The organism is Pseudomonas donghuensis, from assembly GCF_000696345.2.
Lineage (GTDB): Bacteria > Pseudomonadota > Gammaproteobacteria > Pseudomonadales > Pseudomonadaceae > Aquipseudomonas > Aquipseudomonas donghuensis.
The window spans coordinates 4659945-4716551 of the sequence record NZ_CP071706.1 but is presented as its reverse complement, the minus strand read 5'-3'; the positions used below and the strand labels follow the sequence as shown (position 1 = coordinate 4716551).

Sequence of the window (56607 nt, the reverse complement as noted above, 5' to 3'; positions counted from 1 at the left end):
CCGGTAGCGGGTGTGCGTCGTGGCGGGCCGGCAGCTTCGCGTGCTCAGCCCAAGGCCGCGAGCAGCGGCCCGTTGTGGGCATTGCTCGGCGCCTCGTTCATTGCTCTGGCTGGCCTTGGCTGGTGGAGCTTCCAACAGATTTCCCTGATGGAGCAGCAACTGGTTGCCACCCAGGAGAGTTTCGCCCGCATCAGTGAAGATGCGGCGGGACGCCTGCAGGCGATCAGCGGCAAGGTTGCGGCCAGCGAGACCAGTGTCAGCACCGACAGCGAAGCCCTGAAGCTGCAGATCAGGCAGCTGCAGGCGAGCCTGGCCGAGCAGGGCAAGCAACAGCAGGGTGTGGCCGGGCAGACCGGCGATCTGGGCAAGCGACTGGAGCAGGTGTTGGCTCAGGCCAGCGAGCAGCAGGCGGCCAATGCCAAGTTGCAGGAGCAGTTGCAGGCACAGCTCAAGCGGGTAAATGACGAGTTGGCGGCATTGAAGACGGCCCAGGTCGATGGCGGCAAGCTCGATGGTGAGCTCAAGAGCCTGAGCGCAGATGTGGCGACGCTGAAGAAACAGGGCAACCCGGCGGCGGCGATCCAGCGCCTGGAGCAGGACCTGATCGTGCTCAAGAGCGAACAGGAGAACCGCCCGGCGCCTGCGGCCAGTGGCGGTGCGTCAACGGCGGAGTTCGATGCGTTTCGTGGCCAGGTGACTCGAAACATCAATACCTTGCAAAGCCAGGTGCAGAACCTGCAACAGCAGATCAATACCCGGCCTTGAGGGCCTCATCGCGGGACAAGCCCGCTCCCACAGAGATCACCACTGTTCCTGTGGGAGCGGGCTTGCCCCGCGATGCGTTCAGCACCTACATCCGCGGATAATCGATGTAACCCACCGGCCCCTTGGCGTAGAAGGTCTCCGGGTGCGGCTCGTTCAGCGGTGCATCGGCTGCCAGGCGGGCTGGCAGGTCCGGGTTGGCAATGAACGGAATACCGAAGGCCACCGCATCGGCTTTACCACTGGCCAGCGAAGCGTTGGCGCTGGTCTTGGTGAAGCGCTCGTTGACGATGTACGGGCCGCCAAAAGCCTGCTTGATCAGCGCGCCAATGCTGTCGTCGGCTTCTTTCTCTCGCGAGCAGATAAAGGCAATGCCGCGCTTGCCCAGTTCCCGGGCAACATAAGTAAAGGTTTCGGCACGGTTGGCATCGCCCATGTCATGGGAATCGGCCCGTGGCGCCAGGTGCACGCCGACCCGTTGTGCGCCCCAGACGTCGATCACGGCGTCGGTCACTTCCAGCAGCAGCCGTGCGCGGTTTTCCAGCGAACCACCGTACTGGTCGTTGCGCTGGTTGGTGCTGCTCTGCAGGAACTGGTCGATCAGGTAACCATTCGCCGCATGCACTTCGACGCCGTCGAAACCGGCCGCCTTGGCGTTCTCGGCACCGGTGCGGTAGGCCTCGACGATATCGGCGATTTCTGCGCTTTCCAGTGCCCGTGGCGTCGGGTAGTCGGCCAGTGGGCGCACCAGGCTGACATGGCCTTTGGGCTGGATTGCACTCGGTGCCACCGGGGTTTCGCCGTTGAGGTAGCTCGGGTGCGAGATGCGCCCCACATGCCACAGCTGCAGGAAGATCCGCCCGCCGGCGCCATGCACCGCCTTGGTGACGTTGGTCCAGCCGCGCACCTGATCGTTGGACCAGATCCCCGGGGTGTCCGGGTAGCCGACGCCCATGGGCGTTACCGAAGTGGCTTCGCTGAGGATCAGCCCGGCACTGGCCCGTTGTACGTAGTACTCGGCCATCAGCGCGTTGGGTACCCGGCCTTCATCGGCGCGGCAGCGGGTCAGCGGGGCCATGATGATGCGGTTCGGCAGTTTGAGGTCGCCGAGGGTGATCGGATCGAAAAGAGTCGTCATAAATACCTCAAGGCCTATCAGTGAGTGGCAGGTGCCAGTTCGGCTTTGTTACCGCCCTGGCTGAAAGTGATCAGGGTGACGATCAACGCCAGCACCGCCAGCGCTGCGGCGGCCAGGGGCACGCGGGTCAGGCCCAGGCCCTGGGCGATGACAGTGCCGCCAACCCAGGCGCCCAGGGCATTGCCCAGGTTGAAAGCGCCGATGTTCAGGGTCGAGACCAGGTTCGGGGCGGCCTTGCCGAAGGTCACCACGTTGACCTGCAGGGCGGGGACCGCGGCAAAGGCTGCAGTGGCCCAGAGGAACAGGGTGATTTCTGCCGGGATCAGGGCGACGCTGGTCCAGCTCAATACGGTGGAGACCACCGCCATGCTGGCGAACACGCCGACCAGGGTGGCGCCCAGGCGTTTGTCGGCGAGCTTGCCGCCGAGGATGTTGCCCAGGGTCAGGCCCAGGCCGATCAGCAGCAGGGTCCAGGTCACGCCCCGTGGCGAAACGCCGGTGACGTCTCCGAGCAGCGGTGCAACATAGGTGAACAGGGCGAACATCGAGGCCGAGAACAGTACGGTCATCGACAGCGACAGCCAGATGCCGGCGCCTTTGAGCGCGGCAAGTTCGGCGCGCATGTCGAGAGCCTCTTCGTCATGCCGGAACGGCAGGAAGCGGATCAGACCGATCAGTGCGACGACGCCGATCACCGTCACTGCCCAGAAGGTCGAGCGCCAGCCGTATTCCTGGCCCAGCGCGGTACCCAGCGGCACACCCAGCACGTTCGCCAGGGTCAGGCCGGTGAACATCAAGGCGACCGCCGAAGCACGGCGGTTGGCCGGCACCAGGCTGGCGGCCACCACCGAACCGATACCGAAGAAAGCACCATGGCACAGGGCGGTCACCACCCGGGCGAACATCAGCAGGTTGTAGTCGCTGGCCACCGCACATAGCAGGTTGCCGACGATGAACACGCCCATCAGTGCGATCAGCGCCGCTTTACGTGGCAGGCGCGAGGTGGCCAGGGCCATGAACGGCGCACCGATGGCCACGCCCAGGGCGTAGCCGGTGACCAGCCAGCCGGCACCGGGAATCGATACACCCAGGTCTGCCGCCACATCCGGCAACAGACCCATGATGACGAACTCGGTGGTACCGATGGCGAAGGCGCTGAGCGCCAGGATTATCAGCGAAAGGGGCATTGCAAGGTCCTTGTCAGAGCTCTTGGCTCATCTGCTTGAGGAACGCCTGGATGGTGTCCTCGTTGCGTTTGAAAAAATGCCATTGGCCAATCTTCTGGCTGCTGATCAGGCCGGCGCGCTGCAAGGTCGCCAGGTGGGCGGAGACGGTCGACTGCGACAGGCCGCAGCGTTGATCGATCTGCCCGGCACACACACCGTGTTCGGTGCTGTGGTGCTGGTCGGGAAACTGCGCGTCGGGGTCCTTCAGCCAGTTGAGGATTTCTCGCCGTACTGGGTGGGCCAGGGCTTTTATTATTTCGTCGAGATCGAGAGGCATGGTTGGGCTCGTGGTGTGTGTAGCGGTATATCGCGATGGGGCGAAATATAAATCGGTATTTCGCGATATACAAATATGATGTGGTTCTGAGCTCAGCGTAAATCGCTATATCGGGTTATAACGATATAGATGGCGGGGTGCTAGAATCCCAGTCCATGAACTACCTCGCACACCTTCACCTCGGCGGTCAGCAGCCCGAGCAATTGCTCGGCAGCCTTTATGGCGATTTTGTCAAAGGGCCGCTGCAGGGGCGCTTCGCCCCGTCACTGGAGGCAGCGATCCGCCTGCACCGGCAGATCGACGTCTACACCGACAGCCATCCACTGGTGCTGGCGGCGCTGGCGCGTTTCCCGCAGCAGCGGCGGCGTTATGCCGGGATCATCCTCGATGTGTTTTTCGACCATTGCCTGGCCTTGCACTGGCAGGATTATGCCGAGCAGCCGCTGGGCCAGTTCACTGACCGCGTGTACCGCGTGCTTGCCGCCGAGCCGGCCTTGCCCGGGCGCCTGGCGCAAATCGCGCCGTACATGGTCGCCGATGACTGGTTGGGGTCTTACCGCGAATTCTCGGTGCTCGAACAGGTGTTTCGCGGCATTGCCCGGCGCCTGTCGCGGCCCGAAGGCATGGACGGCGCGCTGGAGGAGGTGGCGGCGCTGTACCAGCCGTTGCTGGATGACTTTCGCAATTTCTATCCGCAGTTGCAGCGCTTTGCCCGCGCCAATACCTAGGCAGCCCTGGCCCGGCGTTGCGCCTGGGCAGCCGGCTCGCAACCGAACAATGCCTGCTGGATCGCCTGCTGCGCCTTGAAGGCCAGGGCGGCGCGTTCTTCACCGGTACTGGCAATTGGCGCCAGCAAATGGATCTCGACCTCGGCGCAGTCATTGCTGAACAGGCGCAGCAGGTGCGAGAGCAGATCATCGTCACCAATAAACGGCGCGATCGAATCGGCTTGTCCACTGCGCAGGTAGCGCAGGGCTACCGGCTGCAGCGGTGTCTGCGTGTCGATGGCGCTGGCCAGCAGGCGGCCGTGAAAGGTGCGCAGGCTGCGCCCGTCAGTGGTGGTTCCTTCGGGGAAGATCAGCAGCGGGCAATCCTGTTGCAGGTGCTGGCTGATCTGTTTGCGCAGCAGTTGGCTGTCGTTGCCGCCACGCCGGATGAACAGGGTACCGGCCTTGTGTGCCAGCCAGCCGGCCACCGGCCAGGTACGCACTTCGGCCTTGGACAAAAACGACAGCGGCGCAAGCATGCCCAGCAAAGGAATATCCGTCCAGGACACGTGGTTGCTGACCCACAGCATCGGCTGGCGTGGCAGTTGGCCCACCACTCGCACCTTGAACGGCAGGGCATTGCTCAGTTTGCCCATGAACAGTTGCGACCAACGCTGGCGGCGCTCGGTCGAGGCCGGCACGCGTAGGCGTTCATAAAGGCTGAACAGGGCTGCCATGGCCAGGCCGAACAGCACCACCAGCAGCACCCGGGCTACGCGTGCATAGACGCGCAGGCGCTGCATCAGACCGCCGCCTTGAAGTGACGGGCATAACGCGGGCACAGTTCGTCGCGCTTGAGCAGGATGAACACGTCGGCGACCTGGAAGTCTTCGTCCCAGCATGGCTCGCCACAGATCTTCGCCCCCAGGCGCATGTAGGCCTTGAGCAGCGGCGGCATTTCGGCGATGACGTTGTTCGGCAGGGCCAGGCTCGGCAGTGGCTTCTTCGGTTCGGCGCGCAGGTGCTCGGTGCACAGGTAGCGTTCGCGCAGGCGCTGCATGATCGCGTGGGCCTGTACACCGCCGTCCTGCATGGGAATGCTGGCGCAGCCCATCAGGTAGCTGTAGCGGCCTTCGTTGAGCACTTCGGCCAGCTCCGCCCAGAGCACGGCGATGGTGCCGCCGTTGCGGTAGGCCGGATCGACGCAGGTGCGACCCAGTTCGAGAATCGGCCCTTGCAGGTGGCCGAGGCCGTGCAGGCTGAATTCCTCTTCGCTGTAAAAGCGCCCCAGGCTGCTGGCAGCCTGATGGTCGAGCAGACGAGTGGTGGCGACCAGGCGCCCGCTAGTGAGATCGCGCACGCCGATGTGGCGGCAATGAATGTCGTAGTCATCCATGTCCAGGCCCAGTTCGGCGCCTTTGAGTTTGGCCTTGAATTCACCGCTGAATACGCTGAAACGAAGGGCCTGTGCTTCCTGCAGGGCTGCCGGGCCGACCAGGCGTTCGGCTTGCAGACGGCGTTCAGTGCTGTTGTCGCCAGAGCGAGCGATCCGAGTCATTGCGTGTCTCCATAAGCCAGCCATGGGGTTGCGGCCGGTCGACTTTGTTGTGCAAGCTCAGCCTAGGTAGATGCGGTGTCACCCCCGTGAATGTTTGGTGATGCTTGTATGACAGCCCCTCAAGGAGCGCTTCGATGGCCTGGCTGCAACGACTCAACGATCGACACAGACAACCCCTTGCGGCCACGCTGGCCGATACCTATTCCAGCCTGCTGGCACGCCTGGGTGCGGTTAGCCCGTTCGACCTGGCGGTGCTCGGTGGGCGGGCGATGAGCACCCCGGGCCTGGCCTTCCTGGTCGGCTACCAGGCGGCGCTGCGGGTGCTGTGGCCCAGTGCGCCGCAGAGCCTTGGTGCCCTGTGCGCCAGTGAGCGGCGCAGCGTGCGCCCGGCGGACATGCAGGTGCGTCTGGATGATTTGCGCCTGAGCGGCAGCAAGGACTTTGTCACTGCCGGGCTCGATGCCGAGTGGCTGCTGGTGGCGGCGCGCTGCGAAGCGCAGGGGCAGCCAGTAGAACTGAGCCTGGCGGTGGTCTACGCCGGTGAACCGGGCGTGCGCCTCGAATCGCTGCCGGCCTTGCCGTTGATGCCGGAAGTCGGTCATGCCCGCCTGCATCTGCAAGGAGCGTTGTGCGAGCGCTTGGCGGGGGACGGCTGGGATGCCTACGTCAAACCCTTCCGCTCGCTGGAAGATCTTTATGTGCTCAGTGCCCTGTGTGCCTGGCTCTATGGCGTCGGCCAGGAAACGGGCTGGCCGCAAAACCTGCAATTGCGCCTGATCAGTCTGCTCGGCGCGTGCGCTGAAAGCACTCGCCAGTGCGCCGACACCTCGGCCAGCCATTTGCTGCTGGGCGGTCTGTTTGCCCAGTTCAACAGCTTGAAAGATGAACTCAATCAGGCACTGCTGGCAAGCCCAGGCGAGTGGGCAAGCCTGTGGCAACGCGATCAGGGCCTGCTAGAGATCGCCAGTGCGGCCCGCGCCAAACGCCTGGCCAAGGCCTGGGCCGCCGCCGGATTGTCATGAAACGCTGGCAGGCTGGGCGAACCCTGGCCTTGAGTAAGCGGCATGCGCAACGCGGTGTGGTGGATGCTGGCTGTTTTCGCCTTCAGCAAGGCCGTTTCGGCCGAGGAGTACTGGCCAGTACCTGATTGGACGGTGGCGAACGATGCCAACCGAAGCGCCTGGCAGGCGGTTGAACGCTATGCCTTCGCCCCACGCGATGACCAGCAACGTCAGGGCGTGCGCAGCGACGCGCTGCTGGTGATCGCCGACGGGCGCATAGTCTATGAGCACTATGCCGCGCCCAGCACCGCTAAAACCGCGCACCTGACCTGGTCGATCAGCAAGAGCGTGCTGGCGACCCTGCTGGGTGTCGCCCACGCCGAGGGCCGCTTTGACCTGCAGGATCCGGTTGCGCGTTTCTACGCGCCGATGCGTGCCCACCCCCACGTGCGCATCCAAGATCTGCTGCACTGGGCCAGCGGCCTGGACTGGCAGGAAGATTACGAATACGCGCCGCTCAAGTCCTCGGTAGTGGCCATGCTCTACACTCGCGGGCGCGGCGATATGGCCGGCTACACGGCGGCCAGGCCCGAGGCGGCCAGCCCTGGGCAACGCTTTCTCTATTCCAGCGGTGACAGTAACGTGCTGGCGGCGGCCTTGCGCGGTATGGTCGGCGATGCGGGATATGCGCAGTACCCCTGGCACGCCTTGTTTGAACCGCTGGGGATCGCCAGTGCGGTCTGGGAGCGTGACGCCAGTGCCACCTTGGTGGGTTCTTCCTATCTGTACATGAGCGCTCGCGACCTGGCGCGCGTTGGCCTGTTGATGCTGCGCGAAGGTCGTTGGCAAACGCGACAATTGTTGTCCAGCGCTTGGGTCGACTTCAATCGCCAGCCGTTCCTGCAAGCCACGGCCCAACCCGGTGAGGCTAACCCGGGCGGGCACTGGTGGCTTAATCAACCTTTGCCCGGCAGCCCGCCACCCTGGCCGGATGCGCCAGCTGACACGTATGCGGCCCTGGGGCATTGGGGCCAGGCACTGTATGTGCTGCCGGCGCGCAAGTTGCTGATCGTCCGCTACGCCGATGACCGCGACGCCAGCTTTGCCCATAACGAGTTGCTCAAGCGGGTACTGGCAGCAGTCGACAAGGTGCGGCCATGACGCGCGTGTTGCTGGTACTGGCGCTGCTGGCTGGCGGTTGGGCCTGGTACGAACGCCAGGCGCTGGCGGATTTCCCCGGCATCCTCAGTGCCTACTCGGCCAAGGAGTACTGTTCGTGCCGCTATGTCATGAATTTCGACGAACATTATTGTCGGGGCTATGTGCGCCAATACCTGCCGTTGAGTCGCCTGGATGAAGACGCGCAGCAGCGGCTGGTCAGCGCTGCCGGCCTGGGGGTCGAGAATCGTGCGCAGTGGCAGGGCCCGCGCGAGGGCTGTCGCTTGCTGCCGTGAAGGCAGCCGGGTAAGGTTGACGACCATTGTGTTACAGGATTTCACATGTTCAGTCTGTCGCGTCTTCTGCTTGCCCTGCTGGTCGTTCTCAGTCTCCCTGCCCAGGCCAACTGGCACCTGGACGGCGAATCGTCACGCCTGTCATTTGTCTCCAGCAAGAACGGTGACACCGCTGAGGTGCATCGTTTCCTCGTTCTGCATGGCAAGGTCGATCGCAAGGGCGCCGCCGAGCTGCAGGTCGAGATGGACTCCAACAACAGCGGCGTGCCGCTGCGTGACGAACGCATGCGCAAGGAACTGTTCGAGTTCGCCAAGTTCCCCGAAGCCAAGGTCAGCGCGCAGATCGACCTGCGCCCGATCAACGACCTGGCCAATGGCGCCCAGGTGGAACTGCGCCTGCCGCTGACTGTCAGCCTGCATGGCAAGCAGCACAACTACAGCGCCCTGCTGCTGGCCACCCGCCTGGATGACCGGCGCTTTCAGGTGGTGACCCTGGAACCGTTGATGTTGCGCGCCGATGATTTCGATCTGCTCCCCGGCCTTGCCACCTTGCGCAAGCTGGCCGGGCTCAAGTCCATCAGCCCGTCGGTGCCGGTGGCCGCGGTGCTGATCTTCACGGCGCGTTGAGATGGCCGGACCGGTCTTTCCCTGGCGCGATGGCAATCAGTTCGAGCTATTGATCGACGGTCCGCAGTTTTTCCCGCGCATGCTCACCGCAATCGTGCGCGCCGAGTATCAGGTGGACCTGGAACTGTACCTGGTCGAAGCCGGCGCTTGCGCCGAAACCATGGTCCAGGCCTTGGTGCAGGCCGCCGAGCGCGGCGTGCAGGTGCGTTGCCTGTTCGATGATTATGGTTCGCTGGCCTTCACCTTGAGCCTGCGCCAGCGCCTGTTGGCTGCGGGTGTGGAGCTGCGCTGGTACAACCGCCTGCGCTGGCGTCGTGGCTTTCGCAACCTGTATCGCGATCATCGCAAGCTGCTGCTGGTCGACCAGAAGTGGGCGGTGGTGGGCGGTACTGGCGTCACTGACCAGTTCTGGACGCCAACCGAAGACGTCAGCGAATGGCACGAAGTGATGGTGCAGATGCAGGGCCCGCTGGTGGCCGACTGGCAGATGCTGTTCGACCGCCAGTGGCGCGCCAACCTGCGCCGTACCGCCTGGCGGCCGCCGACGCACTTTGGCCTGCCACGTTTGCCGCGAGTGCCGGTGAGTGGTGCGGGCATGGGCCGGGTGGCCTATGCCGACGCCCGCCAGCACCGGGATATCCTGCAGTCGCTGGTGCGCGCCCTGAACAGCGGCCAGCGGCGCATCTGGCTGGCCACGCCGTATTTCTTGCCGACCTGGAAGGTCCGCCGCTCTCTGCGCCGCGCGGCCTCCCGGGGTGTCGATGTACGTTTGCTGCTGACCGGGCCGCGAACCGATCACCCGTCGGTGCGTTATGCCGGCCATCGCTATTACCCGCGGCTGTTGCGCGCCGGGGTGAAAATTTTCGAATACCAGCCGTGTTTCCTGCACCTGAAAATGGTGTTGGTGGATGACTGGGTCAGCATCGGCTCGTGCAACTTCGATCACTGGAACCTGCGCTTCAACCTTGAGGCCAATGTCGAAGCCATTGACCCACCCCTGACCGCCGACGTGGCGGCGAGCTTTGAGCGCGACTTTGCCCGGAGCCTGACTATCGACCTGGCCCACTGGCATGCGCGGCCGTTGTGGAAGCGCGTGCAGCAACGCTTGTGGGGCTGGCTCGACCGGCTGGTGGTCAACCTGCTCGACCGGCGTGATTGAGCCTGTCGCACGTTGGCGGTCTATGGTGTCTTTATCTTTCCACCGCACTTGAAGGAGTTGATGACATGGCTGCGAAGAAGATTCTGATGCTGGTTGGCGACTACGTTGAAGATTACGAAGTGATGGTGCCGTTCCAGGCCCTGCAGATGGTTGGCCATACCGTGCACGCGGTGTGTCCGGGCAAAAACGCCGGGCAGACGGTGCGCACGGCGATCCACGATTTCGAAGGCGACCAGACCTACAGTGAAAAGCCCGGGCATAATTTTGCCCTGAACTTTGATTTTGCCAAAGTTCAGGCTGACGACTACGACGCGCTGCTGATTCCAGGAGGCCGGGCACCGGAGTATCTGCGTTTGAACGAGCAGGTGCTGGCGCTGGTCAAAGCGATCGATCAGGCCGGCAAACCCATTGCCGCGGTGTGTCATGGCGCACAACTGCTGGCGGCGGCTGGCGTATTGGAAGGCCGCGAGTGCAGCGCTTATCCGGCTTGCGCGCCGGAAGTACGCCTGGCCGGTGGCCAGTATGTCGAGATCGCCGTCGACCAGGCTCACGTGCAGGGTAATCTGGCTTCGGCTCCGGCGTGGCCGGCGCACCCTGCATGGCTGGCGGCGTTCCTGCAGTTGCTGGGCACTCGCATTACCCTGTGAACAAAGGTGCTGGCCGAAATACGAGCGCTTCGCGCTCGATCGCCGGCAAGGCCGGCTCCCACAGGTCAGGTGCATGAAGAGCCATTGTGGGAACTGGCTTGCCAGCGATGAGGCCGGTACAGGCAATAAAAAAGCGGCAGGGGAGTAATCCCCCCTGCCGCTTTTTCATATCAGCAAACCCCGAGGCTTACTTCACTTCCACCGCCAGGCTTTCAGCGATCTTGTGCTGCCAGATCGCAGGGCCGGTGATGTGTACCGACTCGCCGTTGCTGTCGACCGCGACGGTGACCGGCATGTCCTTGACCTCGAACTCGTAGATCGCTTCCATGCCCAGTTCGGCAAAGGCCAGGACCTTGGACTTCTTGATCGCCTGGGCCACCAGGTAGGCAGCGCCGCCGACGGCCATCAGGTACACGGCCTTGTTGTCCTTGATCGCTTCGATGGCGGTCGGGCCGCGCTCGGATTTGCCGATCATGCCCAACAGGCCGGTCTGCTCGAGGATCTGACGGGTGAACTTGTCCATCCGCGTCGCGGTGGTCGGGCCGGCCGGGCCAACCACTTCGTCACCGACCGGATCAACCGGGCCAACGTAGTAGATGAAGCGACCCTTGAGGTCGACTGGCAGTTCTTCGCCCTTGTTGAGCATCTCGACCATGCGCTTGTGCGCAGCGTCGCGGCCGGTGAGCATCTTGCCGTTGAGCAGGATGGTCTCGCCCGGCTTCCAGCTCTGCACGTCTTCCGGGGTCAGGGTGTCGAGGTTGACACGGCGGGCCGATGGGCCGGCTTCCCAGACGATTTCCGGGTAGGCGTCCAGCGATGGCGCTTCCAGGTCAGCCGGGCCGGAACCGTCGAGCACGAAGTGGGCGTGACGGGTGGCGGCGCAGTTGGGGATCATGCACACCGGCAAGGAGGCGGCGTGGGTCGGGTAGTCCATGATCTTGACGTCGAGCACGGTGGTCAGGCCGCCCAGGCCCTGGGCGCCGATGCCCAGCTGGTTGACCTTGTCGAACAGCTCCAGGCGGATCTCTTCGATGCGGTTCTGCGGGCCACGGGCCTTGAGCTCGTGGATGTCGATGGATTCCATCAACACTTCCTTGGCCATTACCGCGGCTTTCTCGGCGGTACCGCCGATGCCGATGCCGAGCATGCCCGGAGGGCACCAGCCAGCACCCATGGTCGGAACGGTCTTGAGTACCCAGTCGACGATCGAGTCGGACGGGTTGAGCATGGCCATTTTCGACTTGTTCTCGGAGCCGCCGCCCTTGGCCGCCACGTCCACTTCCACGGTATTGCCCGGGACGATGGAGTAGTGGATGACCGCAGGGGTGTTGTCCTTGGTGTTTTTACGGCTACCCGCCGGGTCGGCCAGGATGGATGCACGCAGGACGTTTTCCGGCAGGTTGTAGGCGCGGCGCACGCCTTCGTTGATCATGTCGTCCAGGCTCATGGTCGCGCCGTCCCAGCGCACGTCCATACCGACGCGCACGAACACGGTGACGATACCGGTGTCCTGGCAGATCGGCCGGTGGCCGGTGGCGCACATGCGCGAGTTGATCAGGATCTGGGCGATGGAATCGCGCGCAGCTGGCGACTCTTCACGCAGATAGGCCTCATGCATGGCCTGGATGAAATCAACGGGGTGGTAGTACGAAATGAACTGCAGGGCGTCGGCAACGCTCTGAATCAGGTCGTCTTGCTTGATCACGGTCATGCAGCGCGCTCCTCTTAAAGACGGGAACATTCATTAAGGTATTCCGACGCGGACTGGCCGAGGTGTCGAAACGACCTTCAACAGGCGCCAACGCAAGGCTGTCGGCGCAAAAAAGGCGCGGCAGTATAGCGCGCATCCGCCGCCGGTACACGTACCAAAGGTCCCCACCAAGGTCGGCAGTGGCCGGGCACTGTTCTTGCCTGAGCGCTGACCAGGGTCGATTTGTGCAACCATGGCAATTATTCTTCGCACACCCTAAAGTGGCGGTTGGCCATGCCCCATTCCTCTGCCTTGGCCAGAGCACGGTGAGTCACCAGTGACCGAAACAGCGCTGCAGAAGCTTCTCCTCAATCGCTTTCTCATGGCGGCTGGCACCTATCTGCTGGTGCTGGCGCTACTCTGGGTGGCACTCTTGAGCGGCCATCTGCAAGCCTCCCTGACGGTTTTGCTGCTGGGCAGCAGCCTGTTGCTCGTGTGCCAGTCGCTGCTCGGTTGGGTGTTCGCCAGCGGTCGCAACCTGCGCTTTAACGACCCGAGCCTGACCGAGTTCCAGGTGCTGCTGGCGATCGCCTGGCAGACCTGGCTGTTGGCTCAGCTTGACCAGGGGCGCGGCACTTTCCTGATGTTCTACCCCTTGATCCTGATGTTCGGCCTGTTTCACCTGCGCGGGCGGGTGTTTGTGCGCTGCGCGCTGCTGGTGTTGTGCAGCTTCCTCGGCCTGATCGCCTGGGAGGCCTGGCAAGCGCCGCATTTCGACGGGTCGCTGTTGGCATTGCAGGCCAGTGCCTTGTTGGTGGTGCTGTGCTGGTTGTGCCTGTATGCCCGTTATGTGCAGGCCGCGCGTCAGCGCATGCGCCAGCGGCGCTATGCCCTGCAGGCCCATCAGGACACCTTGCGCGGCATGATGCGCCAGCTCGAAGACCTGGTGGCCACCGATGAACTGACCGGCTTGTTCAATCGTCGGCACTTTCTGGGCCTGGCCACCCGCGAGTTGGAGCGCATGGGCGCTGACAGTTGCCATGGCCTGGCACTGATCGACCTCGATCACTTCAAACGCATCAATGATGTGTATGGCCACGCCGCCGGCGATCAGGTATTGCAAGCCTTCGCCTCGATCGCCAGCGACTGCCTGGGCGACACCGCGGTACTGGCCCGTTACGGTGGCGAAGAGTTCGTGTTGCTGCTGCCTGACTGCACCGACGCGCAACTGGCCACCTGTTGCGAGCGGCTGCGCAGGGCGTTTGCCCTGGCCCAGCCGCCAGCGGTTGGATTGCGGGTCGAGCCTTTGAGCCTGTCGGCGGGGTTGACCCTGTTGTGCGCAGGCGACGATCTCGATGACGCTCTGCAGCGTGCAGATCAGGCCTTGTACCGGGCCAAGCGCAGCGGGCGCAACCGCTGCCTGGCCGCCTGGGAGGCCGTCGATGCCTGAGTTGCGGGTGGGTGAGCGAAAGTGGACGGTGGCACCGGGCAGCAACCTGCTCGATGCCTTGAATGATGCCGGGCTGGCGGTGCCTTACAGTTGCCGTGCCGGCAGCTGTCACGCCTGCCTGGTGCGCTGCCTGCAAGGCCAGCCGGGGGATGCCCGGCCCGAGGCCCTGGCGGCGGACAAACGCCAGCTGGGCTGGCGCCTGTCGTGCCAGTGCAGCGTCGAGGAAGACTTGCAGGTGGCCTTGTTCGACCCGCTCCAGGATGGGGTGCCGGCCCAGGTCAGCGGCCTCGACTGGCTGAGCCCGACGGTGCTGCGCTTGCGTCTTGAGCCACACAGACCGTTGCGCTATCAGGCCGGCCAGCACCTGGTGTTGTGGAGCCCGAGTGGGGTCGCCCGGCCCTATTCTTTGGCCAGCGTGCCGGGGGAGGAGGGCATTCTGGAATTTCATCTCGATTGCCGGCAACCCGGTGCGTTCTGTGATGCCGCGCGGCAACTGAGTATCGGTGCAACGCTGCGCCTGGGCGAGCTGCGCGGCGGAGCCTTGCATTACGACCCGGACTGGCAGGAACGCCCGCTGTGGCTGCTGGCCGCCGGCACCGGCCTGGCGCCGCTGTGGGGGATTCTGCGCGAGGCCTTGCGCCAGGAGCATCACGGGCCGATTCGCTTGCTGCATCTGGCCCACGACGAGCAGGAGCATTATCTGGCGCAGGCACTGACGGCACTGGCCAGTCGGCATCCGCAGTTGCAGGTCGAGCTGCTGACCCCGGCCCAGTTGCCCCAGGCCCTGGCGGCGTTACGCCTGCAGTCGCGCCAGACCATGGCCCTGGCGTGTGGCTCGGCGGCCAGTGTCGAGCAGTTTTCCCGGCGCATGTTCCTCGCCGGCCTGCCGCGCAACCAGCTGTTCGCCGACATTTTCATCGGTCACGCCTGATTCCGGCCAGGCAAAAAAAAAAGCCCCGCAGCACAGGCTGCGGGGCTTTGTTCAGCAGTGCCCGAGCATCAGACCAGCGAATCACCGACGTGCAGGATCTTCATGCCGTTGGTGCCACCGATGGTGTGGTAGCTGTCGCCTTTGGTCAGGATCGCCCAGTCACCTGGCTCGACCGCGCCGCGCTGCAGCAGCTCGTCGACTGCCGCCTGGCTGACTTTCTCGGCCGGCAGGGCTGCCGGGTCGAACGCTACCGGGTACACACCACGGAACATCGCGGCGCGGGCCAGGGTGGCGCGGTGCGGCGAGAAGGCGTAGATCGGCACCGAAGAACGCAGGCGCGACATGATCAGCGGGGTGTAGCCACTTTCGGTGAGGGCGATGATCGCCTTGACGCCAGGGAAGTGGTTGGCAGTGTACATGGCCGCCAGGGCGATACTTTCGTCGCAGCGCTCGAAGCGGGTGTGCAGACGGTGGCTGGACTTCTGGCTGGTCGGGTGCTTTTCAGCGCCCAGGCAGATGCGCGCCATGGCCTGTACGGCTTCGATCGGGTAGGCGCCGGCGGCACTTTCGGCCGACAGCATCACCGCGTCGGTGTTGTCCAGCACGGCGTTGGCCACGTCGGAGACTTCGGCACGGGTTGGCATCGGGTTCTGGATCATCGACTCCATCATCTGGGTCGCAACGATCACCGCCTTGTTGTTGCGGCGGGCGTGCTGGATGATCTTCTTCTGGATCGCGATCAGCTCGGCATCGCCGATTTCCACGCCCAGGTCGCCACGGGCAACCATGACCGCGTCACTGGCGGTGATCAGGCCGTCGAGGGTCTCGTCATCGGCGACCGCTTCGGCGCGCTCGATCTTGGCCACCAGCCAGGCGCTGCCGCCGGCTTCGTCGCGCAGGCGACGGGCGTATTCCATGTCGGAGGCATCGCGCGGGAAGGAAACGGCCAGGTAGTCCAGGTCCATTTCGGCTGCCAGCTTGATGTCGGCCTTGTCTTTTTCGGTCAGGGCCGGAGCAGTCAGGCCGCCGCCGCGACGGTTGATGCCTTTGTGGTCGGACAGCGGGCCGCCGATCAGTACTTCGCAGTGCAGGGCATCGGCAGTGGCGCTGGTTACGCGCATGACCACGCGGCCGTCGTCGAGCAGCAGTTCGTCACCGACGCCGCAGTCCTTGACCAGGTCCGGATAGTCGATGCCGACGATTTCCTGGGTGCCTTCGGTCAGCGGGTGGGCGGTGGAGAAGGTGAAGCGGTCACCGACCTTGAGCTCGATACGCTTGTTGCTGAACTTGGCGATACGGATCTTCGGCCCTTGCAGGTCGCCGAGCAGCGCCACGTGGCGGCCCAGGCGGGCGGCGATTTCGCGGATCAGGCGCGCGCGAGCCTTGTGCTCGTCAGGCGTGCCGTGGGAGAAGTTCAGGCGAGCGACATCCAGGCCGGCAAGGATCAGTTGCTCGATCACTTCCGGCGAGTTGCTGGCGGGGCCAAGGGTGGCGACGATTTTGGTACGGCGGATGGTCATGCACAGACTCCTATAGTGAAGCGCAGCGAAAGGCTACTCCGGAAAATTGCTGTAGTCATTGTTCCTTTGCACTACCTGCCGGTTAGCGGGGGTGGCGTTTGAACGGGGAGTGCTAACCCCGAGAGCGGCGCCAATCCTGTGGGAGCTGGCTTGCCAGCGATCGGCCAGCACGGTCTACAGATTTTCCAGCCAAAGCCGATACACTGCTCAATACAGGAGATCCCCATGCGAGCCTTGATCGTTTTAGCCTTGGCGACCAGCGTCGTCGGCTGCACCCGCTGGTCGATGGACCATCATTTGAACAACGCCTACCGCGCCTATGACCGCGGCAACTGCGAGCAGGCGATGCTGGAGCTGTCCCAGGTCGAGCGCACCAGCCGTGCCCGACCGTTCATCCAGCCGGAAGTGTCGCTGCTGCGTGGCCAGTGCCTGGAGCGGCAGAAGCTGTTCGTCGATGCGGCGCAGACCTACCAGTTCATTCTCCAGCGCTACCCGCAGAGCGAATACGCCTTCCGTGCCCGCGCGCGGCTGCAGACCCTCGAGCAACTGGGCCACTACCGCACTGGCGAAGCCGCGATTGCCCGACCGGCAACGACCACGCCTTGGCGTTAATACTAAAGTCAGCAAGTCTGATTGTGACGTGCGGGTCAGGGTGCGCTAATCTTGTTGCTGAGATGAATGAAAAACAGCAGCTCTAGCGCGGCCCTGCTAAAAGGGTCTTCGACAGCGATCCCGACCATGTTTGACGAGCGCCGCATCGAGCGTCACCAGCTCCCTTATTTTCTCAAAGTCTTCAACCGCTTCACCGACCAGCCCATCGGCTACCTGGGCAATGTGTCGGAAGACGGCCTGATGCTGATCAGCCAGTTGCCGATGCTGGTCGGCCCGGATTTCGAGTTGCAACTCAAAGTTCCGGGCCGCGATGGCGCCGTGCACCCGATCAACCTCACCGCCAGTTGCCTGTGGAGCCATGAAGACCAGACGCCCGGGCATTACGACTCGGGCTTCATGCTGTTGCAGGCACCACGTGACTACGAGCTGTTGGTGCGCGCCCTGCGCAACTATTTCAGCTTCCATCCATTGAACGCCTCGGCCTGACACTGGCCCTGGCGGGCTGCTGGCCCTAGACTCTGGTCGATCTTCTGTTCAGGACGACCCCGTGAGCTCCAGCATTTTCTGGCACGACTACGAAACCACCGGCATCAACCCGCGCAACGACCGGCCCTTGCAGGTTGCCGGGGTGCGCACCGACCTCGAGCTCAATGAGATCGAGGCGCCGATCAACTTCTATTGCCAGCCCAGCGACGACATCCTGCCGCACCCCAAGGCTTGCCTGGTCACCGGCATCACCCCGCAGCAACTGGCCAGCCAGGGCTTGAGCGAAGCCGAGTTCATGACCCGGGTACATGCCGAACTGGCACGTCCGGGCACCTGTGGCGCCGGCTACAACAGCCTGCGCTTCGATGATGAAGTCACTCGTTACAGCCTGTATCGCAACTTCTTTGATCCTTACGCCCGCGAGTGGCAGGGCGGCAACAGCCGCTGGGACCTGATCGACATCGTCCGCGCCGCCTATGCTCTGCGCCCGGACGGGATTGAATGGCCGCAACAGGACGGGCGCACCAGTTTGCGCCTGGAGTTGCTCACCGCCGCCAACGGCATCGACCATGGTCAGGCACACGAAGCGTTGTCGGACGTGCGCGCGACAATTGCACTTGCGCGATTGATCCGACAGAAACAACCCAAGCTCTATGACTGGTTGTTTCAACTGCGCAGCAAGCAGAAAGTCCTCGACCAGATTCGATTGTTACAGCCGCTGGTGCATATTTCCGGTCGTTTTTCGGCGGCACGTAATTATCTGGGGGTGGTATTACCCCTGGCCTGGCATCCGCGTAATCGCAATGCCTTGATCGTCTGTGACCTGCATCTGGATGCGCAGCCCTTGATCGATGAGGATGCTGATTCACTGCGTCAGCGTTTATACACACGTCGCGAGGAAATGCCTGACGGACAATTGCCGGTACCGCTGAAATTAATCCACATCAATCGCTGCCCGGTAGTCGCCCCCTTAAGTGTATTGCGTGGGGAAGATCAGCAGCGGCTGGAACTGGATATGTCTGTTTATCAGGCGCGCGCTGCCAGCCTGATTGCCACGGCAGGGCAATGGCAAGACAAATTGCCAGTAATCTACAGCGCCGAGGAGTTTGCCCCCAGCGAAGATCCGGAACAGCAGTTGTATGATGGCTTTCTTGGCGACCGTGATCGTCGGTTATGCGAGCAAGTGCGCAGTGTCGATCCACAGCAGTTGGGGCAGGGCCAGTGGATGTTTGATGATGAACGTTTACCGGAACTGTTGTTTCGCTATCGTGCGCGTAATTTCAACGAAACCTTGAATGCCGAGGAGCGCCAGCGCTGGCAGACCTTTTGCCAGCAACGCCTGAGTGATCCGTTGATGGGGGCACCCAATACCCTCGGTGATTTCGAGCGGGCCTTGCAGGACTGTTGGGCAGAGGCCGATGCCCAGCAGCAGGCGCTGCTTGGTCAGTGGCGCAGCCATGTGCAGGCATTGAAGTTGCAATTGGGAATGTAAGCAATCGTTGAAAATAAAAAACGCCAGCTAAGCTGGCGTTTTTTTAGCGAGTAACACAAGGTTACCAGCGGGCCAATTAACCCAGCAGGGTTGCCCAGCCTTCAACCACATCGCCACCCCATTTGGCTTTCCATTCTTTCAGGGTTTTGTGGTTGCCGCCTTTGGTTTCGATGACTTCGCCGTTGTGCGGGTTTTTGTATTGCTTGACCTTGCGCGCACGCTTGGTGCCGGTGGTTTTTACTGCGCCGCGTGGGGCTTTGCTCAGTTTGGCTTCTGGATCCAGCAGCGCAATGATGTCACGCAGGGACTTCGAATATTCGCCCATCAGTGCGCGCAGTTTGCCTTCGAACTCAAGCTCGGTTTTCAGCTTGTCGTCTTGCGACAGGTTCTGCAAACGCGCCTGCAGTTCTTTGATGGCTTCTTCGGTGGCGCGATATTCGTTGATCAGGGACATGAGGCGTTCCTTGGAAATGAAGGTTTTCTGAGAGACAGTGCGGCAATAATAATCAGACGTCCTCGCCAAGTAAACATTAAAACAGGCAATTAGCTCAAGGAGTTGTTAATCACGGCGATAGATTAGGTTAAGAAAAATTTACAAACTAATACGCTGCTTCAAAAGTTAACTTAAATCTGTGCCCGGTGCTGCGCCGGCGCCGGCCGCCTGCAGCGACGGCGGGTCAGTCGGCGGGCCGCCAGCAATGAGTACTGCAGTTTTGCCGGGCACTCGCTAGAATGTGCGCCTTTGCGAAAGTTTCTGGAGTCCACTTCATGCGCACCTACCGGCTGGTGATTGCCTGCCCCGACCGCGTTGGCATTGTCGCCAAAGTCAGTAATTTCCTGGCGTCCTACAACGGCTGGATCAACGAAGCCAACCATCACTCCGATGAGCAGAGCGGCTGGTTCTTCATGCGTCACGAAATCCGCGCCGAGACCCTGCCGTTTGGCATCGAGGCGTTCCGCGAAGCCTTCGCACCGATCGCCGAAGAGTTCTCGATGGTCTGGCGTATCACCGATACCGACCAGAAGAAGCGTGTGGTGCTGATGGCCAGCCGTGAGTCCCATTGCCTGGCCGACCTGCTGCACCGCTGGCACGCCAAAGAGCTCGACTGCGACATTCCCTGCGTGATCTCCAACCATGACGACCTGCGCAGCATGGTCGAGTGGCACGGCATCCCGTTCTTCCATGTCCCGGTCGACCCGCAGGACAAACAACCGGCTTTTGCCGAGGTCTCGCGCCTGGTCAAGGCGCACGGTGCCGATGTCGTGGTGCTGGCGCGCTACATGCAGATCCTGCCGCCACAGCTGTGCCAGGAGTACGCTCAGCAGGTGATCAACATCCACCACAGCTTCCTGCCATCGTTTGTCGGCGCCAAGCCGTACCACCAGGCTTCGCTGCGTGGGGTCAAGCTGATCGGCGCTACCTGCCACTACGTCACCGAAGAACTCGATGCCGGCCCGATCATCGAGCAGGACGTGGTCCGTGTCAGCCATAGCGACAGCATCGAAGACATGGTCCGCTTCGGCCGTGATGTCGAGAAGATGGTCCTGGCCCGTGGCCTGCGCTACCACCTGGAAGACCGCGTGCTGGTGCACGGCAACAAGACCGTGGTGTTCAACTAAGCGTCAGTGCAGGAGGTTGCTCCATGGCCGATCCCCTCGACAAGGCAACCTCCAAGGCCCCGCCAACCCTCGGCGAGGGCTGCCTGAGCCGCTACGACCCGGATGCGCTGGACAGCGACGATGGCACCGATTTTCCGGGTGCCGCCGAGCTCTGGGAGCAGCTCAAGCCGGCTAGCGACGACCCCGCGCCTGGCTGAGCCGCAAGCGCTCCAGCAGCGGCCGGCCCAACAGGCAGAGAAACACCGGGCCACCGGCGAGCAGATAGAAGTAATAGGTCACCAACCGCCAGATCAGGATTGCCGCCGCCGCCGTGGAGGTCCCCACCAACGGTGAAAGCAACGCGGCCGAGGTCATCTCGGCGGCCCCCGCGCCCCCCGGCAGCAGGCTGAACTGCCCCGCGCTGAGCGACAGCATCTGCACCAGAAAGCTCGGTATCCACTGCAAGTCGACGCCCAGCCCGCGCAGCGCCAGGTACAGCACGCTGTAACGTAATCCCCAATGCACGCAAGTCAGGGCAAACACCAGCGCCAGGGTGCGTTTGGGCAGGCGCCAGGTGTCGCCGAAGGCACGAAAGAAGTGCAGCAGCTTGCGCGTCCAGCGCCGGCGTCTCTGGGCGGGCACCTTGAGCCTGCGCAGCAGCCGGCCATTGAGGCGCAGCAGCGTGCGGCGGTAGCACATCAGCCCGAGCAAAGCGCCGCAGGCTGTGAACATCAATAGCGCACTGGCGAGCAACATGCCTTCCAGGCTGCGGTTGAGGCTGTGGAACAGCGCGTAGCCGGCGATCCCCAGCATGGCGCAGAAAAAGAACAGCAAGTCGTTGAGCTGGTCGGCGGCGAACGCCGCGCTGCTGCGCGCAGGGCCAATGCGCTCGCGGGCCAGCAAGGCCATCAGGGCCAGCGGCCCGCCGCTGCCGCCAGGCGTGGTGCAAATGGCAAATTCAGTGGCCATGATCACCCCCAGGCTGCGCAAGCGCCCCAGCGCCGCGCCCTGGCTGCCGAGCAGCAAACGCAGGCGGATGGCATTGATGATCCAGCACAGCACGATCATCGCGAACAGGCCAAGCAGCAACGGTGGCGCGAAGCCACGCAGACGCGGCACCAGTTCGCTGCCGCCCAGCAAGGTCGGCACCAGCACTGCCATGATCAGCGCCAGGAGCAGCCAGAGCAGGCGGTTCACCGGCCGTGCCTGCTGGCCAGCCAGGCGGACTTGGTCATCGGCTCGCGGCCCTGGCGCAGCAGGCGTTTCAAGGTCTGTAGCCAGTAACGGCGGGACAAGCCATGGCGCATGTCCACCGGGTGCAGGCCCAGGCGTATGACCGGGGCATTGCCCAGGCGCGCTTCACGTACATCGCAGAGCACTTTCGACAGGCCGCGCCGCCAGCTGCTGCGGGCACTCCAGACCAGACCAGGCGCCGGGAGCGGGGTGAAGTCGGGTAGTCGGTAGAGGTGCTGTGGATCGCTGGTGTAACTCAATGGCAGGCTGCACAGTGCCTGACGGGTGCCGTCGCTCATCAGCCAGGCCGGGGCGACGAAACCTGACAGCGGCCAGGCATAACGCTGGAACAGCGCGATGCCGGCTTCCAGGCGCTCGCGGGCCTGGGCCTGGTCAAGGCTGTAGAACTCACCTTCCCGGGTGTAGATCCGGCGCATGAAGTAGTCCCGTGGCGAACGCGGCGGCGGGCTGTCATCAAGGTGAAAATAGCCATGCAGTGCCATCTCGTCGCCACGCTGCAGGCGCCGTTCGAGCATCAGGCGAAAGCCGGGCGCCTGCTCCAGGGCGTTGCGCTTGTGAAAGTCCGGCACCACCAGCCAGGTCATGGGGATATCGCCCAGGGCATCCACCGCTTCGACGAAGGGCTGGTAGTCAGGCCAGGTTTGCGGCGCAACATCATGCAGCACCAGCAGCAGGCTTGGTCGATCGGTGTGCTCAGGCATGGATGCGCACCGGCATCGGGTGGCCCAGCACTGCCCGGTAATGCTCCAGCAAGCCATTGACCACAGTGTCCCAAGCGTAATATTGCTCGACATGGGCACGCGCCTGCAGGCCCATCTGCCGGGCACCGGCTTCGAACACCTCCCTGACCGTGCGGGCCATGGCCTGGCCATCGTTGGGTGTACACAGGCGGCCGCACTGGTCGTTGACGATTTCGCTGAAGGCCCCGGCGGCCACGGCTATGACCGGGATGGCGCTGGCCATGGCTTCGAGGATCACCAGGCCGAAGGTTTCCTGGTCGCCGGCGTGCAGCAAGGCATCGGCGCTGGCCAGCAGGCGGGCGACTTCGCTGGCCGGGCAGAAGTGATCGATGACACTGACATTGGCCGGCACATGGGTCGGCATATGCGAACCGACCAGCAGCAGATGATAGTGCTTGCCCAGGCGTTTCATGCAGTCGAGCAGCACCGGCAGGTTCTTCTCCCGCGAGCCGCGGCCGGCGAATACCAGCAGCCGCGTGGAATCGGCGATACCCAGTTGCTGGCGCAACGACAGGTCGCGGTTCTGCGGGTTGAAGGTCGCCAGGTCGACGCCCAGGCGCTGCACATGAACATTATCGATACCCAGGCCGCGCAGCTTGTTGGCCATCACCTGGCTCGGCGCCAGGACCCGGTCGAAGTTGCCATAGAGCTTGCTGACATAGGCCTCGACGTTTGGCGTGAACCAGTTGCCCATGCGGTTGCTGACCAGCAGCGGCAGGTCGGAGTGGTAGAAGCCGATCACCGGCACATCGAGCTGGCGGCGGGCATCCAGCGCCGCCCAGGCGGTCAGGTAAGGGTCGCCGACTTCGATCAGATTGGGCTGAAGATCCTGCAGGATATTGCGCCAGGGCGCCAGGCGCAGAGGAAAGCGGTAGCCGTTGCCAAACGGCAGGGCCGGTGCCGGCACCTTGTAGATGCCGTTGTCGTGACTGGCACTGGCGCCGGGGATCAACAGGCTGTGACGGACGCCGGGGGTAAGGCCCAGACGGCGGTGTTTGGCATCAAGATAGGTTCGTACGCCGCCGCTGGCAGGGGCGTAGAACATGGTGATGTCCGCGATGTGCACGATCAGCATCCCTCCGAGATCGTCTCCAAAGTGTGTCGCCAGGCAGCTTTTCGCCGCTGGAGACGCGCCCTAAGGTTGACCTCTATGAAGGATAGTTTGTTCGACTGGGTTCAGCAGCGGTCAGCTACAAGCTGCAAGCGGCAAGAAAAAGCAGAGCGCACATGGCACCGCTTCTTCTTGCCGCTTCAAGCTTGCCGCTCAAGTTCAGATACGGAAGCTGCCCACCAGTTGTTTCAGGCGGCTGGCCTGCTGCTCCAGGTCGGCGCAGGCGCGCAGGGTCGACTGCAGGTTCTCGACCCCTTCCTGGTTGAGCATGTTGATTTCATTGATGTCCATGTTGATCGAATCGACCACGGCCGTCTGTTCCTCGGTAGCGGTGGCCACCGACTGGTTCATGCCGTCGATCTCGCCGATGCGCAGGGTCACGCTGCCCAGGCGCTCGCCGGCCTGGTTGGCGATCTCGACGCTGTCCTGGCTGTGGCGCTGGCTCTGGCCCATGGTGTCGACCGACTCGCGGGCACCGACCTGCAGCTCCTCGATCATGTTCTGCACCTGTTGCGCCGATTCCTGGGTGCGGTGCGCCAGGTTGCGTACTTCATCGGCGACCACGGCAAACCCGCGCCCGGCTTCACCGGCCCGTGCCGCCTCGATAGCCGCGTTGAGCGCCAGCAGGTTGGTCTGTTGCGAGATGCTGGTGATCACTTCGAGGATCTGACCGATGTTCACGGTCTTGCTGTTGAGCGTCTCGATGTGGGCGCTGGAGGTGCAGATCAGGTCCGACAGGCGGTTCATCGCCTGGATGCTGCGATCGACCACTTGCTGGCCTTCTTCGGCCAGGTGGCGTGCCGAGCTTGCCTGTTGCGAGGCTTGCGCGGCGTTGTGGGCGATTTCCTGGGCGGCGGCACCCAACTGGTTGATCGCCGCAGCGACGCTGTTGGTGCGGTTGGACTGCTCGTCGGAGTTGACCATCGATGAGTTGGAGGCGCTGACCACCCGCAAGGCTACTTCGTTGACCTGTTCGGTGGCCGAGGACACTTCGCGGATCGAGCCATGAATACGCTCGACGAAGCGGTTGAAGGCGGTACCGAGGATGCCGAATTCGTCGTGGTTGTGAATGGCCAGGCGTTTGGTCAGGTCGCCTTCACCTTCGGCGATGTCTTCCATGGCGCGGGTCATGGTGTGCAGCGGTTGCATCAGCACACGGATCAACAGGCCGAGCAGGGCAATGATGATGACTACCGCCACCAGGGTTGCAATCACCGCAGAGGTGCGGAACTCGCTCAGCATCGAGTAGGCCTCGTCCTTGTCTACCGACAGGCCGATGTACCAGTTGGCCGAAGGCAGGCCCTTGACCGGGGCGAAGCTGAGGATCCGGGTCTTGCCATCGAGCTGGACTTCGCTCGGTTCCTTGCTGATGCGCGGGGTGTTCTGCGGGAACAGGTCCGACAGCGACTTCATCACCAGGTTCTTGTCCGGGTGCACGAGGATCTTGCCCTGATCGTTGATCAAGAACGCATAGCCCATGCCGCCGAAGTTCAGCGAGTTGATGATTTCGGTCAGGCCGTCCAGGGCCAGGTCGCCACCGACCACGCCGACATTGCGCGCAGCGGTCGCCACCACCGAGATGACCATCTTGCCGGTGCTGACATCAATATAAGGTTCGGTCAGGATCGGCCCGTTGGCCGCCATGCCGTCCTTGTACCAGGGGCGCACGCGAGGGTCGTAGCCATCCGGCATCTTGGTTTGCGGGCGAATGGTGAACCCGCCGTTGACGTCACCCAGGTAAATTGTCAGGAAACTTGAGACCAATGCCTGTTGGCCGAGCAGGGTGCCGATCTTGTCAGCCTCGGGAAACGCGGCAATGTTTTGTGCAACGTTTTGTACCAGCAGAATACGACCGTCAAACAGGTTCTTGATATTGGTCGAAGTGGTTTCGCCCATTTCCTCAAGATAGTTTTCCAGATCCTCGCGAATGGCATTACGCTGCAAGAAATCGTTGTACAAGGTAAACAGGGTAAAGGCGATCATGACGATCAGTGAGGCGGCCAATAGGATCTTGTGGCTGAATCGGAGGCTTTTGTTCATAACGTGTCGGTCCGCTAAGGTCTTGTTGTCCGGGTCGTTCGCACAAAGAACAGCGTGAAAGCAGTGCAGGTCCCAATTCCTTGTCGGGCTATTCCTGTCTTCTGGTGGTCTGTCGCCATTTAATATCGGCCGTTTCCAGCCAAAGCTTTAAACAGAGGGTGAAAAAACATGCCTGACTCTTCGCAATTCGTGCTCGGCGCCGACCTTGCCGGACAGCCGGTGGCCCAGGCCATGCGCCTGGCCAACCGCCACGGCCTGGTGGCCGGGGCCACCGGTACCGGCAAGACCGTGACCCTGCAACATATGGCTGAAGCCTTCAGTGACGCGGGCGTAGCGGTGTTTGCCGCCGACGTCAAAGGCGACTTGTGCGGCCTGGGCGCAGTAGGCAACCCGCAAGGCAAGGTGGCCGAGCGCATTGCCGGCATGCCCTGGCTGGGGCACCGGCCTCAGGCGTATCCGGTCAGCTTGTGGGACATTCACGGTCAGTCCGGTCATCCATTGCGTACCACCCTCAGTGAAATGGGCCCGTTGCTCCTGGGCAACCTGCTGGAACTGACCGACAGCCAGCAGGCGGCGCTGTATGCCGCGTTCAAGGTTGCCGACCGCGACGGCCTGTTGCTGCTGGACATCAAGGACCTCAAGGCGCTGCTGGCACATTTGAAGGACAACCCGCAGCTACTCGGTGAAGACAGTGCGCTGATGACCACAGGTTCCAGCCAGGCCCTGTTGCGGCGCTTGGCAACCCTGGAGCAGCAGGGCGCCGAGGCGTTGTTCGGCGAGCCCGCCTTGCAGCTGGAAGACATCCTGCAACCGGATGCCGATGGCCGCGGGCGTATTCACCTGCTCGATGCCAGCCGCCTGGTGCATGAGGCGCCCAAGGTCTATGCGACCTTCCTGCTCTGGCTGCTGGCCGAGCTGTTCGAGCAATTGCCCGAGCGCGGCGATGCCGACAAACCGTTGCTGGCGTTGTTTTTCGATGAAGCGCACCTGCTGTTCAATGGTACGCCCAAGGCCCTGCAGGACCGTCTGGAACAGGTGGTGCGGCTGATTCGTTCCAAGGGCGTAGGGGTGTACTTCGTCACCCAGTCGCCGAGCGATCTGCCCGATGATGTCCTGGCGCAGTTGGGCCTGCGGGTCCAGCATGGCCTGCGAGCGTTCACTGCCAAGGAGCAAAAGTCCCTCAAGGCCGTGGCCGATGGCTTTCGTCCTAACCCGCAGTTCGACACCCTGAGTGTGCTGACCGAACTGGGCATCGGTGAGGCGTTGGTCGGAACCCTGCAGGAAAAGGGCACGCCGGGCATGGTCCAGCGCGTGCTGATCGCGCCGCCGCAGTCGCGTATCGGGCCGCTGAGCGCTGCTGAGCGGGCGGCGCTGATTGCCGCGTCGCCACTGGCCGGGCGCTATGACAAACCGGTGGACCGTGAGTCGGCCTATGAAATGCTCAACGCCCGTAAAGGCGGCGCGGCCGAGCCTGAACAAGCGCCGGCAGCGGCTGAGGAGAGCTTTGCCGACAAGGCCGGTGAGTTCCTCCAGAGCGCGGCGGGGCAGGCGATCAAGTCGGCGGTACGCCAGGCGGCCAACCAGTTCGGGCGCCAACTGGTGCGTGGCCTGATGGGCTCGTTGCTTGGTAGCAGCAAGCGCCGCTGATTCTGCCAGGTATAAAAAAGGCGCCCTTGGGGCGCCTTTTTTTGTGCGGGTGTCTTAGCCGATGGCTTTGGTCGCCAGCCAGAACAATCCAGCCGCCAGGCCCATCGAGGCTGGCAGGGTCAGGACCCAGGCCAGCAGGATGGTCTTGACGGTGCCGCTTTGCAGGCCGCTCTTGTTCGCCACCATGGTCCCGGCTACACCCGACGACAACACGTGGGTGGTCGAAACCGGCAGGCTGAAGATGTTGGCCATGCCGATGGCGCAGGCTGCGGTGATCTGTGCCGACATGCCCTGGGCGTAGGTCATGCCCTGCTTGCCGATCTTCTCGCCGATGGTCAGCACCACGCGCTTCCAGCCGACCATGGTACCCAGGCCCAGGGCCAGGGCGACCGCGAGGATGACCCAGAACGGGGCATATTCGGTGGTGGCGGTCAGGTCTTTACGCAGTTTTTCCAGGTCGGCCTTCTCGCGCGCTTGCAGGCCCGGCAACTTGCCGACCTTCTTCGCGGTGTCGTCCAGACAGAGCAGGTAGCGACGGACTTCGACGCGTTTTTCCGCCGACAGCGAGTGGTAGTCGGCTACGCCGTTGAGCGATTGCTGCAGGGCCTTGATGGTCGGCTCGGTCTGCTGCGGGTTGCAGCTGAACTGCTCCGGCAGGTCGCCATCTTTGGCTTTGCCCAGGGCCAGGAATTCACCCAGGGTCGCTTCGTTGCGCTGGTAGAACTGGCTCAGGTGCAGAGTGGCGTCGCGGGTCCGCTCGATCTGGTAGGTGGTGCTGTTCAGGTCGAGAACGAACTGGGCCGGGACGATACCGATCAGCACCAGCATGATCAGGCCGATACCCTTCTGGCCGTCGTTGGAGCCGTGCACGAAGCTGACGCCCATGGCCGAAATGACCAGCACCAGGCGGTTCCAGAACGGTGGGTGCTTCTTGTCGTCAAGCTTGCGGCGCTGTTCCGGGGTCTTGTGCATCTTCGACAGCGGGCGCCACCATTTAAGGCCGATCAGCACCAGGGCCGCCACAGCAAAGCCGGCCATGGGCGACAGTACCAGGGACATGGCGATGTCGATTGCCTTCTGCCAGTTGACCCCGTCACCCAACGGAATGTCGTTGAGCAGGGCGTTGGCCAGGCCCACGCCGAGGATCGAGCCGATCAGCGTGTGCGAGCTGGACGCCGGGATCCCGAAGTACCAGGTGCCCAGGTTCCAGGTGATGGCGGCGGCCAATAGAGAGAAGACCATCGCCAGGCCGTGGCCGGTGTTCACGTTGATCAGCAGTTCGACCGGCAGCAGGTGAACGATGGCATATGCCACGCCGACACCGCCCAATAGAACGCCGAGGAAGTTGAACACGCCGGAGAAGAACACGGCCAGGTGCGGCGGCATGGCTTTGGTATAGATGACTGTAGCTACCGCGTTAGCGGTGTCATGAAAGCCATTGATGAACTCGAAGGCGAGTACGAAGGTCAGAGCGAGCAGCAAGCTCACCAGTACCCAGGCATCAAGTCCGCTGAATAAATCGATCATGAAGGAATTCTGACCCGGTCATAAGGGGGCGCGATTATGCCAGAAATCCCCGGTAATCGATGCCCCTGCTGCTGACCGCTCGACGACTTTTCTACCCCCGTGCCTGACCCGTTGAGTCGGCGATGTTTCGCTTAACGTCGGCTAAAATTCGAAAAAATCGAGAAAAATTAGATATTTGAGAACGTTCTGTTCTGTCAGAAAGAAATCAAACGACTGTATGAAATTTGTGAAATTCCGTTACGGCATGCGCATGCAAGCGCAAAAATCCGTTGCATTACGGTCAGGTAAAAGCGCCTCGGCACGCCGTTGAGCGGCATGTTCCAGTCGCCTGTAACTGCGGCTCAGGGCGCCTGGTCCTTGAGTTCTTTCTCGATTTTTTCCAGCTCCTGAGCAAAGGCCTGGTCAAGCACGCTTGCGCGTTTTCGCCAGGGTTTGCGTTCCGGGTCGGGTTGCGCGGCATAAGTGGTCACTTCACCGCCATAGACGTCCTTGTAACGTTGTTCCTGGCGCTCTAGTTCCGCGCGCAGTTCATCTTTGGTCACAGTACTACCTGTAGTGTGGATATAAACCCTGGCGATTACGTGGGCAAATAGTGCGCGGGGCGCAACATGCACACGGCTACGCTGCCAGAGCGGCATAACTGTCGCAGCAACAGTAGGTTGTGATGATGCAAGCGAATGTGAACAACGGCTATTCACGTGAGTGGCACTTGCAACAATCCAGTTGTGTCTACCTGGGCAGACGCGGATTGGATCCGCACTATCCCTGCCCGAGGGCAGGGATACGAAGTTTTATTATAGCAAGCAGTTTGTCTGACAGTAGCACGCGCTAGGGTTGATAAGAGCACCCGCTTTGTTACCACGTTATGAATGTAGTCAGACGTCCGAGTATTAAATTCGAGCCGAGGGTAAAGAAAAAGTTCGCCGGCTACAAAGCCCCGCATTGTACGGAGGGAAGAAAAACGGCCTCGCTTCGTGGGCAAGGCCGTGCCTGGGGCTTCTACGGTGGGTACCTGACCAGTCTCTCCAAGAAGCCACATGGTGGCGGTAGAAAGGTATAAGCAATTGAGGGTAGCGGTCAATTGCGATTATCGGTCGATGGTTCGATAATCGCCCTAGTGACCGTGTTGCCGAGGCTAGCCATGACAGAAGAAACCACGCCCAAAGGGCCAGGATTGAACGACAACGTGCGTAGCTCGTTTGCGTCCCTGGCGCCGCCCATCGTCGCCTCGCCGGCCAAGCGTATCCAGGCCTTCACCGGCGACCCCGACTTCATGACCTCACTGGCCCGGGGCCTGGCAGTGGTGCAAGCCTTCCAGGAGCGCAAGCGCCACCTGACCATCGCGCAGATCAGCCATCGCACGGAAATTCCCCGGGCAGCGGTGCGCCGTTGCCTGCATACCTTGATCAAGCTGGGCTACGCCACTACCGACGGGCGCACTTATTCGTTGCTGCCCAAGGTGCTGACCCTTGGCCATGCCTATCTGTCGTCGACACCCCTGGCGGTGTCGGCACAGCCGTATCTGGACCGCATGAGCGATCAGTTGCATGAGGCCTGCAACATGGCCACCCTGGAAGGCGACGACATTCTCTACATCGCCCGTTCCGCCACCGTGCAGCGCTTGATTTCGGTCGACCTGTCGGTTGGCGGACGGCTGCCGGCCTATTGCACCTCCATGGGTCGCATCCTGCTGGCGGCGCTGGACGACGCGACCCTGCACGAATACCTGGAGCATGCCGACCTGCAGGCCAAGACCAGCCGCACCATTCACGACCCGGTGGCCCTGCTCGAATGCCTGCAACTGGTTCGCCAGCAAGGCTGGTGCGTGGTCGATCAGGAGCTCGAGCAAGGCTTGCGCTCGATCGCCGTGCCGGTCTATGACGCCTCCGGCCAGGTGCTGGCGGCGCTCAACGTCAGCACCCATGCCGGGCGGGTCAGTCGCACCGAGCTTGAGCAGCGCTTTCTGCCGATCATGCTCGCCGCCAGCCGCGACCTCAGCGCGCAACTGTTCGCCTGAACGTTCCTGTTCGATAAACGCACAGAGATGCGTTTATCGAATTGCGCCGCGCCCGCCTGCTTATTAATGTCCCTCGCAGCGGTCAGCCTGCCTTGACCGCCCATAATAATGAGTGAGAGGCAAACGCCCCATGACCGACTTCCTGTCCCCGCACGGCTTGCACCTGTCCTACGCTGGACTGCGCGGCAGCTGATCCAGTTTTCCGAACCTGTTCCTGTTCGCCTGTGCCGTTCATGCGCGCACCCGCACACTCGCGCGCTTCTTCTGGATAAAAATAATGAATAGTCCTCAAGCTGCTGTCGGAAACTGCCTTGATGTGCAGTCCTTTATCAATAGCCAACCGTTGTCACGCTACCAGTGGCGGGTGGTGATCCTGTGCTTCCTGATTGTCTTCCTCGACGGCCTCGACACCGCCGCCATGGGTTTTATCGCCCCGGCCCTGTCCCAGGATTGGGGCATCGACCGGGCCAGCCTGGGGCCGGTGATGAGTGCCGCGCTGATCGGCATGGTCTTCGGGGCGCTGGGTTCCGGGCCGCTGGCCGACCGCTTCGGGCGCAAGGTGGTACTGGTGGGGGCGGTGGTGCTGTTTGGCGCCTTCAGCCTGGCTTCGGCCTACAGCAGCAACGTTGACCAGTTGCTGGTGCTGCGCTTTCTGACCGGGTTGGGCCTGGGGGCGGGCATGCCCAATGCCACGACCCTGCTGTCCGAGTACACCCCGGAGCGGCACAAGTCACTGCTGGTAACCAGCATGTTCTGTGGCTTCAACCTGGGCATGGCCGGTGGCGGTTTCATTTCCGCCAAGCTGATTCCGGCGTTTGGCTGGCACAGCCTGCTGCTGATCGGCGGCCTGTTGCCGTTGGTGCTGGCCGTCGTGCTGGTGTTCTGGCTGCCGGAGTCGGCGCGCTACCTGGTGGTCCGCAACCGGGGCACCGACAAGGTGCGCAAGACGCTCTCCCCGATCGAGCCGGCCATCGTCGGCCAGGCGTCGAGCTTCAGTGTGCCGGAGCAGAAGACGGTAAAAGCCCGCAACGTGTTTGCGGTGATCTTCTCCGGTACCTACAGCACCGGCACCCTGCTGCTGTGGCTGACCTATTTCATGGGCCTGGTGATTGTCTACCTGCTGACCAGCTGGCTGCCAACGCTGATGCGTGACAGTGGCGCGAGCATGGAGCAGGCCGCCTTTATCGGGGCGCTGTTCCAGTTTGGTGGTGTGCTCAGTGCCGTGGGCGTGGGCTGGGCCATGGACCGCTACAACCCGCACAAAGTTATCGGCACGTTCTATCTGCTGGCCGGGGTGTTTGCCTACGCGGTAGGGCAAAGCCTGGGCAACATCACCGTACTGGCGACCCTGGTGCTGGTTGCCGGTATGTGCGTCAACGGTGCGCAATCGGCGATGCCATCGCTGGCAGCGCGTTTCTACCCCACTCAGGGGCGCGCCACCGGTGTGTCGTGGATGCTCGGTATCGGCCGCTTCGGGGCGATCCTTGGGGCGTGGATGGGCGCGACGCTGCTGGGCCTGGGCTGGAACTTCGAGCAGGTGCTGACTGCACTGGTGATCCCGGCCGCGCTGGCCACCACGGCGGTGATCATCAAGGGCATGGTCAGCCATGCCGATGCCACCTGATATCGGCTCCCACCAGGGTTCTTAGCAAGATAACAATCGGTTCGATAATCGAACGATTAGTCGATTATCGGATTGAACCGCCCCCAGGCCCACCTTAATCTGAACCCACACCCGGCGCCGCCCAAGGCGTCTTGAAACCGACCCCGACTCAGCATATCCAGGAGTCTGCAATGGCTGAAATCCTCTCGCTCCACGACGCCGTGAAGCAGTTCGTCAACGACGGTGACAGCGTCGCCCTCGAAGGCTTCACCCACTTGATTCCGACTGCCGCTGGGCATGAAATCATTCGTCAGGGCAAGAAAGATCTGACTCTGGTACGCATGACACCTGACCTGATCTACGATCAGCTGATCGGTGCCGGTTGCGCCCGCAAGCTGATCTTCTCCTGGGGCGGCAACCCGGGTGTCGGCTCCCTCCATCGCCTGCGCGACGCTGTTGAAAAGCAGTGGCCGCAGGCGATGGAAATCGAAGAGCACAGCCACGCGGACCTGGCCAACGCCTACGTTGCCGGCGCCTCCGGCCTGCCGTTCGCGGTGCTGCGTGCCTACGCCGGTTCCGACCTGCCGAAGGTCAACCCGCTGATCAAGAGCGTCACTTGCCCGTTCACCGGCGAAGTGCTCGCCGCCGTGCCTTCGGTGCGCCCGGACGTCACCGTGATCCACGCGCAAAAGGCCGACCGCAAGGGCAATGTGCTGCTCTGGGGCATCCTTGGCGTGCAGAAGGAAGCGGCATTGGCGGCCAAGCGCTGCATCGTCACCGTCGAAGAGATCGTCGATGACCTCCAGGCACCGATGAACGCCTGCGTGCTGCCGACCTGGGCGCTGTCTGCGGTATGCCTGGTGCCGGGGGGCGCGCATCCATCCTATGCCCATGGTTACTACGAGCGTGACAACCGCTTCTACCAGGCTTGGGACCCGATTGCCCGCAACCGCGAAAGCTTCACGGCCTGGATCGACCAGTACATTCGCGGCACCGCCGACTTCACTGAATTCAAGGCAAAACTGGCCAGCGCTGCGGAGGTTGCACAATGAGCTACTCCACCAATGAAATGATGACCGTTGCCGCAGCCCGTCGCCTGCGCAATGGCGCGGTATGTTTCGTCGGCATCGGCCTGCCGTCCAAGGCCGCCAACCTGGCGCGCCTGACCTCGTCGCCCGACGTGGTGCTGATCTACGAATCCGGCCCGATCGGTGCCAAGCCGAGCGTGCTGCCGCTGTCGATCGGTGACGGCGAGCTGGCCGAAACCGCCGACACCGTGGTGCCGACCGGTGAGATCTTTCGCTACTGGCTGCAGGGCGGGCGCATCGACGTGGGCTTCCTCGGCGCTGCCCAGGTCGACCGTTTCGGCAACATCAACACCACCGTGGTCGGTGACTACCACCAGCCAAAAGTGCGCCTGCCCGGTGCCGGTGGCGCGCCGGAGATCGCCGGTTCCGCCAAGCAGGTGCTGATCATCCTCAAGCAATCGAACCGCGCATTTGTCGACAAGCTCGACTTCATCACTTCGGTCGGCCATGGCGAAGGCGGCGATTCGCGCAAGCGCCTGGGCCTGCCGGGTGAAGGGCCGGTCGGGATCATCACCGACCTGTGCATCATGGAGCCCGAAGCCGGCACCCATGAGTTCGTCGTCACCTCGATCCACCCGGGCGTGACCCGTGAACAGATCGTTGCCGCCACCGGCTGGGCCATCCGCTTTGCCGACGACGTGCAGATTACCGCCGAGCCGAGCGCAGTCGAGCTCAACGCCCTGCGTGACCTCGAAGCGCGCACCGCCAGCGCCCACGGCCAAGCGCCAGGAGAAGCCTGATGCGTGACGTATTTATCTGCGACGCCATTCGCACCCCGATTGGCCGCTTTGGCGGCGCCCTGGCCGGCGTGCGCGCCGATGACCTGGCGGCGGTGCCGCTCAAGGCGCTGATCGAACGCAACCCGCAGGTGCAGTGGGCGCAGCTCGATGAAGTGTTCCTCGGTTGCGCCAACCAGGCCGGTGAAGACAACCGCAACGTCGCGCGCATGGCGCTGCTGCTGGCGGGTTTGCCAGAAAGCGTGCCCGGGGTGACCCTCAACCGCCTCTGCGCCTCGGGCATGGACGCGGTGGGCACGGCCTTTCGCGCCATCGCCAGCGGTGAAATGGAGCTGGCGATTGCCGGTGGCGTCGAGTCGATGTCCCGTGCGCCGTTCGTCATGGGTAAGGCTGACAATGCCTATTCGCGCACCATGAAGCTGGAGGACACCACCATCGGCTGGCGCTTCATCAACCCGCTGATGAAGGCTCAGTACGGGGTCGATGCGATGCCGCAGACCGCCGACAACGTCGCCGATGACTACCAGGTATCACGTGCCGATCAGGACGCCTTCGCCCTGCGCAGCCAGCAGCGTACCGCCGCGGCCCAGGCTGCGGGCTTCTTCGCCGAGGAGATCGTGCCGGTGCGCATCGCCCATAAAAAGGGCGAGACCGTGGTCGAGCACGACGAGCACCCGCGCGCCGACACCACCCTTGAAGCCCTGGCCCGGCTCAAGCCGGTCAACGGCCCGGACAAGACCGTCACCGCCGGCAACGCCTCAGGGGTCAACGACGGCGCTGTAGCGCTGCTCCTGGCCTCGGCCGAGGCCGTGAAAAAGCATGGCCTGACCCCGCGGGCGCGGGTGCTGGGCATGGCCAGTGCCGGCGTTGCGCCACGGGTCATGGGCATCGGCCCGGTACCGGCGGTGCGCAAGCTGACCGAGCGCCTGGGCGTGGCGGTGGCCGATTTCGATGTCATCGAACTCAACGAAGCCTTTGCCAGCCAGGGCCTGGCCGTGTTGCGCGAACTCGGCCTGGCCGACGATGCACCGCAGGTCAACCCCAACGGTGGTGCCATTGCCCTCGGTCATCCGCTGGGCATGAGCGGCGCGCGTTTGATCCTCACCGCCTTGCACCAACTGGAGAAATCCGGCGGGCGCAAAGGCCTGGCGACCATGTGTGTCGGCGTCGGCCAGGGCCTGGCCCTGGCCATCGAGCGGGTGTAAAGCAATGACCCCGAGCCGCCGGCCTCCACGCAAGGTTGGCGGCCTGGGGTGATTGTTCTGTGGATCGTGGATGTTACTGGGTGTATCTAGACTCTCTGTAGTTCCAAGAGAAAGTAGCCATGACTTCAGCCTATTTGAAGCAACGACCGGGCAATCAGCTGTTCGATGCCTATTTCACCGCGCCAGCCATGCGCGAGATCTTCTGCGACCGTGGCCGGGTGCAGGGCATGCTCGATTTCGAAGCGGCCCTGGCCCGTGCCGAAGCGGCCACCGGGGTCATCCCTCAGGTGGCCGTGGCAGCGATCGAAACCGCCTGCCATGCCGAGCGCTACGACTTTGCCGCGCTGGCCGAAGCCATTGCCGTGGCCGGCAACTCGGCCATTCCGCTGGTCAAGGCGCTGGGCAAGGTGATTGCCAGTGGCGTGCCGGAGGCCGAGCGTTATGTGCACCTGGGCGCCACCAGCCAGGATGCCATGGACACCGGCCTGGTACTGCAACTGAGGGCGGCACTGGCGTTGATCGAAACGGATCTGGCGCGCCTGGCCGATGCCCTGGCTCGCCAAGCCCTGACCTACGCTGAGACGCCCTTGGCCGGTCGCACCTGGCTGCAACATGCCACGCCGGTCACCTTGGGCATGAAGATCGCAGGCTGGCTAGGCGCGTTGAGCCGCCACCGCGAGCGCCTGCAGGAGCTCAAGCCACGCGTGCTGACCCTGCAGTTTGGCGGCGCCTCCGGTACCTTGGCGGCGCTGGGCGACAAGGCGCTGCCGGTGGCTCAAGCCTTGGCCGCAGAGCTGAAGCTGACGCTGCCCGAGCAGCCCTGGCACACCCAGCGCGATCGCCTGGTGGAGTTCGCTTCGGTGCTGGGCATGATTGCCGGCAGCCTTGGCAAACTGGGCCGCGATGTCAGCCTGCTGATGCAGACCGAGGCAGCCGAGGTGTTCGAGCCGTCGGCGCCAGGCAAAGGCGGTTCTTCGACCATGCCGCACAAGCGCAACCCGGTCGGCGCCGCCGTGTTGATCGGCGCTGCCACCCGCGTGCCGGGCCTGCTCGCCACGCTGTTTGCCGCCATGCCCCAGGAGCACGAACGCAGCCTCGGCCTGTGGCATGCCGAATGGGAAACCCTGCCGGAGATCTGCTGCCTGGTGTCCGGTGCATTGCGCCAGGCACAGATCATCGCCGACGGCCTGGAAGTGGACGCCGAGCGCATGCGTCGCAACCTCGACCTGACCCAAGGGCTGGTCCTGGCCGAAGCTGTCAGTGTGGTGCTGGCCCAACGCCTGGGCCGTGACCGCGCCCACCATTTGCTGGAAACCTGCTGCCAGCGTGCCGTAGCCGAACAGCGCCAGCTGCGCGCCGTGCTTGGCGACGAGCCGCAGGTCAGCGCTGAACTTTCGCCCGACGAACTCGATCGTCTGCTCGATCCAGCCCACTACCTTGGCCAGGCCCGAGCCTGGGTCGAGCGAGCGCTGGCTGAACATCACCGCATCAATGCCTGAAGGAGGCTGCAGTGGCACAGGTACAACTCGCCGATGGCGTACTCAACTATCAATTTGAAGGCCCGGAACACCTGCCGGTGCTGGTGCTGTCCAACTCCCTGGGCACCGACCTGCACATGTGGGACACCCAGGTACCGGCCCTGACCGCGCATTTTCGCGTGCTGCGCTATGACACCCGCGGCCATGGCGGCTCGCTGGTCACCCAGGGGCCGTACAGCATCGAGCAACTGGGGCAGGATGTGCTGGCCCTGCTCGATGCCTTGCACATTGAACAGGCGCATTTCTGCGGCCTGTCCATGGGCGGGCTGATCGGCCAGTGGCTGGGGATCAATGCCGGTCACCGGCTCAAGCGCCTGATCGTCTGCAACACTGCGGCCAAGATCGGCACGCTGGAAACCTGGAACCCGCGCATCGAGATGGTCCTGCGTGATCAACAAGCGGCGATGGTTGGCCTGCGTGATGCGTCGATCGAGCGCTGGTTCACCCCGGGTTATGCCGCGGGCAACCCCGAGCAGGCCAAGCGGATTACCGATATGCTCGCCGCCACTTCGCCTGAGGGTTATGCGGCTAACTGCGGGGCAGTGCGCGATGCTGATTTCCGTGATCAGTTGGGCGAGATCAAGGTGCCGCTGCTGGTGATTTCCGGCACTCACGATGCGGTCACGCCGCCGTCGGGCGGGCGCTTCATCCAGGAGAACGTGGCGGGCGCCGAATACGCCGAGTTCCATGCCGCACACCTGTCCAACGTTGAAGTCGGTGCGCCGTTCAGCCGCCGGGTGATCGATTTTCTGCTGGCCCGTGAGGAATGACCGTGGACGAGAAACAACGTTATGAGGCCGGCATGCAGGTGCGCCGCGCGGTGCTTGGCGACGCCCATGTCGACCGCAGCCTGAACAACCTGAGCGAGTTCAATAGCGAGTTCCAGGAAATGATCACCCGCCACGCCTGGGGTGATATCTGGACCCGCCCGGGCCTGCCCCGGCATACCCGCAGCCTGATCACCATCGCCATGCTGATCGGCATGAACCGCAACGAGGAGTTGAAACTGCACCTGCGCGCGGCGGCCAACAATGGCGTGACCCGTGAAGAGATCAAGGAAGTGCTGATGCAGAGCGCGATCTACTGCGGCATCCCGGCGGCCAATGCGACCTTCCACCTGGCCGAGTCGGTGTGGGATGAGTTGGGGGTTGAGTCCAGGGGCTGACCTTCAGGGCTTCATCGCTGACAAGCCAGCCATACCTGTGGGAGCTGGCTTGCCAGCGATGGGCTGCAAAGCAGCCCCAATCAGACCGCCGCCTTCTTCTGCCGAATTGCCACCGGTCCGACAGTGTCTTCAATGGCTTTTTTCAGCTCCAGGCGCATGCCCAGCAAGAACCCCAGTTCCGCCACCACGAACAACGGCCCGATGACCAGGCCCATCAGGTCATCGACAAACGCCGGCTTGCGCCCTTCATAGTGGTGGCCGACAAACTGGATCACCCAGCCGGTCACGAACAGCGCCAGCCCCGCACCCAGCCACAGCAGGGTGCTGTGCATCGCCAACGCCTGCCCGGCCCACAGGCACAAACCGAGCAATACCGCCATCAGCAGGCCCAGGCGTTGATCCAGGCGCAGGTAGAACCCGCTGCTAACCAGCGCTACCAGCAACGCCGGCGACACCCAGACGCCACCCAGGTCGACCCCCGGTCGTGACAGCAAAACGGTCACCGCCACGACAATCAGCGGAATACCGATAAAGTGGGTGACGATGTTGCGCGGGTCGCGGTGGTAGGCGGCGTATTGACTCAGGTGTTCGACCAGGTTTTTCATTGTTGTTCCTCCTGTAGGTGGCTTGAGCATGTCCTACAGATTTCCGCCTGTCTGTCGCCTAGCCGACAGAGTTCACCTGCGAGGCGCTATGCGCGAAACCCTGCTGCAAGGTCATTGGTTCCAGGCATTGCCTCCCCGCTTTCAGGATAGCCTGTTGGCGCTGGCCCGGCAGCGCGAGCTGGCGGCCGGGCAATACCTGTTCCAGCGCGGTGATGCGCCGTGCGGGCTGTATGCGCTGCTCGACGGGGCGATGCGCGTGGGGGCGGTGGCTACCGATGGCAAAGAGGCGCTGTTGACCCTGATCGAAGCGCCGCACTGGTTCGGCGAGATCAGCCTGTTCGACGGCCAGCCGCGTACCCACGACGCCCAGGCGCTAGGGCCGACCCGGCTGTTGTGGATACCCCAGGCGCCGTTACTCAACCTGCTCGAACAACAGCCACGGCACTGGCGCGATGTGGCCTTGCTGATGAGCCATAAACTGCGCGTGGTGTTTGTCGCCCTCGAGCAGCAGAGCCTGTTGGCCGCCGCGCCAAGGGTGGCCCATCGGCTGCTGCAGATCGCCGCCGGTTATGGCGAGTTGCGGGGCAGCCGGCGCGTGCTGCAACTGTCCCAGGAGCAGTTGGCGCTGATGCTCTCGCTGTCGCGCCAGACCACCAACCAGATCCTCAAGTCGCTGCAGCAGGAGGGCGCCTTGCGCCTGGGCTATGGCGAGATCGAAATCCTCGACCTCGCACGCCTGCAGGTGCTGGCTAGTCCGGCTGGAACGGTGACTGACTGAGGATGACCCCGGTCTGCTCGACGTACTTTTGCCATTCGCCCAGCAGCGCCTGCAATTTTGCCGGTTGTGCCTGGGCCAGGTCGTTGATTTCCCCCGGGTCGCTGGCCAGGTCGTAGAGCTGCCAGGTGGCCGGGCCGACCGGGCCGGGGATGTAAACAGCTTTCCAGTGGCCCTGGCGAATCGCCCGGCGGCCGAACAGTTCCCAGCCGGTGACGGTGTTTTCGTCGTGCACCTGCTCGGTCTCGCCCGACAGGTAGCCCAGCCAGGACTTGCCGCGCAGCGGCGCCACGTCACGGCCGCGCCAACGCTTGCCGGGGTGGCGCACGCCGGCAAGATCAAGCAGGGTCGGGGTGATATCCATCACCGTGCTGAACTGATGGCTGATCTGGCCCTGGCGCGCCAGCGCCGGGTAATGCACCAGCGCCGGCACGCGAATCCCGCCCTCGCTGGTGAAGGCCTTGTACAGCCGCGACGGTGCGGTGGCCGCCTGCGCCCAGTGCGGGCCGTACCAGACGTAGGAGTTGGCCCGGCCGATGTTCTCCAGGCTGTTGTCGTAGTGCTGGTCGAGGTAGCTGGCCAGTTGCGGGCCGAACTTGGGAAAGGCTTCGAGCAGCGCGCCTTCGGCGCCGTTATCGGACATGAACAGCACCAGGGTGTTGTCGAGCAGGCCCTGGTTGCGCAGATAGTCCAGCACCCGGCCAATGTTCCAGTCCATGCGCTCGACCATCGCCGCGTACACCTCCATCGCCCGCGCCGAACGCTGGCGTTGTTCATCGCTGAGACTGTGCCAGTGGTTGTCCACCGGATGGGCCTGGGTATCGGCGCCGATCAGGCCCAGCTGGCGCAGTTTTTCCAGGCGCTCCTGGCGCAGCACTTCGGGGCCGGCGTCGTAGCGGCCCTGGTAGCGCGCCACCACCTCGGCGGGCGCCTGCAACGGCCAGTGCGGCGCCGAGAAGGGCAGGTAGGCGAAGAATGGCCGGCTCTGGTCGCGCTCCTTGAGGTACTGCAGCAGCTTGTCGCCGAAGGCATCGGAGGAATAGAAATCCTTGGGCAGCTCTTCGATAAAGGCCTGGTCTTCGATGTACAGCGCTGGCGTCGATTTGAGCAGGCCTGGGGTCTGATCGTCGTAGGTCGGTTCAAAGCCATAGTGGTTGGCCGCGCCGGGCAGCAGGGCGAAGGAGCGTTCAAAGCCGCGGGCCTGGGGCGCCAGCTCGGCGGTCAGGCCCAGGTGCCATTTGCCGCTCATCAGGGTCTGGTAACCGGCATCGCGCAACAGCTCTGGCAAGGCCACCACGCGGTCGTTGAGGTAGCCTTCGTAGCCCGGCTTGCCGATCAGCTCCGGGGTCAGCGCTTCGGCCATGGTGCCGATGCCGGCGATATGGTGGTCGGTACCGGTCAGCAGCATCGAGCGGGTCGGCGAGCAGGTCGGCGCGGTATGAAAATCGGTCAGGCGCAGGCCGGCAGTGGCCAGCTTGTCGAGGTTCGGCGTGGCGATTTCACCGCCGAAGGCGCCGAGGTCGGAGAAGCCCAGGTCGTCGGCAACGATGACCAGAAAGTTGGGGCGTTGGCTCATGGTCGGTTCTCAGTAGGCAAGGTAGGTCAAAGGCAGGTCGCGGATCTGTTCCAGCGCCGGCGGCAGATAGCGTTCGTCGGCGGTCAGTTCGTGCAGCAGGTCTTCGCGCAGACGGTGGAAGGCGTAACTGCCGCGTTGGCGCGGGTGCGCCAGGTCGATGTCGACGATGCGCTTGATCCGCCCGGGGCGCGGCTCCAGGACCACCACGCGGTCGGCGAGAAACAGCGCTTCTTCGACATCGTGGGTCACCAGCAGGGTGGTAATGCGTGCCCGCTCGCGAATCGCCAGCAGCTCGTCCTGCATCTGCTGGCGGGTCAGCGCGTCGAGGGCGCCGAAGGGTTCATCGAGCAACAAGATACGCGGGCTGGCCACCAGGCCACGGGCAATCGCCACACGCTGGGCCATGCCGCCGGAGAGCTGGTGCGGGTAGGCCTGGCTGAAGTCTTGCAGGCCCACCAGGGCGATGTACTGGTCGATGCGTTGCTGGCGCTGCTCGCTGTTCAGCGGCGCGTTGACCAGGCCCAGGGCGATGTTTTGCGCCACGCTCAGCCAGGGGAACAGACGGTGCTCCTGAAAGACGATGCCGCGTTCGCTGCCGATGCCATTGAGCGGCTGGCCGTCGATCAGGATCTGCCCCTGGTAGTCGTTGTCCAGGCCGATCAGCAGGCGCAGCAGGGTGGATTTACCGCAGCCACTGGCGCCGACGATGGCGACGAACTCACCGTCGGCGATTTGCAGGTTGAAGTCGCGGATGGCTTCCAGCTCACCGCCGGCCACGGCGAAGTGTTTGCCGACCTGATTGAAACTGACCAGGGCAGGGGCGATGGCGTTCATGCTCGTCTCCAGCGCGTGGCGCGCAATTCGAGGTGTTGTCCGAGGGCACCCAGGAGTGCGCCGGTAAGGCCGACCAGGAGCATCCCGGCCATGATGATGTCCATGCGCAGCAACTGCTGGGCGCCGATCATCAGGCTGCCGATACCGCCGCCCGAGGGCATGAAGTACTCGGCGCCGATGGTGCCCAGCCAGGCGTAAATCAGGCCGATGCGCAGGCCGGCGAAAATCCCCGGCGCCGCTCCCGGTAGTACCAGCCGGCGCAGGCGCTGGGCCAGGTTGAGGTGCAGCACGCGGGCGGCTTCTTCCAGTTGTGGCGAGCGGTTGGCCACGGCCCGTTGGGTGGCGATGAACAACGGGAAGAACGCCGCCAGGCCAACGAATACCCACTTGGCCAGCTCACCGAGACCGAACCAGGCGGTCAGCAGCGGTACCCAGGCGAAGATCGCGATCTGCCGTAAGCCGGCCAGGCTCGGCCCGAACAGGCGTTCGGCGGGCGTCGACAGCCCAAGCCACAGACCCAGGGCAAAACCCAGGCTGCCACCGAGCAGCAGGCCGCCCAAGGCCCGACCGACACTGATCGCCAGGGCGCCGCTGAGCGAGCCGTCGAGCAGGCCGTTGCCGGTAGTCTCCAGGACCTGCAGCGGGGCGACCAGAATCTGTGTGTCGACCCAGTTCAACTGGTTGGCCAACTGCCACAGCGCCAGCAGTGCCAAGGGCAGCAGCAAGGCCTGCAGGCGCTGGCCACCGTGCAAGCGCGACACCCGCAGTTCGGCGCTGGACGGGTGCGGCCAGTGCACCAGACGCCGCTCGAGCCAGCTCAGGCCACGGTCCATGACAAAACCCAGCAGGCCAATGACCAGGATGCAGACAAACACGATGTCGAGCATGAACAACTGCCGGGCCCAGACCATCAGGTAACCGATGCCTTCACTGGAGGCCAGCAGTTCCACCGCCAGCAACGATGTCCAGCCGGTGGCCAGGGCCAGGCGCACGCCGGCGAGAAAGGCCGGCAGGGCCGCCGGAAAAATCAGTTGGCTGACCAGCAGGCGCGGCGGCAGGCGCAACACCGTGGCCGCCTCGCGCAGCCGTGGCTGGGTATCGCGCACCCCCACTAGGGTATGCAGGGTTACCGGCACGATGATCGCCTTGACCAGCACCACCAGCTTGAGCACCTCGCCGATGCCGAACAGCACCATGAACAGCGGCACCCAGGCCAGGGTCGGGATCTGCGCCAGGGCATTGAAGGTTGGCAGTACCAGGCGTTCGGCGCGACGGCTGAAACCCAGCCAGGCACCGAGCAGGGCGCCACTGGCAACTCCCAGCAACAGGCCCAGGGCCAGGCGTTGCAGGCTGATCGCCAGGTGCGTCCACAGTTCGCCCCGGGCCAGCTCCACAGCGCTCTGCCAGACCAGGCTCGGCGCTGGCAGTATCTGTTCGCTCATCCACAGGTTGCGGCTGGCCAGCCACCACCATGCGGCCAGCAACAGGGGCAGATACCAGGCCTGCAGGCGACGCAGGGGCAGGCCGTCGAACAGTCGCATGCGGCCTGGCGGGCTGGCCAGTGGCAGGCTGGAAAGTGAAGCTCGGGCCATGGAAACCTCTGCGAGTTGAAATTTGCTTATTCTTAAATTGAATTACAGCTTTGAATATCAATTCGTTTAGGTGATAAGAATCTGCATTTAAAGCTGCTGTCACAACGCGCAGCCAATGCATTCGAAGCATATTTTTCTTGTGCCTGATGCATGGCGCGCTGGAACGCCCGTAGAACGGCTTTTATGCTTACAAGTTATTAAAATGTAATTTATTAGTATTTATTTACTGGTCTGGGTTGTCGGTAGCGTGGCCGCACCATTACAAGGAGTCGCGTGCCATGAACCTGTCGATCAACCGTGTGTTCAATCTGTTTGCCGTTCCCGCCCTGGCCGCGGTGGTCGGCTGGCTGCCGCCGGCCCAGGCTGGCGAGGTCAGGGAAATCCGCATCGCCGTGCCCGACCTGAGCGCCGGCACCCAGCATTCCGGCGGCGGTGTGACCGACGTACTGCGCGACCAGCAATTGCTGGAAAAAGCCTTCGCCGCCGATGGCATCAGCATCCAGTGGAACTACTTCAAGGGCGCGGGCCCGGTGATCAACGAGGCATTCGCCAACGGTCAGGTCGACTTTGCCTACCTCGGCGACCTGGCGGCGATCATCGGCAAGGCCAATGGCCTCGACACCCGTCTGCTGGCCGCCACCGGTCGCGGCATCAAGCACTACCTGGGGGTGGCGCCGGGCAGCAACATCAAGACCTTGCAAGATCTCAAGGGCAAGCGCGTGGCGGTGTTTCGCGGCACCGCCACCCAGCTGTCGTTCGACGCCGCCCTGGCCAGCCAGGGCCTGAGCGAGAAGGACCTGAAAGTCATCAACCTGGATTTCAACGCGGCGATCGCCGCCCTGGCTGCCAGGCAGATCGACGCCACCTGGGGCTCGACCGGCATCAGCGCCCTCAAGCAACGCGGCCTGGCCGAGTTGCCCTTGAGTACCCGTGACTTGGGCGGCGCCGGCAATGTGCAGGCCGTGCTGGTGGGCTCCGGGCGCTTTGTCGACGAGCATCCGGAACTGGTGGAAAAACTCCTCGCTACCCAGGAAAAGGCCGTGCACTGGCTGACCCGGGACGACAACAAGGAGGCGTACATCCAGCTGGTCTCGGGGCTGGCCAGTTACCCGCCAGCGATCCTTCAGCAGGACCTGCAGCACGAGCAATTGAGCAAGATCTTCCCTTCGACCCTGGATGCCGACTTCCTGGCCAAATTGCAGGCGTCGGTGGACTTGGCCGCCGAGCAGCGGTTGATTCGCAAACCGTTCAACGTCGAGCAGTGGCTGGCGCCCCAGGCTATCCGGCCAGCACCTGCACCTCTGGCTGCCGATCGAGGCTGATCAGGGTTTCGATCATTGCCCGGGCGGCGGGCGAAAGGCGATAACCGCTGCGGCTGACGATGCCGCAGCGGGCATTGAGGCTGTCGAGGTTGGCCGGCAGGTTGCGCCAGTGCAGGCGTATCAGGCGGCCCTGTTCGATGTCCTCGGCAAAGGCTTCTTCGGTGCCGATACCAATGGCGTCGGTGCCCAGCACGATCTTCACCAGGGTCGGCAGGTGCTCGGTCTGCACCTGCGGGGCGAAGTCGGTCTTGCCGCTGAGGTTGGCCAGCAGCTTGCGCACCCCCGGCGGGATCAGGGTGGTGGCCAGCGGGTAGTCGAACATGTCGTTGGTCGACAGGCTGTCCTTGGCCAGCAGCGGGTGCCCCGGACGGCAGAAGAACAGGCCGCGGCGCGGGCTCAGCGGCTGGGTCTGGAAGTTCGGGTCGGCCTCGAAATGACGGATGTCGGCGACGAAGAACTCGATCTCTTCTCGACTCAGCGCGCGGCTGAGTTTTTCCCAGTTATCCACGTCGAAGCAGGTGCGCACCTTGGGGTGGGCGCCGAGAAAGCGTGCCACCGCCTGCGGCACCAGGTGCACCGCAGGCGCCGGGCCGCAGCCGAAGCGCAGCTCGCCGGCATCGAGCTTGGTCATCTGCTGCACTTCGCTGTTCAGCTGTGCTGCGCCTTGCACCAGGCGCAGGGCGTGCTGCAGCACCACCTGGCCTTCGGGCGTGGGGCGCAGGTCCTTGTTGCCGCGATCGATCAGCACGCAGCCGAACTCCTGTTCCAGGCCCTGGATGCTGCGGCTGAAAGCCGGCTGGGTGATGCCCATGGCATCGGCGGCGCGGACAAAACTGCGGTGTTCAGTGAGGGCGATGAAGTAACGCAGTTGGCGAAGATCCATATGCTTTCCCGGCATTCCAAAAATACGGCGAAGGTATTTGCCGCCGTGCAGGCTCAGGTTTTAAATGCAAGCTCTTATTCCGTCAATGAAACATCTGTTTATTTGTTAGAGCTTATTTGCATATCAATAGAGCAGAGGTTTCAACGCCGCTTCGCGCAACCTAGCCAGATGAGGGTCAAACCATGAGCAATGCCGCACGTGCTGTAGCACCTGTCACCCACGCGCTGGATATCCACCCGGTGGCCGGGCGCATCGGTGCCGAAATTCGCGGGGTCCAGTTGAGCGCCGACCTTGAGCCCGCCGTGATCGAAGCCATCCAGGCCGCCCTGGTGCAACACAAGGTGGTGTTCTTCCGCGCCCAGACCCACCTCGATGACCAGGGCCAGGAAGCCTTCGCCCACCTGCTCGGTGAGCCGATCGCCCACCCGACCGTGCCAGTGCGCGAAGGCACGCGTTACCTGCTCGAACTCGATGGCGGCGAAGGGCGCCGGGCCAATTCCTGGCACACCGACGTGACCTTCGTCGATGCCTACCCCAAGGCGTCGATCCTGCGCTCGGTGGTGGCGCCCGCATCGGGTGGCGACACGGTGTGGGCCAATACCGCCACGGCTTATCAGGACCTCTCTGCAGAACTGCGGGCCCTGGCTGACCAGCTCTGGGCGGTGCACAGCAACGAGTACGACTACGCCGCAGCCAAGCCCGATGTGAGCCTGGAACAACTGGAAAACTACCGGAAGATCTTCACATCGACGGTGTACGAAACCGAGCATCCGGTAGTGCGTGTGCACCCGGTCAGCGGTGAGAAGAACCTTTTGCTCGGGCACTTCGTCAAACGCATCAAGGGCTACTCGCAGAGCGACTCGGCGCACCTGTTCAACCTGCTGCAAAGCCATGTCACGCGCCTGGAGAACACCGTGCGCTGGCGCTGGCAGGCCGGTGACGTGGCGATCTGGGACAACCGCGCGACCCAGCACTATGCGGTCGATGACTACGGCACCCAGGGCCGCGTGGTGCGCCGGGTGACCTTGCAGGGCGATGTACCGGTGGGGGTGGCCGGGCAGCGGAGCCGCACCACACGCGGGGCTTGAAGTAATCGTGGGGCAAGCCCGCTCCTACAGTCCAGGTGTTGTGCACAGCGGACATTGTGGGAGCCGGCGTTGCCGGCGATGGGCTGCGTAGCAGCCCCAAGGCAGAGGTTTCAGAGAATACTGATCGGGTAACTGATGATCAGCCGGTTCTCATCAAAGGTATTGGTGCTGTAGTCCCGGCGCATGGTCGAGTTACGCCATTTGACCGACAGGCTCTTCAACGTCCCGGACTGGATCACATAGGCCAGCTCCGATTCCCGCGCCCATTCCTTGCCATCGGTAATGGCGCCGGTGTGCACGTTGTCGCCGCTGATGTAGCGGTTCATCAAGGTCAGCCCGGGCACGCCGAGGCCGGCGAAGTTGTAGTCGTGCCGCAACTGCCAGGAGCGTTCCTGGGCGTTGTCGAAGCTTGAGTTGTAGCTGTCGTTGGCCAGGGTGCCGCCACTGGTGCCGTTGACCCGCATCCAGGCATCGTCGCCGCTGACTTTCTGCAGGCCGAGGTAGAAGGTGTTGGCGCCGTATTTGGCCGAGAGCAGCGCCGAGGCGGTGCGGTTGTCCAGCTTGCCGGCGCGTTCGGCGCCGTCTTCCTTGCCGATGAAGTAGCCGAGGTTGGCGCCCAGGGTCCAGTCGCCCACAGGCTGGCTGTGCACCAGGTTGATGTACTGTTGGTTGTAGATGTCTTTGAGCTCGGCATTCCACAAACCGATCATCGTGCGCTTGTCGTTGAAGCTGTATTCGCCACCGGCAAAGTTGAAGCGGTCGGAGGTGAAGGCCGCCCGGCCGTTCATCGACATGTCTTCCATGCTCGCGTCATTGCGTGGGCTGTTACCGCGAAACTGCCCGGCATACAGGGTCAAGCCGGCGATCTCCTGCGAGGTGATCTGCCCGCCGCGGAAGGTCTGCGGCAGCGAGCGGCCGTCGTCCGAGCGCAGGATCGGCAGCACCGGCATCCATTCGCCAACTTTCAGTTCGGTGTTGGCGATCTTCGCTTTCAGCGCTACGCCCAGGCGCCCGAAGTCATCGGCTGGGCGCCCGTCATCGTGTACCGGCAACAAATGCGTACCCTTCGTGCCCTTGCCGCCATCGAGCTTGACCGAGTACAGGCCCAACACATCGACACCGAAGCCGACCAGGCCTTGGGTAAAGCCGGAGCGGGCGTCGAGGATGAAACTCTGGGTCCATTCCTCGGCCTTGCCCTGGGGGTTGGCCGGGTCGACGAAGTTGCGGTTGATGTAGAAGTTGCGCAGGTTGAGGCTGGCCTTGGCGTCCTCGACAAAGCCGCCTTCGGCCGCCAGGGCGGGCAGGGTGCAAGTCATGGCCAGCAAGCCGGGAAGCAGGTGTCGTGCGGGTGTGGTCATCGTTTGATGTCTCTTGTTTTTATGTAAGCCGAAGCCATCCGCTGCGACGGTTGGAGGTCACAGGCCGGGCTACGATCTTTTGGGGGTACGCTTTGGAAAAGCTGCGAAGCGATGGTGCGGCGGCGGGCGGGGGTGAATCAATTCGTTGCAGGCGGAATTGGGCGATAATCGAACGGTAACTGGTTGGTTAATTCATCATCGTGGGGCAAGCCCGCTCCTACAGGCGATTGCATAAAAAAGCCCACCGCAAGGGTGGGCTCTTTCACAACGCAAACACTCAGCCTTTCGGCGTCTGGGCCGCAGCCTGCTGCTGCGCCTGACCGGTCTGCTCGTACCAGCCGCCACCGAGGGCCTTGTACAGGTTGACCTCGCTGACCAACTGCGACAGGCGATCACTGATCAACGACTGCTGGGTGTTGAACAGCTGACGCTGGGCGTCGAGGAAGGTCAGGTTGCTGTCGATACCGATGCGGTAGCGACGCTCGGCCAGACGGTAGTAGTCCTGGTTGGCGGCAACCAGGTCACGTTGGGCCTGCAACTGCTGATTGAAGGTCTGGCGCGCGGCGAGGCCATCGGAGACTTCCTGGAAGGCGGTCTGGATGGTTTTCTCGTACTTGGCGACGTTGATGTCCTTCTGGATCTTCGAGTAGTCGAGGCTGGCACGCAGGGCACCGGCGTTGAAGATCGGCAGGTTGATCTGCGGCTGGAACAGCCAGGTGCCCGAGCCACCCTTGAACAGGCCGCCCATGTCCGGGCTCAGGGTCCCGGCGTTGGCGGTCAGGCTGATGCTCGGGAAGAACGCCGCGCGGGCCGCGCCAATGTTGGCATTGGCAGCCTTGAGCAGGTGTTCGGCTTCCTGGATGTCCGGCCGGCGTTGCAGCAGGTCGGACGGCAGGCCCGCCGGCACTTCGGCCAACAGGTCGCTGTCAAGATTCTGCGCCGCCGGCAGGTTGGCCGGCACGCCGGTGCCGAGCAGCACGGTCAGGCTGTTGAGGTCCTGGGCAACCTGGCGCTGGAACTGCGCCAGCTTGACCCGCGCACCTTCAACCGACGTGCGTGCCTGGCTCAGGTCCAGGGCCGAAGCGACCCCCACTTCATTGCTACGCAAGGTCAGCTGGTAGCTTTCCTCGTAGGTTTTGAGGGTCTCTTCGGTGAGCTTGAGCAGCGCCTGGTCGGCCTGCCAGGTGAAGTAGGCGTTGGCCACACTGGCCACCAGGCTGATCTGCGTCGAGCGCCGCGCTTCTTCGCTGGACAGGTAGATCTCCAGCTGTTGCTCGGTCAGGCTGCGCACCCGGCCGAACAGGTCGAGCTCGTAGGCGCTGACCCCAAGGGTCGCCGAGTACTGGCTGCTGATACTCGATTCGCCGGTTTGCGACATGTTCGCCGGCATCCGCTGACGGCTGCCGCTGCCATTGGCCGAGACCGCCGGAAACAGATCGGCCCGCTGAATGCGGTACTGCGCCCGGTAGGCATCGATGTTCAGCGCCGCGACCTTGAGGTCGCGGTTGTTGACCAGCGCGGTCTGGATCAACTGCTGCAGCGCCGGGTCATGGAAGAACTGACGCCAGCCTTGTTCGGCGGCGGCCACCTCGGCCGACTCGGTCGGCGAGTAGGCAGGGCCTTGCGGCCACTGCGCGGCCACCGGCGATTCCGGGGTCTGGTAGTCAGGGATCAGCGAGCAGCCGCCAAGAATGAAAGCGGTTACTGCCAGGGACAACAGGGACTTACTCATTGCCCGGCCTCATAGCGTGGAGTTTCAGGGGTGGCGTCCTCTTCGGGCTTCTTGCTACCGAACAGCGACGACACGCTTACAAAGAACAATGGCACCCAGAAGATTGCCAGTACGGTGGCGGTCAGCATGCCGCCGATAACCCCGGTACCGATGGCGTGCTGGCTGCCCGAGCCTGCGCCACTGGAGATGGCCAACGGCACCACGCCGAGGATGAACGCCAGCGAGGTCATGATGATTGGCCGCAGACGCATCCGGCAGGCTTCGATGGCCGCATCCATCAGGCTGCGGCCCTGCTCGTGCAGTTCCTTGGCGAATTCGACGATCAGGATCGCGTTTTTCGCCGCCAGGCCGATGGTGGTCAACAGCCCCACCTGGAAGTACACGTCGTTGGACAACCCGCGCAGGCTGGTGGCCAGCAGCGCACCGATGATCCCCAGCGGCACCACGAGCATGACCGCGATCGGAATCGACCAGCTTTCATACAGCGCCGCCAGACACAGGAACACCATCAGCAGCGACAGGGCGTACAGCGCTGGCGCCTGGGAGCCGGACAGCCGCTCCTCGTACGACAGGCCCGTCCAGGAGTAACCGATACCCGCCGGCAGTTGCGCGGCCAGGCGCTCGACCTCGAGCATGGCTTCACCGGTACTGTAGCCAGGGGCTGGCGCACCGAGGATTTCCATGGCTTCTACGCCGTTGTAACGCGACAGCTTCGGTGCCCCGTAGATCCACTCGCCCTTGGCGAAGGATGAGAACGGCACCATCTCGCCAGCGGCGTTGCGCACGTACCACTTCTGCAGGTCTTCCGGGCTCATCCGCGCACCGGCTTCACCCTGGATGTAAACCTTCTTGACCCGGCCGCGGTCGATGAAGTCGTTGACGTAGCTGGCACCCAGGGCAATCGACAGGGTGCTGTTGATGTCGGCGATGGTCACGCCCAGGGCACTGGCGCGCTCGTCGTCGACGGTCAGCTGGTACTGCGGCTCATCGTTCAGGCCGTTCGGGCGTACTGCCGAAAGGATCTTGCTCTGTGCGGCCATGCCGAGGAACTGGTTGCGCGCTTGCATCAGTTTTTCATGGCCGACACCGGCACGGTCTTGCAGGAACACGTCAAAACCGGTGGCGTTACCCAGCTCCAGTACCGCCGGTGGGGCGAAGGCGAACACCATCGCATCGCGGAAGCTGAAGAAGTGCTGCTGGGCACGGTTCGCCAGGTTGAACACGTTGTTCTCGGCAGAGCGCTCGCCCCATGGCTTGAGCATGATGAAGGCCATGCCCGAGCTCTGGCCACGACCGGCGAAGTTGAAGCCGTTGACGGTGAACACCGAGGCAACGGTATCGGCTTCCTTGTCGAGCAGGTAGCTGCGCATTTCGTCGATCACCACCTGGGTGCGCTCGGCACTGGAACCGGCCGGGGTCTGCACCTGGGCGAACAGTACGCCCTGGTCTTCTTCAGGCAGGAACGCCGTCGGAATGCGGGTGAACAGCCAGATCATGCCGACCACGATCAGCAGGTAGGCCAGCAGGTACGGAGCCTTGTGCCGCAGCATGTTGCCGACGCCGCGCTCGTAGCTACGCACGCTGCGGTCGAAGTTGCGGTTGAACCAGCCGAAGAAGCCGCGCTTGGCAACGTGGTGCTCGCCCTTGGCAATCGGCTTGAGCATGGTCGCGCACAGCGCCGGGGTGAAGATCAGGGCCACCAGTACCGACAGGGCCATGGCCGAGACGATGGTGATCGAGAACTGTTTGTAGATCACGCCGGTGGAGCCGCCGAAGAAGGCCATGGGCAGCAGTACCGCCGACAGCACCAGGGCGATACCGACCAGGGCGCCCTGGATCTGGCCCATGGACTTCTTGGTCGCTTCTTTGGGCGATAGCCCCTCTTCGGCCATCACCCGCTCGACGTTCTCCACCACGACGATGGCATCGTCCACCAGCAAGCCGATGGCCAGCACCATGCCGAACATGGTCAGGGTGTTGATGCTGAAGCCCGCCGCGGCAAGGATGCCGAAGGTACCCAGCAATACCACCGGTACGGTCATGGTGGTGATGATGGTGGCGCGGAAGTTCTGCAGGAACAGGTACATCACCAGGAACACCAGCACGATCGCTTCGATCAGGGTGTGGATTACCCCGCTGATCGACTCGGTCACGACCGGAGTGGTGTCATACGGGAACACCGCCTTCATGCCTTCCGGGAAGAACGGCTCCAGGTCGGTGATGGTCTGGCGCAGGGCCTTGGCGGTATCCAGGGCGTTGGCGCCAGTGGCCAGTTTTACCGCAAGGCCGGAGGCCGGCTTGCCGTTGAACTGGGCGCTGATCGCGTAGTTCTCACCACCCAGGCCGACCTTGGCGACATCGCCCAGGCGCACCTGGGAGCCGTCACGGTTGACCTTGAGCAGAATCTTTTCGAACTGCTCGGCGGTCTGCAGGCGGGTCTTGCCGATGATCGTGGCGTTGAGCTGGGTGCCTGGCAGGGCAGGCAGGCCGCCGAGCTGGCCGGAGGACACCTGGACGTTCTGCGCGGCCACGGCGGTACGCACGTCGACCGGGGTCAGCTGATACTTGTTCAGCTTGGCCGGGTCGAGCCAGATACGCATGGCGTACTGGGCACCGAACACCTGGAAGTCACCGACACCGGCAGTCCGCGAGATCGGGTCCTGCATGTTGGAGACGATGTAGTTGGCCAGGTCATCCTTGGACATGCTGCCGTCTTCGGATACCAGGCCGATCACCAGCAGGAAGTTCTTCACCGCCTTGGTCACGCGGATACCCTGCTGTTGCACTTCTTGCGGCAGCAGCGGGGTGGCCAGGTTCAGCTTGTTCTGCACCTGGACCTGCGCAGTGTCAGGGTTGGTGCCCTGCTCGAAGGTCGCGGTAATGGTCATGCTGCCGTCGGAGTTACTTTCCGACGACACATAACGCAGGTTGTCGATACCGTTGAGCTGCTGCTCGATCACCTGCACCACGGTGTCCTGCACGGTCTGCGCCGAAGCGCCCGGGTAGGTCACGGCGATGGCAATGGCCGGCGGCGCGATGCTCGGGTACTGGTTGATCGGCAATTTGAGGATCGACAAGGCGCCGACCAGCATGATCACCAAGGCGATCACCCAGGCAAAGATCGGGCGATCGATAAAAAATCTCGACATGGTTTATTCCCCTTTGGCCCCTGCAATCGCTGCATTGGCCTGGGTTGGCTGGGCAGGCTTGACGTTGGTGGCTGCGCTGGCCTTGACCTCGATGCCCGGCTTGACGAACTGCAGGCCTTCGGTGATCAGGCGGTCGCCCGGGTTCAGGCCTTCCTCGATCAGCCAGTCGCTACCGACGGTACGGCTGGCCTTGAGCTGGCGCAGCTCGACCTTGTTGTCCTGGTTGACGACCAGCGCGGTCGGCTGGCCCTTGAGGTCGCGGGTCACGCCCTGTTGCGGGGCGAGGATGGCCGCGCTGTTGACCCCGGCAGCCAGGCGCGCATGAACGAACATGCCCGGCAGCAGGTTGTGCTCAGGGTTGGGGAACACCGCACGCAGGGTCACGGAGCCGGTGGTCTGGTCGACCGAGACTTCGGAGAACTCCAGTCGGCCTTCCTTGCTGTAGGTGCTGCCGTCTTCCAGGGTCAGGGTGACCTTGGCGGCGTTGTCGCCGACCTTCTGCAGTTGGCCGCTTTCCAGCTCGCGGCGCAGCTTGAGCAGCTCGGCCGAGGACTGGGTGACGTCGACGTAGATCGGGTCGAGCTGCTGGATCACCGCCATGGCATCGGCCTGGCCGTTGTTGACCAGTGCGCCTTCAGTGACCGAAGAACGGCCAATGCGCCCGCTCAGCGGCGCCAGCACCTTGGTGTAGCGCAGGTCGATCTGGGCGCTGCGCAGCGAGGCTTCGGCCTGCAAACGTTTGGCTTGCGCGTCGTCGTATTCCTGGCGGCTGACAGCCTGTTCGCTGACCAGTTGCTTGTAGCGCTCGGACAGCGAGCGGGTCGATTGCAGGTTGGCCTGGGCGCTGGCCAGGGTCGCCTCGTACACCGACGGGTCGATCTGGTACAGCTGCTGACCTTCCTTGACCTCGGTGCCCTCTTTGAACAGGCGCTTGAGAATGATGCCGTTGACCTGTGGTCGAACCTCGGCAATGCGGTACGCGGTGGTACGGCCAGGGAGGTCGGACGTCAGGGTATAGGCCTGGGTTTGCAGGGTTACGACGCCGACCTGAGGAGCTTGCGCCGCGGGCGCCGCCTCTTCCTTTTTACAGCCGCTGAGCAGTGTTGCCAGGGCGACGGCGGAAACCAGAGCGGTAACAGCTGGCTTGAATTGCATGAAGATCCTCGGGTCGCAAGAGCTGAAGACGCTCAAGAATAATGGAAAGGGTGCGCTATAAAAAATGCTGTCGGGTGGATTAATAGCTTGCTAAGGAATATACTTACATTCATGGTTGTTTGTAAATACCTCGCAGGCGACACATTCAGCCGATGCGAGCCCCCAAATTAATACAGCCGGTAACAGCCTGCAGAGGCTGACCCGGCCCGACTCCCAGGCACCCAGCGTGCGTGCCTGGGCCTGATGAGGTTGTACTGCCATGGTCCGTCGAACCAAAGAAGAAGCCCAGGAAACCCGCGCCCAGATTCTCGAGGCGGCGGAAAAGGCCTTCTATAAGCGCGGGGTAGCGCGTACCACCCTGGCCGATATTGCCAAAGAGGCCGGGGTGACCCGCGGCGCCATCTACTGGCACTTCAACGACAAGGCCGAACTGGTGCAGGCCATGCTCGACAGCCTGCACGAGCCGCTGGACGCCCTGGCCCGGGCCAGTGAAAGCGAGGATGAAGTCGACCCGCTCGGCTGCATGCGCAAGCTGCTGGTACGGTTGATGCACCAGATGGTGCTCGATCCGAAGACCCGGCGAATCAATGAAATTCTGCATCACAAATGCGAGTTCACCGATGATAGGTGCGAGATCCGCCAGCAACGGCAGGCCTCGACGATCGATTGTCATGCCCATATCGCGTTGTCGCTGGGCAATGCAGTCAAGCGCGGGCAACTGCCCGCCGACGTGGACCCGGAACGCGCGGCACTGGCCATCTATGCCTATATAGACGGGCTGATTCGCCGCTGGCTACTGCTGCCCGGCAGCTTTGACCTGCTGAACCAGGCCGAGCTGTGGATCGATACCGGGCTGGATATGCTGCGCTTGAGCCCTGCCTTGCGCAAATGACACTTTGTGAAGCTTTGTGATCATTTGTTTCTACGCCAGTTATAAGCGTCTTACTGACGGCCGCGCAATTGTCTGTCAGGCAAAGCCAGCGCCGCCGTCAGCCCCAGCAATGAAACCGTCGCACTGCCCAGCAACAGGTTGCGAAAGGTCAGCAACAACTCGGCCTGCATCGCCGCGGTCGGTTCACCGGCCTGCAGGCTGCCGAGCAGGGCATCGCCGGCCAGGCTCAAGCCGCCCTGAGCGAGCATCGCCAGCAGCAGGGTGGACATGATGGCCACGCCCATGGCCCCGCCGAGCGAGCGGAACAGGTTGGTGGTGCTGGTGGCCACGCCGATATCCCGTGGTTCCACTGCACTCTGGGTCGCTACCAGCGAAGTGGGGAACTGCAGGCCCGAGGCAATCCCGGTCAAGACCATGAACATGCCACTGAACCAGGCCGCTTGCGGCGGGCTGAAGGCCATGCCGACGATGGCAAACGGCATCAGCAGCGCACCGCCGAGAATCTGTGGCTTATAGCGCCCGGTGAGGGAGGTCAGGCGGCCACCGCAATACGCACCGATCGGCAGGCCGATGGCCAGCGGCAGCAAATGCAAGGCAGCGCTGTCGGCACCGGCGCCGGTGATGCTCTGATAGCGCAGCGGCATCAGCATGGTCAGGGAAATGGCCTGGAAGCTGGTGAAGAAGATCGTGCACCAGCACAGGGTGGCGGTGCGATTGGCGAACAGTTTCAGCGGCAGCAGCGGCTCGGCGACGCGCTGTTCATGAAGCACGAACAGCAGCAAGCCGATCAGTGCACAACCGAGCAGGCTGGCAACTTGTGCAGAGTCCCAGGGTTGCCCCTGGCCGATCAGGGTGATGCCCAGCAGCAGGCTGCCCAGGCCAAGAATCAGCAGCGCGGCGCCGAGGTAATCGACCTGCGCCTTGTGCGTTGGTACCAGCAGGCTGCGCAGGGCGCGGCGGGTCACCCACCAGGCGGTCAGGCCCAGGGGCAGGTTGAGCCAGAACACCCAGCGCCATGACAGGTATTCGGTGAGCATTCCGCCGAGCACCGGCCCGGCGACACTGGCCAGGGCATACATGCTGCTGAAGTAGCCCTGATAGCGACCGCGTTCGCGCGGCGGCACGAAGTCGCCGATGATCGCCTGGCTGACCGAGACCATGCCACCGGCGCCGATACCCTGCAGTACCCGCGCCAGCACCAGTTGCTCCATGTTCTGTGCCAGTGCGCAGAAGATCGAAGCCAGGGTGAACAGCGCGGTACCGGTGAGGATCATCCGCCGCCGGCCATACAGGTCGCCGAGCTTGCCGTAGATCGGCACGGCCACGGTCATGGCCACCATGTAACCGGAAATCACCCAGGCCAGCAGGCCGACATCGTTGAACTGCGCCGAAATCGCCGGCATCGACACGGCGACGATGGTCTGGTCCAGCGCGCCAAGAAAGATCGCCAGCATCAGTGCGACGAGCACGCTGCGCAGCACCGGTTGCGGAGTGTTCAGTTGAGTCACGGGCCAGCTCTGAGGCAGGTGAAGCCCGCAGCCGGTAGCGGCGGGCGCAAGTGCTGACCAGTCTACTCGATAGCTTGCTAAGCGTCCTCCTCGATCGGCTCGTAAGGCAGGCCGACGTAGTTTTCCGCCA

General features: G+C 63.3%; 52 protein-coding genes and 2 pseudogenes (2 of these 54 running past the window's edge). 28 read left to right on the top strand and 26 right to left on the bottom strand.

Annotated elements, in window-relative coordinates:
* Positions 1–765: the 3' portion of a hypothetical protein gene (locus tag BV82_RS21885; RefSeq protein ID WP_010220840.1), read on the top strand. Its footprint begins 78 nt before the window's first position; 765 of the gene's 843 nt are visible here — the last part of the coding sequence; the start codon falls outside the window, past its left edge; the stop codon is at positions 763–765.
* 85 nt (positions 766–850) lie between these two features.
* Here BV82_RS21885 and BV82_RS21880 read toward each other — a convergent pair whose 3' ends face one another.
* Genes BV82_RS21880 through BV82_RS21870 form a run of 3 tightly spaced genes read right to left on the bottom strand, consistent with a single transcriptional unit; the run spans position 851 to position 3403 of the window.
* On the bottom strand, positions 851–1900 hold the full coding sequence (locus BV82_RS21880) for an alkene reductase (protein ID WP_010220841.1): 1050 nt from the start codon (positions 1898–1900) through the stop codon (positions 851–853).
* A 17-nt stretch (positions 1901–1917) separates the two neighbouring features.
* Positions 1918–3087, bottom strand: coding sequence for an MFS transporter (locus BV82_RS21875; protein ID WP_036996752.1), 1170 nt, complete (start codon positions 3085–3087; stop codon positions 1918–1920).
* Between the two features lie 13 nt (positions 3088–3100).
* A complete protein-coding gene (locus BV82_RS21870) occupies positions 3101–3403 on the bottom strand; it encodes an ArsR/SmtB family transcription factor (RefSeq protein WP_010220843.1) in 303 nt (100 codons plus the stop codon).
* A 155-nt stretch (positions 3404–3558) separates the two neighbouring features.
* Here BV82_RS21870 and BV82_RS21865 point away from each other — a divergent pair, with 155 nt between their 5' ends.
* Positions 3559–4131: an acyl carrier protein phosphodiesterase gene (locus BV82_RS21865; RefSeq protein ID WP_036996750.1), complete on the top strand. Its 573-nt coding sequence runs from the start codon at positions 3559–3561 to the stop codon at positions 4129–4131.
* Here the strand turns inward: BV82_RS21865 and BV82_RS21860 are convergent.
* Both BV82_RS21860 and olsB read right to left on the bottom strand, forming a co-directional pair.
* Positions 4128–4913: a lysophospholipid acyltransferase family protein gene (locus tag BV82_RS21860; RefSeq protein ID WP_010220845.1), complete on the bottom strand. Its 786-nt coding sequence runs from the start codon at positions 4911–4913 to the stop codon at positions 4128–4130. The two genes, BV82_RS21865 and BV82_RS21860, sit on opposite strands and share 4 nt — an antisense overlap.
* Positions 4913–5668: an L-ornithine N(alpha)-acyltransferase gene (gene olsB / locus BV82_RS21855; protein WP_036996749.1), complete on the bottom strand. Its 756-nt coding sequence runs from the start codon at positions 5666–5668 to the stop codon at positions 4913–4915. Before olsB ends, BV82_RS21860 begins: the two co-directional genes overlap by 1 nt.
* Positions 5669–5802: 134 nt before the next feature.
* Between olsB and BV82_RS21850 the strand changes: the two genes are divergently transcribed.
* From BV82_RS21850 to BV82_RS21825, 6 genes are all read left to right on the top strand, one after another.
* The gene (locus tag BV82_RS21850) at positions 5803–6690 is read left to right on the top strand and encodes an acyl-CoA dehydrogenase middle domain-containing protein (protein ID WP_010220847.1); all 888 of its coding nucleotides are present in this window, start codon (positions 5803–5805) and stop codon (positions 6688–6690) included.
* A gap of 63 nt (positions 6691–6753) precedes the next feature.
* Positions 6754–7830 carry a serine hydrolase domain-containing protein gene (locus BV82_RS21845; protein WP_100782581.1) on the top strand — a complete coding sequence of 359 codons (1077 nt, stop codon included), beginning with the start codon at positions 6754–6756 and terminating at the stop codon, positions 7828–7830.
* A complete protein-coding gene (locus tag BV82_RS21840) occupies positions 7827–8123 on the top strand; it encodes an amidase (protein WP_010220849.1) in 297 nt (98 codons plus the stop codon). The genes BV82_RS21845 and BV82_RS21840 overlap by 4 nt, the downstream gene beginning before the upstream one ends.
* A 45-nt stretch (positions 8124–8168) precedes the next feature.
* Positions 8169–8750, top strand: a complete 582-nt coding sequence (locus BV82_RS21835; RefSeq protein ID WP_010220850.1) for a YceI family protein — start codon at positions 8169–8171, stop codon at positions 8748–8750.
* Position 8751: 1 nt separating this feature from the next.
* Positions 8752–9909 (top strand): phospholipase D-like domain-containing protein, encoded by a 1158-nt coding sequence (locus BV82_RS21830; protein ID WP_036996748.1) that lies wholly within the window; start codon positions 8752–8754, stop codon positions 9907–9909.
* Positions 9910–9974: 65 nt separating this feature from the next.
* Complete coding sequence (locus BV82_RS21825) at positions 9975–10556, top strand: DJ-1/PfpI family protein (RefSeq protein ID WP_010220853.1); 582 nt, start codon at positions 9975–9977, stop codon at positions 10554–10556.
* A gap of 187 nt (positions 10557–10743) precedes the next feature.
* Here the strand turns inward: BV82_RS21825 and BV82_RS21820 are convergent, their stop codons facing one another.
* Positions 10744–12267, bottom strand: coding sequence for a fumarate hydratase (locus tag BV82_RS21820; protein WP_010220854.1), 1524 nt, complete (start codon positions 12265–12267; stop codon positions 10744–10746).
* A gap of 316 nt (positions 12268–12583) precedes the next feature.
* Between BV82_RS21820 and BV82_RS21815 the strand changes: the two genes are divergently transcribed.
* Complete coding sequence (locus BV82_RS21815) at positions 12584–13696, top strand: GGDEF domain-containing protein (RefSeq protein WP_036996746.1); 1113 nt, start codon at positions 12584–12586, stop codon at positions 13694–13696.
* Complete coding sequence (locus BV82_RS21810) at positions 13689–14627, top strand: iron-sulfur-binding ferredoxin reductase (RefSeq protein WP_036996745.1); 939 nt, start codon at positions 13689–13691, stop codon at positions 14625–14627. The genes BV82_RS21815 and BV82_RS21810 overlap by 8 nt, the downstream gene beginning before the upstream one ends.
* 68 nt (positions 14628–14695) lie before the next feature.
* Here BV82_RS21810 and pyk read toward each other — a convergent pair whose 3' ends face one another.
* A complete protein-coding gene (gene pyk, locus BV82_RS21805; protein WP_010220857.1) occupies positions 14696–16147 on the bottom strand; it encodes a pyruvate kinase in 1452 nt (483 codons plus the stop codon).
* Positions 16148–16372: 225 nt separating this feature from the next.
* Here pyk and BV82_RS21800 point away from each other — a divergent pair, with 225 nt between their 5' ends.
* The 3 genes from BV82_RS21800 (at position 16373) to sbcB (ending at position 18737) form a co-directional block, all read left to right on the top strand.
* Positions 16373–16759, top strand: coding sequence for a tetratricopeptide repeat protein (locus BV82_RS21800; RefSeq protein WP_010220859.1), 387 nt, complete (start codon positions 16373–16375; stop codon positions 16757–16759).
* 126 nt (positions 16760–16885) lie between these two features.
* Positions 16886–17245 carry a PilZ domain-containing protein gene (locus BV82_RS21795; protein WP_010220860.1) on the top strand — a complete coding sequence of 120 codons (360 nt, stop codon included), beginning with the start codon at positions 16886–16888 and terminating at the stop codon, positions 17243–17245.
* Between the two features lie 61 nt (positions 17246–17306).
* Complete coding sequence (gene sbcB, locus BV82_RS21790) at positions 17307–18737, top strand: exodeoxyribonuclease I (RefSeq protein ID WP_036996743.1); 1431 nt, start codon at positions 17307–17309, stop codon at positions 18735–18737.
* Positions 18738–18813: 76 nt separating this feature from the next.
* Here sbcB and mvaT read toward each other — a convergent pair whose 3' ends face one another.
* Positions 18814–19191, bottom strand: a complete 378-nt coding sequence (mvaT, locus tag BV82_RS21785; protein ID WP_010220862.1) for a histone-like nucleoid-structuring protein MvaT — start codon at positions 19189–19191, stop codon at positions 18814–18816.
* A 314-nt stretch (positions 19192–19505) separates the two neighbouring features.
* On the opposite strand from mvaT, the gene purU reads away from it, so the two are divergent.
* The gene (purU, locus tag BV82_RS21780; protein WP_036996741.1) at positions 19506–20357 is read left to right on the top strand and encodes a formyltetrahydrofolate deformylase; all 852 of its coding nucleotides are present in this window, start codon (positions 19506–19508) and stop codon (positions 20355–20357) included.
* 23 nt (positions 20358–20380) lie between these two features.
* Positions 20381–20554 (top strand): hypothetical protein, encoded by a 174-nt coding sequence (locus tag BV82_RS21775; protein ID WP_162835467.1) that lies wholly within the window; start codon positions 20381–20383, stop codon positions 20552–20554.
* Here the strand turns inward: BV82_RS21775 and BV82_RS21770 are convergent.
* The 5 genes and pseudogenes from BV82_RS21770 to BV82_RS26795 form a co-directional block, all read right to left on the bottom strand.
* A complete protein-coding gene (locus tag BV82_RS21770) occupies positions 20529–21533 on the bottom strand; it encodes a glucosaminyl phosphatidylglycerol flippase (RefSeq protein WP_010220865.1) in 1005 nt (334 codons plus the stop codon). The two genes, BV82_RS21775 and BV82_RS21770, sit on opposite strands and share 26 nt — an antisense overlap.
* A complete protein-coding gene (locus BV82_RS21765; protein ID WP_036996740.1) occupies positions 21530–22291 on the bottom strand; it encodes an N-acetylglucosaminyl phosphatidylglycerol deacetylase in 762 nt (253 codons plus the stop codon). The genes BV82_RS21770 and BV82_RS21765 overlap by 4 nt, the downstream gene beginning before the upstream one ends.
* Positions 22284–23405, bottom strand: a complete 1122-nt coding sequence (locus BV82_RS21760) for an N-acetylglucosaminyl phosphatidylglycerol synthase (RefSeq protein WP_036996739.1) — start codon at positions 23403–23405, stop codon at positions 22284–22286. Before BV82_RS21760 ends, BV82_RS21765 begins: the two co-directional genes overlap by 8 nt.
* Before the next feature lie 195 nt (positions 23406–23600).
* Positions 23601–24197 (bottom strand): annotated as a pseudogene (locus tag BV82_RS26800) (methyl-accepting chemotaxis protein); the annotation flags it as partial.
* Positions 24198–24458: 261 nt separating this feature from the next.
* Positions 24459–25337, bottom strand: a pseudogene (locus BV82_RS26795) (HAMP domain-containing protein); the annotation flags it as partial.
* 312 nt (positions 25338–25649) lie between these two features.
* Between BV82_RS26795 and BV82_RS21750 the strand changes: the two are divergent.
* Positions 25650–27128: a helicase HerA-like domain-containing protein gene (locus tag BV82_RS21750; RefSeq protein ID WP_036996737.1), complete on the top strand. Its 1479-nt coding sequence runs from the start codon at positions 25650–25652 to the stop codon at positions 27126–27128.
* Between the two features lie 54 nt (positions 27129–27182).
* Here the strand turns inward: BV82_RS21750 and BV82_RS21745 are convergent, their stop codons facing one another.
* Both BV82_RS21745 and BV82_RS21740 read right to left on the bottom strand, forming a co-directional pair.
* The gene (locus tag BV82_RS21745) at positions 27183–28655 is read right to left on the bottom strand and encodes an inorganic phosphate transporter (protein WP_010220872.1); all 1473 of its coding nucleotides are present in this window, start codon (positions 28653–28655) and stop codon (positions 27183–27185) included.
* A gap of 341 nt (positions 28656–28996) precedes the next feature.
* Positions 28997–29197, bottom strand: a complete 201-nt coding sequence (locus BV82_RS21740; protein WP_010220873.1) for a hypothetical protein — start codon at positions 29195–29197, stop codon at positions 28997–28999.
* Positions 29198–29796: 599 nt separating this feature from the next.
* Here BV82_RS21740 and pcaR point away from each other — a divergent pair.
* The 8 genes from pcaR to pcaC all read left to right on the top strand — a co-directional run bounded on the left by pcaR (position 29797) and on the right by pcaC (position 38008).
* Positions 29797–30672 (top strand): pca regulon transcriptional regulator PcaR, encoded by an 876-nt coding sequence (pcaR, locus tag BV82_RS21735; RefSeq protein WP_174242307.1) that lies wholly within the window; start codon positions 29797–29799, stop codon positions 30670–30672.
* Between the two features lie 277 nt (positions 30673–30949).
* Entirely contained in the window at positions 30950–32296 is a 1347-nt protein-coding gene (gene pcaK, locus BV82_RS21730) for a 4-hydroxybenzoate transporter PcaK (protein WP_010220875.1), read from the top strand.
* Positions 32297–32466: 170 nt separating this feature from the next.
* The gene (locus BV82_RS21725; RefSeq protein ID WP_010220877.1) at positions 32467–33327 is read left to right on the top strand and encodes a CoA transferase subunit A; all 861 of its coding nucleotides are present in this window, start codon (positions 32467–32469) and stop codon (positions 33325–33327) included.
* Entirely contained in the window at positions 33324–34103 is a 780-nt protein-coding gene (locus BV82_RS21720; protein WP_010220879.1) for a CoA-transferase subunit beta, read from the top strand. The genes BV82_RS21725 and BV82_RS21720 overlap by 4 nt, the downstream gene beginning before the upstream one ends.
* A complete protein-coding gene (gene pcaF, locus BV82_RS21715) occupies positions 34100–35305 on the top strand; it encodes a 3-oxoadipyl-CoA thiolase (protein ID WP_200874288.1) in 1206 nt (401 codons plus the stop codon). Before BV82_RS21720 ends, pcaF begins: the two co-directional genes overlap by 4 nt.
* A gap of 119 nt (positions 35306–35424) precedes the next feature.
* Positions 35425–36804, top strand: coding sequence for a 3-carboxy-cis,cis-muconate cycloisomerase (locus BV82_RS21710; RefSeq protein WP_010220883.1), 1380 nt, complete (start codon positions 35425–35427; stop codon positions 36802–36804).
* 11 nt (positions 36805–36815) lie between these two features.
* Positions 36816–37613, top strand: coding sequence for a 3-oxoadipate enol-lactonase (gene pcaD, locus BV82_RS21705; RefSeq protein ID WP_010220885.1), 798 nt, complete (start codon positions 36816–36818; stop codon positions 37611–37613).
* A 2-nt stretch (positions 37614–37615) separates the two neighbouring features.
* Positions 37616–38008 carry a 4-carboxymuconolactone decarboxylase gene (gene pcaC / locus BV82_RS21700; RefSeq protein WP_010220888.1) on the top strand — a complete coding sequence of 131 codons (393 nt, stop codon included), beginning with the start codon at positions 37616–37618 and terminating at the stop codon, positions 38006–38008.
* 80 nt (positions 38009–38088) lie between these two features.
* Here pcaC and BV82_RS21695 read toward each other — a convergent pair whose 3' ends face one another.
* On the bottom strand, positions 38089–38613 hold the full coding sequence (locus tag BV82_RS21695) for an Mpo1 family 2-hydroxy fatty acid dioxygenase (RefSeq protein ID WP_036996733.1): 525 nt from the start codon (positions 38611–38613) through the stop codon (positions 38089–38091).
* An 88-nt stretch (positions 38614–38701) separates the two neighbouring features.
* On the opposite strand from BV82_RS21695, the gene BV82_RS21690 reads away from it, so the two are divergent.
* Entirely contained in the window at positions 38702–39391 is a 690-nt protein-coding gene (locus BV82_RS21690; protein WP_036996732.1) for a Crp/Fnr family transcriptional regulator, read from the top strand.
* Here the strand turns inward: BV82_RS21690 and BV82_RS21685 are convergent.
* Genes BV82_RS21685 through BV82_RS21675 form a run of 3 tightly spaced genes read right to left on the bottom strand, consistent with a single transcriptional unit; the run spans position 39363 to position 43390 of the window.
* A complete protein-coding gene (locus BV82_RS21685) occupies positions 39363–40964 on the bottom strand; it encodes an arylsulfatase (protein ID WP_036996731.1) in 1602 nt (533 codons plus the stop codon). The two genes, BV82_RS21690 and BV82_RS21685, sit on opposite strands and share 29 nt — an antisense overlap.
* 9 nt (positions 40965–40973) lie before the next feature.
* Entirely contained in the window at positions 40974–41798 is an 825-nt protein-coding gene (locus BV82_RS21680; RefSeq protein ID WP_010220896.1) for an ABC transporter ATP-binding protein, read from the bottom strand.
* Complete coding sequence (locus BV82_RS21675) at positions 41795–43390, bottom strand: ABC transporter permease (protein ID WP_036996728.1); 1596 nt, start codon at positions 43388–43390, stop codon at positions 41795–41797. The genes BV82_RS21680 and BV82_RS21675 overlap by 4 nt, the downstream gene beginning before the upstream one ends.
* A 278-nt stretch (positions 43391–43668) precedes the next feature.
* Between BV82_RS21675 and BV82_RS21670 the strand changes: the two genes are divergently transcribed.
* On the top strand, positions 43669–44712 hold the full coding sequence (locus tag BV82_RS21670; RefSeq protein WP_010220899.1) for an ABC transporter substrate-binding protein: 1044 nt from the start codon (positions 43669–43671) through the stop codon (positions 44710–44712).
* On the opposite strand, the gene BV82_RS21665 is transcribed toward BV82_RS21670, so the two are convergent.
* A complete protein-coding gene (locus tag BV82_RS21665; protein WP_036996727.1) occupies positions 44669–45595 on the bottom strand; it encodes a LysR family transcriptional regulator in 927 nt (308 codons plus the stop codon). The two genes, BV82_RS21670 and BV82_RS21665, sit on opposite strands and share 44 nt — an antisense overlap.
* A 182-nt stretch (positions 45596–45777) precedes the next feature.
* On the opposite strand from BV82_RS21665, the gene BV82_RS21660 reads away from it, so the two are divergent.
* A complete protein-coding gene (locus BV82_RS21660; RefSeq protein ID WP_010220902.1) occupies positions 45778–46683 on the top strand; it encodes a TauD/TfdA dioxygenase family protein in 906 nt (301 codons plus the stop codon).
* A 110-nt stretch (positions 46684–46793) separates the two neighbouring features.
* On the opposite strand, the gene BV82_RS21655 is transcribed toward BV82_RS21660, so the two are convergent.
* The 4 genes from BV82_RS21655 to BV82_RS21640 all read right to left on the bottom strand — a co-directional run bounded on the left by BV82_RS21655 (position 46794) and on the right by BV82_RS21640 (position 54077).
* Entirely contained in the window at positions 46794–47999 is a 1206-nt protein-coding gene (locus BV82_RS21655) for an OprD family porin (RefSeq protein ID WP_374045285.1), read from the bottom strand.
* A 319-nt stretch (positions 48000–48318) separates the two neighbouring features.
* Complete coding sequence (locus BV82_RS21650) at positions 48319–49773, bottom strand: AdeC/AdeK/OprM family multidrug efflux complex outer membrane factor (protein ID WP_010220906.1); 1455 nt, start codon at positions 49771–49773, stop codon at positions 48319–48321.
* Positions 49770–52922, bottom strand: coding sequence for an efflux RND transporter permease subunit (locus BV82_RS21645; protein ID WP_010220908.1), 3153 nt, complete (start codon positions 52920–52922; stop codon positions 49770–49772). Before BV82_RS21645 ends, BV82_RS21650 begins: the two co-directional genes overlap by 4 nt.
* A 3-nt stretch (positions 52923–52925) precedes the next feature.
* The gene (locus tag BV82_RS21640; RefSeq protein ID WP_010220909.1) at positions 52926–54077 is read right to left on the bottom strand and encodes an efflux RND transporter periplasmic adaptor subunit; all 1152 of its coding nucleotides are present in this window, start codon (positions 54075–54077) and stop codon (positions 52926–52928) included.
* 259 nt (positions 54078–54336) lie between these two features.
* Here BV82_RS21640 and BV82_RS21635 point away from each other — a divergent pair, with 259 nt between their 5' ends.
* Positions 54337–54969, top strand: coding sequence for a TetR family transcriptional regulator (locus BV82_RS21635; protein ID WP_010220910.1), 633 nt, complete (start codon positions 54337–54339; stop codon positions 54967–54969).
* A 50-nt stretch (positions 54970–55019) separates the two neighbouring features.
* Here the strand turns inward: BV82_RS21635 and BV82_RS21630 are convergent, their stop codons facing one another.
* Together BV82_RS21630 and pobA are read right to left on the bottom strand one after the other, a co-directional pair.
* Positions 55020–56477 carry an MDR family MFS transporter gene (locus BV82_RS21630; protein WP_036996724.1) on the bottom strand — a complete coding sequence of 486 codons (1458 nt, stop codon included), beginning with the start codon at positions 56475–56477 and terminating at the stop codon, positions 55020–55022.
* Between the two features lie 77 nt (positions 56478–56554).
* Positions 56555–56607, bottom strand: the end of a protein-coding gene (gene pobA, locus BV82_RS21625) for a 4-hydroxybenzoate 3-monooxygenase (RefSeq protein WP_010220912.1). 1141 nt of this gene lie beyond the right edge of the window; 53 of the gene's 1194 nt are visible here — the last part of the coding sequence; the start codon falls outside the window, past its right edge — the gene reads right to left on this strand; the stop codon is at positions 56555–56557.

Coding starts and splice junctions, on each gene's coding strand:
- BV82_RS21880 (WP_010220841.1), bottom strand. CDS start 1,900: ATGACGACTCTTTTCGATCCGATCACCCTCGGCGACCTCAAACTGCCG.
- BV82_RS21875 (WP_036996752.1), bottom strand. CDS start 3,087: ATGCCCCTTTCGCTGATAATCCTGGCGCTCAGCGCCTTCGCCATCGGT.
- BV82_RS21870 (WP_010220843.1), bottom strand. CDS start 3,403: ATGCCTCTCGATCTCGACGAAATAATAAAAGCCCTGGCCCACCCAGTA.
- BV82_RS21865 (WP_036996750.1), top strand. CDS start 3,559: ATGAACTACCTCGCACACCTTCACCTCGGCGGTCAGCAGCCCGAGCAA.
- BV82_RS21860 (WP_010220845.1), bottom strand. CDS start 4,913: ATGCAGCGCCTGCGCGTCTATGCACGCGTAGCCCGGGTGCTGCTGGTG.
- olsB (WP_036996749.1), bottom strand. CDS start 5,668: ATGACTCGGATCGCTCGCTCTGGCGACAACAGCACTGAACGCCGTCTG.
- BV82_RS21850 (WP_010220847.1), top strand. CDS start 5,803: ATGGCCTGGCTGCAACGACTCAACGATCGACACAGACAACCCCTTGCG.
- BV82_RS21845 (WP_100782581.1), top strand. CDS start 6,754: ATGCTGGCTGTTTTCGCCTTCAGCAAGGCCGTTTCGGCCGAGGAGTAC.
- BV82_RS21840 (WP_010220849.1), top strand. CDS start 7,827: ATGACGCGCGTGTTGCTGGTACTGGCGCTGCTGGCTGGCGGTTGGGCC.
- BV82_RS21835 (WP_010220850.1), top strand. CDS start 8,169: ATGTTCAGTCTGTCGCGTCTTCTGCTTGCCCTGCTGGTCGTTCTCAGT.
- BV82_RS21830 (WP_036996748.1), top strand. CDS start 8,752: ATGGCCGGACCGGTCTTTCCCTGGCGCGATGGCAATCAGTTCGAGCTA.
- BV82_RS21825 (WP_010220853.1), top strand. CDS start 9,975: ATGGCTGCGAAGAAGATTCTGATGCTGGTTGGCGACTACGTTGAAGAT.
- BV82_RS21820 (WP_010220854.1), bottom strand. CDS start 12,267: ATGACCGTGATCAAGCAAGACGACCTGATTCAGAGCGTTGCCGACGCC.
- BV82_RS21810 (WP_036996745.1), top strand. CDS start 13,689: ATGCCTGAGTTGCGGGTGGGTGAGCGAAAGTGGACGGTGGCACCGGGC.
- pyk (WP_010220857.1), bottom strand. CDS start 16,147: ATGACCATCCGCCGTACCAAAATCGTCGCCACCCTTGGCCCCGCCAGC.
- BV82_RS21800 (WP_010220859.1), top strand. CDS start 16,373: ATGCGAGCCTTGATCGTTTTAGCCTTGGCGACCAGCGTCGTCGGCTGC.
- BV82_RS21795 (WP_010220860.1), top strand. CDS start 16,886: ATGTTTGACGAGCGCCGCATCGAGCGTCACCAGCTCCCTTATTTTCTC.
- mvaT (WP_010220862.1), bottom strand. CDS start 19,191: ATGTCCCTGATCAACGAATATCGCGCCACCGAAGAAGCCATCAAAGAA.
- purU (WP_036996741.1), top strand. CDS start 19,506: ATGCGCACCTACCGGCTGGTGATTGCCTGCCCCGACCGCGTTGGCATT.
- BV82_RS21775 (WP_162835467.1), top strand. CDS start 20,381: ATGGCCGATCCCCTCGACAAGGCAACCTCCAAGGCCCCGCCAACCCTC.
- BV82_RS21765 (WP_036996740.1), bottom strand. CDS start 22,291: ATGCCTGAGCACACCGATCGACCAAGCCTGCTGCTGGTGCTGCATGAT.
- BV82_RS21760 (WP_036996739.1), bottom strand. CDS start 23,405: ATGCTGATCGTGCACATCGCGGACATCACCATGTTCTACGCCCCTGCC.
- BV82_RS21750 (WP_036996737.1), top strand. CDS start 25,650: ATGCCTGACTCTTCGCAATTCGTGCTCGGCGCCGACCTTGCCGGACAG.
- BV82_RS21745 (WP_010220872.1), bottom strand. CDS start 28,655: ATGATCGATTTATTCAGCGGACTTGATGCCTGGGTACTGGTGAGCTTG.
- pcaR (WP_174242307.1), top strand. CDS start 29,797: ATGACAGAAGAAACCACGCCCAAAGGGCCAGGATTGAACGACAACGTG.
- pcaK (WP_010220875.1), top strand. CDS start 30,950: ATGAATAGTCCTCAAGCTGCTGTCGGAAACTGCCTTGATGTGCAGTCC.
- BV82_RS21725 (WP_010220877.1), top strand. CDS start 32,467: ATGGCTGAAATCCTCTCGCTCCACGACGCCGTGAAGCAGTTCGTCAAC.
- BV82_RS21720 (WP_010220879.1), top strand. CDS start 33,324: ATGAGCTACTCCACCAATGAAATGATGACCGTTGCCGCAGCCCGTCGC.
- BV82_RS21710 (WP_010220883.1), top strand. CDS start 35,425: ATGACTTCAGCCTATTTGAAGCAACGACCGGGCAATCAGCTGTTCGAT.
- BV82_RS21695 (WP_036996733.1), bottom strand. CDS start 38,613: ATGAAAAACCTGGTCGAACACCTGAGTCAATACGCCGCCTACCACCGC.
- BV82_RS21690 (WP_036996732.1), top strand. CDS start 38,702: ATGCGCGAAACCCTGCTGCAAGGTCATTGGTTCCAGGCATTGCCTCCC.
- BV82_RS21685 (WP_036996731.1), bottom strand. CDS start 40,964: ATGAGCCAACGCCCCAACTTTCTGGTCATCGTTGCCGACGACCTGGGC.
- BV82_RS21680 (WP_010220896.1), bottom strand. CDS start 41,798: ATGAACGCCATCGCCCCTGCCCTGGTCAGTTTCAATCAGGTCGGCAAA.
- BV82_RS21675 (WP_036996728.1), bottom strand. CDS start 43,390: ATGGCCCGAGCTTCACTTTCCAGCCTGCCACTGGCCAGCCCGCCAGGC.
- BV82_RS21670 (WP_010220899.1), top strand. CDS start 43,669: ATGAACCTGTCGATCAACCGTGTGTTCAATCTGTTTGCCGTTCCCGCC.
- BV82_RS21665 (WP_036996727.1), bottom strand. CDS start 45,595: ATGGATCTTCGCCAACTGCGTTACTTCATCGCCCTCACTGAACACCGC.
- BV82_RS21660 (WP_010220902.1), top strand. CDS start 45,778: ATGAGCAATGCCGCACGTGCTGTAGCACCTGTCACCCACGCGCTGGAT.
- BV82_RS21655 (WP_374045285.1), bottom strand. CDS start 47,999: ATGACTTGCACCCTGCCCGCCCTGGCGGCCGAAGGCGGCTTTGTCGAG.
- BV82_RS21650 (WP_010220906.1), bottom strand. CDS start 49,773: ATGAGTAAGTCCCTGTTGTCCCTGGCAGTAACCGCTTTCATTCTTGGC.
- BV82_RS21645 (WP_010220908.1), bottom strand. CDS start 52,922: ATGTCGAGATTTTTTATCGATCGCCCGATCTTTGCCTGGGTGATCGCC.
- BV82_RS21640 (WP_010220909.1), bottom strand. CDS start 54,077: ATGCAATTCAAGCCAGCTGTTACCGCTCTGGTTTCCGCCGTCGCCCTG.
- BV82_RS21635 (WP_010220910.1), top strand. CDS start 54,337: ATGGTCCGTCGAACCAAAGAAGAAGCCCAGGAAACCCGCGCCCAGATT.